Genomic DNA, 55,927 nt, shown 5'->3' on the forward strand with positions numbered 1-55,927 from the left:
TGGTACACCAGCCGGAACTCGCCGCGGCACACCGCGCCGCGCAGCTCCTGCTCCAGCTCGCGGGCCGCCGTCGCCGCCGCGCGCATGCCGGGCTCGAACGACCGCACCCGGTCGCGGCCGTCGAGCTTGGCCGCGTACAGCGCCAGGTCGGCGTCGCCGATCAGCGACGCGCCCGCCACCTCACCGCGGCCCACGGCCACGCCCACACCGGCCGACACCGTCACCGCACCGCCGGGCAGCGCCACCGGCCGGGCCAGCACCTCCAGCACGCGGGCGGCGGTGAGCAGCGCCTCGTCGTCGCCGTCGCCGGCCTGCTCGACCAGCACGGCGAACTCGTCGCCGCCCAGGCGGGCCACGGTGTCGTCGGCGCGGACCGCGGTCCGCAGCCGGGTCGCCACCTCGCGCAGCAGCGCGTCGCCGGCGGCGTGGCCGAGCGAGTCGTTGACGGCCTTGAAGCCGTCGAGGTCGATCGACAGCACCGCGGCCGAGCCGCCGCCGCGCACCGTGCGGCGCAGCGCCTGGCCCACGCGGTCGGTGAACAGCGCGCGGTTGGCCAGGCCGGTCAGCCCGTCGTGCAGCACCGAGTGGGCGAGCGCCTCCTCCGCCCGGCGGCGGCCGGTCACGTCGGTGATGTGGACGACGACGCCGCCGACGTCGGGGTCGCCGCTGAGGTCGACCAGCCGCGCGCCGACCCAGCGGTCCTCGCCACGGTGCCGGGCGGGGAGCTCGGCGTCGACGACGCTGCCGCGGGCCCGCAGCGCCCGGGTGAACAGCGCGTCGGCCAGCTCGGGGTCGACGCCGGCCAGGCGGACGGCGTCGGCGGTGGTGGTGACGCCCGCGGGCGTGGCACCGAGCAGCGTGGCGAGCGGGGCCGGGTCGCTGAGCAGCCGCCCGTCGCGGGAGAGGACGAGGACCGCGTCGGAGGAGTGCGCGGTGAGCTTGGCGGCGAACCGCTCCCGCGTGCGCACCAGCGCCCGGGCGGCCGCCTCACCGCGCACGAGCAGCGCCGCGCGCACGAACACGAGGACGGTCAGCGTCACCATGGCGACGAACACCGGTCCGGCGGCGTCCTCGCGGCCGGTCCAGTGGAGGACCAGCTCCGTCGTCGGCGGCACCAGCAGCGCGCCCAGGCAGACGGTCAGGCGGCCCAGGCCGGACACCGGCTGCCGGACGTCGTCCCCCGCAGGAGGACGGGCGCCGGCACCGGGCCAGGCGGCGACGGCGAGCAGGACGCTGCCGAGCAGCCAGCCGGCGTCGAGCAGCGAGCCGAAGCTGTCGGCGTCGACGTCGAGGAGGTAGACGACGTCGGAGAACAGCCAGCAGGCGCACGCGACGGCCACGGCGAGCGAGGCCCGCTCCCCCTGCCGGCGGGTGGCCAGCAGCCGCACGACGAGGCCGATCAGCGCCGCGTCGAGGGCCGGGTAGAGCGAGAGGACGACGCGGTCGAGACCCCCGAGCGTCGGGTCCTGGACGATCGCGGCGATCGACAGCTGCCAGACCACGAGCAGGGCGGCCACGAACACCACGAGGGCGTCGATCCAGCCGGCCACCCGCTGGTCGCGGTCGGCCTGGCGGCTGCGGGCCAGGAGCGCCAGCGCGGCGGCCAGGCCCCCGTAGCCGAGCAGGTACGGGACGTCGGCGACGCCGACGTCCGCGCCCGTCCCGGTCAGGGATGTCTGGACCTGCCAGACGACGTCCCCGGCGCCGGACAGCGTGAGACCGAGCGCGACGAGGACGGCCGGGAGCTGCCGCCCCCCGCGGACCACGCCCACCCACGCCGCGAGCACCGCCAGCCCGACGACCGTGAAGTACAGCGCCGTGCCGGTGGGCGTCCCGTACGCCGCGCCCTCGGCGGCGAGCACGACGACGAGGGCGACGACCAGCACGGGCGCACGCCGCAGGGCCGGCCGGCTCCTGCCGGCGGCCCGGGTGCCTCCATCGATGGTGCGCGTCACGCCACGGCGATCGGCGTGGAACGGATCGGTCTGGAACGGATCCGGCCGGTGTTCCCCCCGGCGGGTGAGGTCCGGTCAGCCGGCCGGTCGCAGCACCGCCTGCACGAGGTGCGGACCGGGCTCGCGCAGCGCGGTGCCCAGCTGCTCGGCCAGCTCCTCGGCGGTCCCGGCGCGGGTGGCGGGCACGCCCATCCCGGTGGCCAGCGCGACGAAGTCCAGCGCCGGACCGCCTAGGTCGAGCAGCTGACCGGCCCGCTCCCCGCCACCGGCGGCGCCCACCCGGGACAGCTCGCCCTGCAGGATGGCGTAGGACGCGTTGTCGTACAGCAGGACCGTGACGTCGAGCTGCTCGCGGGCCATCGTCCACAGCGCCTGCAGCGTGTACATCGCGCTGCCGTCGGCCTGCAGGACCAGCACGGGCCGGTCGGGACAGGCCACCGCCGCGCCGACCGCCATCGGCAGGCCGTCGCCGATCGCGCCGCCGGTCAGGGCCAGCCAGTCGTGCCGCGGCGCGCCCGAGGTCAGCTCGGCGATCCCGACGCCGGAGGTGATCGCCTCGTCGACCACGATCGCCCGCTCGGGCAGCAGCGCGCCGACCACCGCCGACACCCCGCGCGGCGTCAGGCGGCCGGTCGGCAGCTCCGGGCGCGAGGCCTCCAGCAGTTCCGGTGCCGCGCCGGGGGCGGCCGCCTCCCCGAGCGCGCGCAGCGCCGCGACGCCGTCCTCGCCGGGCTCGGACAGGACGTGCACGGTGCAGTCCTCGGGCACCGGCGTGCCCGGCACCCCCGGGTAGGCGAAGAAGTGCACCGGGGACCGCGCCCCGGCCAGCACCAGGTGCCGGGTGCCGGCCAGCGCCTTGATCGCCACCTCCGGCGGATAGGGCAGCTTCCCGATGTCGGGCAGACCGGCGCCGCGCACGATCCGCGCCGGGAAGGTCTCGGCGAGCAGCCGGGCACCCGTGGCCCCGGCGATGGCGGACGCGGCGAGCTGCCCGTCCTCGCTCGCCAGGACGTCGCCCCCGAGCAGGACCACGGTCGGTTCGCCCGACTGCAGCACCGACGCCACCTCGGCCACCCGGGCCTCGGGCGGCGCGGGCGGGGACCAGGGCGGCGGCGGGTCGGCCACGGCGGCACCGTCGGACCACGACACGTCGGCCGGCAGCACCAGCGTGGCGATCTGCCCGCGCGCCGCCGCGGCGACCGCGTCCGCGGCGTCGGCGGCGACGTCCTCCGGCGCCAGCGACCGCCGCACCCAGCCCGACACGGTGCCGGCGACGGCGTCGATGTCGGACTCCAGCGGCGCGTCCAGCCGCTTGTGCGAGCGGCCGTGGTCGCCGACGACGTTGACCATCGGCGTCCGGCCGCGGCGGGCGTTGTGCAGGTTGGCCAGCCCGTTGCCCATGCCCGGCCCGAGGTGGAGCAGGGTGGCGGCGGGCCGGCCGGTCATGCGCGCCCAGCCGTCGGCGGCGCCGGTGGCCACCCCCTCGAACAGGGTGAGGACGCCGCGCATCTCGGGGACGTCGTCGAGCGCGGCGACGAAGTGCATCTCCGACGTGCCGGGGTTGGCGAAGCAGACGTCGACCCCGGCGTCGACGAGCGTGCGGATGAGGGCCTGGGCGCCGTTCACCGGGAGACGTGCACCTCGTTCACCTCGTAGTGGCTCATGACCGCGCCGCCGCTGGCGAACCTCGGCACGTCCTTCGCCGTCGCCCTGCCCTCGTCGGAGGCGAAGGCCTCGCCCATGGCCTGCTCGGAGTCGAAGTCGAGCTGCGCGACCAGGTACGGGGCGGGGTGCGCGGGGTCCATCGACCGGGGGCGTCCGGTGGTCAGCCGGACCAGCCCGGGCATCTGCACGGCGAGCGGGGTGTGCGTGTCGCGGTAGTACGCGTCGAACGCCGCCGGGTCGTCGGGCTGCCCGTAGCTGACCACCAGCCTGTGCACCATCAACCGCACCTCCGCGCTCGCGCCCGGGCACCGCTGCCCGGGTCTCCCCCACCCTGACAGGGATCCGACGGTCCCCGCGACCTCAGAAGGTGATCACCAGGCGGCCGCGCACCCCGCCGGCGGCCAGCACGCGGTGGGCCTCGGGCGCCTCCTCCGGCGCGAAGGTGCGGGCCACCCGCAGCGTCAGCTCGCCGGACTCGACCTGCTCGCGCAGCCGGTCGAGCGCGGCGGCGTTCTCGGCGTAGCGGCGCACCAGCGTCGGCAGCACCTCGACGCGGCCCGACCCGTCGCCGCGGTAGCCGCGCACGGTGGCCACCTTCCCGCCGTCGCGGACCGCGGGCAGCACCAGCGCGTCCTGCACCGACCCGTCGGCCAGCCCGTCGACGCCGTCGGGGACCTCCGCGCGGATCCGCTCGGCCACGTCGTCGCCCCGCCGCACCACGACGTCGGCGCCGAGGTCGCGGACCAGCCGCTCGTCGGCCTCGGAGGCGTCGGCGACGACGGTGTGCCCGTCGGCCTTCGCCAGCTGGACGACGTAGCCGCCGAAGGCGCCCGCCGCGCCGGTCACCGCGACCACCGACCGGGGAGGCAGCGCCATCTGGTCGAGGGCGAGACGGGCGGTGAGCGCGTTCATCGGCAGCGTGCAGGCGGCGACGGCGTCGGCACCGGCGGGCACACGGGCCACCGAGCCGGCCGGCAGCACGAGGTCCTCGCGGTAGGCGCCGTGCGCGCCGGAGGGGACGACGATCGCCATGACCGCGTCGCCGACGGCCACCCGGTCGACGTCGTCGGCGACCTCGACCACCTCGCCGGCGGCGTCCATGCCGGGTACCCACGGTGGCGTCTTCACCGGGTCGCGCCCGGCGTAGGCGCCGCTGCGCAGGTGAGTGTCGGTCGGGCTGACCGCCGCGGCCCGCACACTCAGCCGCACCCGGCCGGGCCCGAGCGGCTCGTCGGGCACGTCGACGACGGTGAGGGCCTCGGGCCCGCCGAACTCGGTCACTCCCACGGCTCGCACGTGCCGACCCTAGGAGGACCCCCCTCGCCCCCGCCCCCGCAGCCTCGGACCGGGCCGCTGCCGGGTGCCGCCCTCCTCCCGCTCGCACGCCCGCAGGGGCCTCACCGCGCGGCCGGCCCGTGACGTGACCCGGATCACAGCCGGCTGCCAGCGGCCGCACGGTGACGCCGCAGCTGCGGTCGTCACCGTCCGGGTCATGCCACCGCTCCTGCTCGGCACGGACCACCGCGCCGCTGCCGCCGGCCGTGGACGTCCCGTCGTCGACGTCGTCGTCCCGGTGCGCGACGAGCAGACCGACCTCGAACCCTGCCTGCGCCGTCTGCACGCCCACCTGACCGGGTCGCTGCCCTACCCCTTCCGCATCACCGTCGCGGAGAACGGCAGCACCGACCGCACCCTCGAGATCGCGCACCGGGTGGCCGCCGAACTGCCCGGCGTCGAGGTGCTCGCGCTGCCCGAGCCCGGGCGGGGACGCGCGCTGCGCACCGCCTGGCTGCGCTCGGACGCACCGGTCCTCGTCTACACCGACGTCGACCTGTCCACCGACCTCGCCGCACTGCTGCCGCTGGTCGCGCCGCTGATCAGTGGGCACTCCGACCTGGCCGTCGGCACCCGGCTCTCCCGCTCCTCCCGGGTCGTCCGCGGCCTGAAGCGCGAGGTGGTCTCACGCGGCTACAACCTGCTGCTGCGGCGCACGCTGGCCACCTCGCTGTCGGACGCGCAGTGCGGCTTCAAGGCCATCCGCGCGGACGTCGCCGCTGAGCTGCTGCCCCTCGTCGAGGACACCGGCTGGTTCTTCGACACCGAGTTGCTGGTGCTGGCCGAGCGCGCCGGGCTGCGCATCCACGAGGTGCCCGTCGACTGGGTGGACGACCCCGACAGCCGGGTCGACGTCCTGCAGACGGCGAGGGCCGACGTCGCCGGGATCGTGCGGTTGCTGCGCGCCCTGTCGACCGGCCGGCTACCGCTGGCCCGGCTGCGGGCCACCATCGGCCGCCGGCCGCTGCCCGAGCTGCTGCCCGGCGTCCCTGCCTCGCTGGCCGGCCAGCTGGTGCGCTTCGCCGCGATCGGCGTCCTGTCCACCGCTGCCCACCTGGCGCTGTTCGTCCTGCTGCGCGGCGTCGTCCCCGCCCAGGCGGCCAACCTGCTCGCGTTGCTGGTGACGGCGGTGGCCAACACCGCGGCCAACCGGCGGGTGACCTTCGGCGTCCGCGGCTGGGACGGCGCCGGCCGCTCCCAGCTGCAGGGCCTGGTCGTCCTCGCCCTGGCGCTCACGCTCACCAGCGGATCGCTCGGCCTGCTGCACGCCCTCGTCGCCGTCCCGTCGCCGGCCGCCGAGCTGACCGTGCTCGTCGCCGCGAACGCGGCCGCCACGCTGCTGCGCTTCCTGCTGCTCCGGGGCTGGGTGTTCCGCCCGGACCGCACCTCCCCCACCGGCGACCCCGCCGGCCCCCCGCGACCTGCCCGTCCCGGATCGGAGACCACGCGATGACCGCCACCGTGCCGCCTCCCCCGTCCCCCGCCGCACCCCTCGGGAGCCGGGCCGCCCGCCTGCTGCGGAGCCGCGACGCCGACCCGCGCTGGGTCCGTCCGGCCCTGCTCGGCCTGCTCGGCGCCACCGGCCTGCTGTACCTGTGGGGCCTGTCGGCCTCCGGCTGGGCCAACGCCTACTACTCGGCCGCCGCCCAGGCCGGCTCGCAGAGCTGGGAGGCCTTTTTCTACGGGTCCTCGGACGCGGCCAACTCGATCACCGTGGACAAGCCGCCCGCCTCACTGTGGGTGATGGCGCTGTCGGTGCGCCTGTTCGGCCTGTCGTCGTGGTCGCTGCTGGTGCCGCAGGCGCTCATGGGCGTGGCCACCGTGGGGCTGCTGTACCTGGCCGTGCGCCGGGTCGCCGGTCCGGGCGCCGGGCTGCTCGCCGGGACGGTGGCAGCCCTGACCCCGGTCGCCGTGCTCGTGTTCCGGTTCAACAACCCCGACGCCCTGCTCGTGCTGCTGCTGACCGCGGCGGCCTGCGCGCTGACCCGTGCCGTCGAGCGGGCCAGTGGGCGGGCGCTCGCGCTGGTCGGGGTGCTGGTCGGCCTGGCCTTCCTCACGAAGATGCTCCAGGCGCTGCTGGTCGTCGCGGGGTTCGCGCTGGCCTACCTGACGGCCGCGCCGACGACCCTGGGCCGGCGCATCCGGCACCTGCTCGGCGCCGGCCTGGCGCTGGTCGTGACCGCCGGGTGGTGGGTCGCCGTCGTGGAGCTGGTGCCCGCCTCGGCGCGGCCCTACGTCGGCGGGTCGCGGACCGACTCGGTCTGGGAGCTGATCTGGGGGTACAACGGCCTGGGCCGGCTGACCGGTCAGGAGATCGGCAACGTCGGTGCCGCGCCGGGCTGGGGGGACGCCGGGTCGGCCGGCTGTTCGCCGCCGCGGTCGGCGGCCAGGTGGCCTGGCTGCTGCCGGCCGCGCTGCTGTTGCTGGTCGCCGGCCTCGCCGTCGTCGGCCGGGCGCCGCGCACCGACCCGACCCGGGCCGCGCTGCTCACCTGGGGAGCCTGGCTGGGCGTCACCGGCCTGACCTTCAGCCTGATGGCCGGCATCTTCCACGAGTACTACACGGCGGTGCTGGCCCCGGCGATCGCCGCGGTGGTCGCGATCGGCGGCGCGCTGCTGTGGTCGCGGCGGGAGCGGGCCTGGGCTCGGCTGGTCCTGGCGGTCGCACTGGCCGGCACCGCGCTGTGGGCCTGGGTGCTGCTGGGCCGTTCGGCGGACTTCCTGCCCTGGCTGCGCTGGGCCGTGCTCGTGGCCGGGCCGGCCGCGGCGGTCGTGCTGCTCGCCGTCCACCGGCTCGGCCGCGCCGTCCTCGCGGCGGGCACGGCCGCCGCCGTCCTGGCCGGCCTGGGCGGCCCGGTCGCCTACGCGGTGCAGACGGCCGTGACGCCCCACGTCGGCGCCATCCCGACCGCGGGGCCGGCGGTGTCCGGGGACGACGGCTTCGGCCCGGGCGCCGTCCTGCAGCCGGGGACCGGGGGCCCGCCGCCGGGCACGGCCGGCTCCGGGGAGCAGGTCCCCGGTCCGGCGGGTGCGCCCGGCGGGGGCGACGCCACCACGGTCGTCCCGCCCGGCGGTGGGGACGGTGGACCGAGCGGCCCGGGCGGACTGCTGGGCACCGGTGAGGTCAGCGACGAGCTCGCCGCGCTGCTGGCCGAGGACGGGGCGTCCTACACCTGGGCGGCCGCGACGGTCGGGTCGAACGACGCGGCGGGCTACCAGCTGGCCACCGGCCTGCCGGTGATGCCCGTCGGCGGCTTCAACGCCAGCGACCCCTCCCCCACGCTCGAGCAGTTCCAGCAGTACGTGGCCGACGGCGAGATCCACTGGTTCATCGGCGGGGGGCTGGGGACGGCCGACGACGGCGACGGCTCCGCGTCGGCCCAGATCGCCGCGTGGGTCGCGGAGGAGTTCACCGCCCGGACCGTCGACGGCGTGACGGTCTACGACCTGACCCGGCCGGTGACCTGATCCCGCGGTCCTCGTGCCCTGCACACGACCGTGTGCAGGGCACGAGGACACCGCGGACGTCAGCGGTGGAGACCGTACTCCTTGAGCAGGCCGCGGCTGATGATCGTCTTCTGGATCTCGCTGGTGCCCTCGCCGATGAGCAGGAACGGCGCCTCGCGCATGAGGCGCTCGATCTCGTACTCCTTGGAGTAGCCGTAGCCGCCGTGGATGCGGAAGGACTGCGTGGTCACCTCGGCGCAGTACTCGCTGGCGATCAGCTTGGCCATGCCGGCCTCGACGTCGTTGCGCCGGCCGGCGTCCTTGAGGCGGGCCGCGTTGACCATCATCAGGTGAGCGGCCTCGACCTTGGTGGCCATCTCGGCCAGCTGGAAGGCGATCGCCTGGTGCTGCACGATCGGCCTGCCGAAGGTCTCCCGCTGCTGGGCGTACTCCACCGCGAGCTCGAAGGCGCGGATGGAGATGCCGCAGGCGCGGGCGGCGACGTTCACGCGGCCCACCTCGACGCCGTCCATCATCTGCGCGAAGCCGCGGCCGGGCTGCCCGCCGAGGACCATGTCCGCGCCGATGCGGTAGCCGTCGAACACCAGCTCGGTGGTGTCGACGCCCTTGTAGCCCATCTTGTCGATCTTGCCGGGGATGGTCAGGCCCGGGGCGACGGTGCCGAAGCCGGCCGGCTTCTCGACCAGGAACGTCGTCAGGTTCTGGTGCGCCTTCTCCGCGCCGAGGTCGGTGCGCACCAGGGCGGCCACCAGCGTCGAGGACCCGCCGTTGGTCAGCCACATCTTCTGGCCGTCGATGACGTAGTCGTCGCCGTCCGGCACCGCCTTGGTGCGGATGCCGGCGACGTCGGAGCCCAGCCCCGGCTCGGACATCGAGAACGCGCCGCGGACCTCGCCGGTGGCCATGCGCGGCAGGAAGTGCTCCTTCTGCGCCTGCGTGCCGTGCTGGCGGATCATGTAGGCGACGATGAAGTGGGTGTTGATGACGCCGGAGACGCTCATCCAGCCGCGGGCGATCTCCTCGACCACCAGCGCGTAGGTCAGCAGCGACTCGCCGAGGCCGCCGTACTCCTCGGGGATCATCAGCCCGAAGATGCCGAGCTCCTTGAGCCCGTCGACGATCTCGGTCGGGTACTCGTCGGCGTGCTCGAGGGCCTGCGCGTGCGGGATGATCTCCTTGTCCACGAAGCTCCTGACCGTCGACAGGATCTCCTGCTGGATGTCGGTCAGGTCGGCGGTCTGCGCCAGTCGGGCCACGCTCACTCCTCGGGGACTCCGGTGTCCGGTTGCTACCGGCGAGTATGGGCGAGGCCCTCCGGCCCGTCGCCGTGTCCCCGGTCACCACTGCCGCAGACGACGACGGCCCGCTCGGGGATCTCCCGGGCGGGCCGTCCCGTGTCTGCGGGGCTCAGCCCTCGGGCGGGGTGAACGCCGAGCTGCGGCTCATGCCGGCCGCGCGGCCCTTGCCCGCGATGACCAGCGCCATCTTGCGGCTGGCCTCGTCGATCATCTCGTCGCCGAGCATCGCCGAGCCCTTCTTGCCGCCGGCCTCGGAGGTGTACCAGTCGTAGGCGTCGAGGATCAGCTCGGCGTGGTCGTAGTCCTCCTGCGACGGCGCGTAGATCTCGTTGGCGGCGTCGATCTGGCCCGGGTGCAGCACCCACTTGCCGTCGAAGCCGAGGACCGCGGAGCGCTTGGCGACCTCGCGGAAGGCGTCGACGTCGCGCACCTGCAGGAACGGGCCGTCGATGGCCTGCACGCCGCGGGCGCGGGCGGCCATGAGGATCTGCATGAGGATGTAGTGGAACGGGTCGCCCGGGTAGTCCGGGTGCAGGGCGCCCACGACGAGGGACTTCATGTTGATGCTGGCCATGAAGTCGGCCGGGCCGAAGATGATCGTCTCGATGCGCGGGCTGGCGAAGGCGATGTCGTTGACGTTGATCAGGCCCTGCGCGGTCTCGATCTGCGCCTCGATGCCGATCCGCCCGACCTCCAGGCCGTTGGCCTTCTCGATCTGGGTGAGCAGGAGGTCCAGCGCCGCCACCTGGGAGGCGTCGACGACCTTCGGCAGCATGATGCAGTCGAGGTCCGCGCCGGCGCCCTCGACCACCTCGATGACGTCGCGGTAGGTCCACTCCGTCGTCCAGTCGTTGACCCGGACCGTGCGGATCTTCTCGCCCCAGCCGCCCTCGTTGAGCGCCGCGACGATGTTCTTCCGCGCCCCGGGCTTGGCCAGCGGCGCGCACGCGTCCTCGAGGTCGAGGAACACCTGGTCGGCGGGCAGGCCCTTGGCCTTCTCCAGGAAGCGCGGGTTGCTGCCCGGCACGGCGAGGTTGGAACGACGGGATCGGAGCTCGGCCACGGTGCCTCCAGCTGGGGTGGTGGGGTGGGCGGACGACCCCGCGGGTCGGGATCTTCGGCCACCGGAGAGTAGACAGACGGCGGGGACGGCCCCTTCTGCCGGGTCAGGTGACCGGCTCGACCGGCGTCGGCGGCCGGCTCGCCCGCACGACCAGCGCCACCCCGGCCACGACGGCGACCATCCCCGGCAGCGCGAGCAGCGGCGGGGTCTGCCCGAGCAGCACGAGCGCCACCAGCAGCGCACCGGGCACCTCCAGCAGCACCGCGAGCCCGACCACGGTGGGCCCGACGGTGGACAGCACGAGGTTGAGCAGCGTGTGCCCGAGGATCTGCGCGCAGACGGTGATCGCCGCGATCAGCCACCAGTCGCGCGCGCTGAACCCGGCGAGCGGGGTGGTGGTTCCCAGCGCCGCGAGGGCGAGCACGGCCGCGCAGGTGGCGTAGCAGACGACGGAGTACGCCGACGTCGCCAGCCGCGTGCGGGCGCGCGCCCCGGCGAGCATGTAGCCGCCCGCGCAGATCGCGCCCAGCAGCGCCAGCCCGTCGCCGGCGAGCGCCTCCAGGCTCACCGCGACGTCGACCCCGGCGATCAGCGCGGCACCGACGACGGCGAGCCCGAGCCCCGCCCACACCTGCCCGGGCAGCCGCACCCCGGAGACGCGCGCGGCCAGCGCCGTCCAGATCGGGGTGGTGGTGACCAGCGCCGTCGACGCGGCGACGGTCGTCATCGACAGGCTGGGCAGCCAGGCGGCGAAGTGCGCCGCCAGGAACAGCCCGGCGACGACCGAGCTGCCCAGGTCCCGCGGGCGCAGCCCGGTCAGCGTCGCGCGCTCCCGGCCGAGGAGCACCGGGACCAGCAGCGCCGCGCCGGCGGCGTTGCGCCAGAAGGCGATGGCGAGGAACGAGGTGCTCACCAGCGCGGTCAGCGGGCCGGAGAACGACACCCCGACGACGGCGACCGCCATCAGGCCCACCTCGCGGGCGCCCGGGCGGTGGACCGCCCACGGGGACGGCGCCGCCGTGGCGCTCCTGGCCCCGTTCAGAGGCCCGCGCCGCGCGGAGCGGGGCGTGCGGGCAACGGGGTCCTCACCGGCACGCGGATGCGGCCGGCGGCCACCGGCACCACCGCACCGGCCACCGTGGCCGCCGTCGCCCGGCCGGCCTCGGCGGTGACGGTGCAGGACAGCACCGACGGCCGCCCCATCGCCTCGCCCTGCCGCACCGTGTAGGCCGACGTCCCCTCCGGCGCCACCAGCCCCGAGGCGACCAGCCAGACGCCGGTGCCCAGCGCCGCGGAGCCGGTGGCCGGGTCCTCGCCCCAGTGCAGGTCGTTCGCGAACACGCGGGCGTACGCGGTCGCGCCGTCCCACGACAGCACCGAGACGCCCTCCCCCACCCCGGAGGCGGCGAGCGCGGCGGGGTCCGGGACGGCGCGGTCGACGACACCGGGGTGCACGGCGAGGACGGCGAAGGGCAGGCCGCAGCCGGCGACGGACGCGGGCAGCCCCACGACGTCGGCCGCCGACAGCCCCAGCGCCCGGGCCAGGGCCGCCGGGTCGGGGCCGTCCTCGAGCGTCGGCCGCCCGCCCGACAGCGTGGCGCCGGCCTCGTCGACGACGACGTCGAGCACCCCGGCACCGCACTCCTGGCGCAGCGTCCCCGCGGCCAGGCGGCCGGTGCGCACCAGCGTGTGCGCGGCGCCGACGCTCGGGTGCCCGGCGAAGGGCAGCTCCGCGTACGGCGTGAAGATCCGCACGCGGTACGAGGCGCCCGGCTCGGTGGGCGCGCAGAGGAACGACGTCTCCGACAGCGCGAACTCGTTGGCCAGCGCCTGGCACTGCGCGGTGGTCAGGTCGTCGGCGTCGAACACGACGGCCAGCGGGTTGCCCGCGAAGGCCCGCGGCGCGAACACGTCGACGACCTCGTACTCCACGGACCCGGGGCTCGCCACGGACTCGACGGTAACCTCGGCGACCGTGAGCACGGTGACCAGGGCGTACGTCTCGCGGCTCGCCGGGCTCCCCGTCTTCGACCCCAACGGGGACCGGGTCGGGCGGCTGCGCGACGTCGTCGTGGCGCTGCGCGTGGGCACCGCGAACCCGCGGGCGCTGGGCCTGGTCGTGGAGGTCGTGGCGCGCCGCCGCATCTTCGTGCCGATGGGCCGGGTGACCAGCGTCGACCCGGGCGCGGTGGTGCTCGGGTCGGGCACGCTGAACCTCAAGCGCTTCGAGCAGCGGCGCGGCGAGACGCTGGTGCTCGGCGAGCTCCTCGACCGCACGGTGACCATCCGCGAGTCGGGCCGGCCCGCCACCGTCGTCGACGCGGGGCTCGAGCAGCTGCGCACCGGCGACTGGGAGATCACCCGCCTCGCCGTCCAGGAGCCCGGCCGCATCGGCCGCCGCGGGCAGCTGCACCAGCTGGCCTGGGACGAGGTGTCGGGCCTCGCGCTGCCGGAGACCGGCCAGGGCACCGAGACGCTGCTCGCCACCTACCGCGAGCTCAACGCCGCCGACCTCGCCCACGCGCTGCAGGACCTGCCGATCAAGCGGCGGCACGAGGTGGCCGAGGCGCTCAGCGACCAGCGGCTCGCCGACGTGCTCGGCGAGCTGCCGGAGGCCGAGCAGATCACCATCCTCGGCACCCTCGAGGAGGCCCGCGCCGCCGACGTCCTCGAGGAGATGGACCCCGACGACGCCGCCGACCTGCTCGCCGAGCTGTCCAACGTCGACCGCAACCGGCTGCTGGAGCTCATGGAGCCCGGCGAGGCCGAGCCGGTGCGCCAGCTGCTCAAGTACTCCGAGGACACCGCCGGCGGGATCATGACCAGCGAGCCGGTGATCCTCACGCCCGACGCGACGATCGCCGAGGCGCTGGCGCGTGTGCGGGAGCCCGAGCTGACCCCGGCGCTGGCCAGCCAGGTGTACGTGTGCCGGCCGCCGTCGGCCACCCCGACCGGGCGCTACCTGGGGCTGGCGCACATCCAGGCGCTGCTGCGCGAGCCGCCGTCGACGCTGGTCAGCGGCGTCCTCGACGACCTCGAGCCGCTGCGGCCGGAGGCCCCGCTGACCGAGGTCACCCGCTACTTCGCCACCTACAACCTGGTGGCCGCGCCGGTGGTCGACGAGCAGGGCCGGCTGGTGGGCGCGGTCAGCGTCGACGACGTCCTCGACCACCTGCTGCCCGAGGACTGGCGCGAGCGGGCCCGTCGTGGCTGAGGGCCGGCGGCTCGACGTCCCCCGCGGCTCGGCGCGCAGCCTCGGCAGCTACCTGCGGCTCGACCCCGACGCGGTCGGGCGGTTCGCCGAGGGCATCGCGCGGTTCCTCGGCACCGGCCGCTTCCTCGCCGTCCAGACGTTCATCGTGGTCGTCTGGATCGCGCTCAACGTCTTCGCCGTGCGGCTGCGCTGGGACCCCTATCCGTTCATCCTGCTCAACCTGGCCTTCTCCACCCAGGCCGCGTACGCGGCGCCGCTGATCCTGCTGGCGCAGAACCGGCAGGCCGACCGCGACCGCGTGCAGGCCGAGGAGGACCGTGCCCGGGCCGCGCAGACCCGCGCCGACACCGAGTACCTGGCCCGCGAGCTCGCCGCGCTCCGGGTGGCCATCGGCGAGCTGGCCACCCGCGACTTCATCCGCGGCGAGCTGACCCGGCTGGCCCCGGAGGCCTCCGACGAGGCCGACCGGCGGGAGCGCAAGGCGCGCAAGAAGGCCGACCGGGAGCGGCACGAGCCCGTCGCCTGAGGCTCAGCCCAGCAGCGCCTGCGGACTCGTCGGCCGCCTCGGCCGCTCCGTCGGCCAGCACCCCGGCCAGCGCGGCGGGGAGCAGCCGGGGTGGCTCGGCCGGGGAGGTCCTCGGCGAGGTGGACGAGCTCGGGGCCGGCGCGGCCACGTCAGCCCCACACGACGTGCACGAGGGCCCCGGTGGCGCCGGCCAGCACCAGGACGACGATGAACGGCGCGCGCAGCGCCAGCGCCACCGCCGCGACCGCGAGCCCCGCCAGGCGCCCGTCGACGACGAGGTCCTGCCCCGACGTGACCGCCTGCACCGCCACCAGCGCGGCCAGCAGCGCGGCCGGTACGAAGGTGACCAGCCGGGTGACCCACGGCCGCTCCACCCACGCCGCCGGCACCGAGAGCCCGGCCAGCTTGAGCAGGTAGCAGCCCACCGACCCGACGAGCACCACCGTCCACAGCCCGCCGCTGCTCACTCCGCCTCCCGGGGCCGGCCGGCGAGTGCCACCGCGACGACGGCGGTCACCACCTGCACGCCCGCGGGCACGAACGGCGTGAGCGCCAGCGCCACCACCGCCCCGCCGAGCGCGACCCGCCGGGCGACGGCCGGCTCCTCGGCACCCGGCCACAGCCGCGGCCAGAGCAGGGCGAGGAAGGCGGCGGGGACGACGGCGTCCAGCGCCGCCTGCGCGGTCTCCCCCAGCGCGCCGGCCCCGAGCGCGCCGACCAGCGTGGTGGTGTTCCACACCGCGTAGATCGTGGCGCCGCCGGTGAGGAAGCCCAGCCGGGCGAGCCCGCGGTCGGGAGCGGCCACGGCCAGCGCGGTCGTCTCGTCGATGACCCAGTGCGCCAGACCGAGCCGGCGCAGCAGCCCGCGCGGCGCGAGCAGCGGCGCCAGCCGGACGCCGTAGACGGTGTTGCGGGTGCCCAGCAGCAGCGCGCTGCCGATGGCCGCCGCTCCGCCGCCGCCGGCACCGAGGACGCCGACCAGCGCGAACTGCGAGGCGCCGGTGAACATCAGCAGCGACATGGCCAGTGCCTGCCAGGGGTCCAGGCCCGCGGCGTCGGCGGCCGCACCGAAGGCGACGCCGTAGAGGCCGACGGCCACGCCCAGCCCGATCGCGTCGCGCAGGACGGCGGTCCGGGCGGGGGCGGGCACGGGTCCCGAGGCTAGCGACCCGCCGGGTGCCGGGAGGGGACCGCCGACCCGCGCCGGGAAGGGACCCGCCCGCCGGGGCGTTTGACCTGCAGGTGCTCGCGCCGGGTGCGCAGCACATCACCACCGCACCGGGCGGCACCCGGTGCCCGCCGCCGTACAGTGGCAGGTGGCCCGGAGAGCAGGACGCCGCCCGTGCGGGGCGAGCCGCGAGCCGGGTCCCCCCGTCGAAGGAGACACATCCCCCATGTCCGACACGCTGACCGGCTCGCCGGCGCTCGACGCCGTCAATGCCGCTCTGGCCACCGTCCAGGACCCGGAGATCAACCGTCCGCTGACCGACCTCGGGATGGTCAAGGACGTGCAGATCGGCGTCGGCGGCGACCCGGGCGCCGTGCGCGTCGAGGTCTACCTCACCGTGGCCGGCTGCCCGATGCGCGAGACCATCACCAACCGGGTGACCACCGCCGTCTCCGCCGTCCCCGGCGTGACCTCGGTGCAGGTGGGCCTGGACGTCATGAGCGACGAGCAGCGCGCCGAGCTGCGGAAGACCGTCCGCGGCACCGACGCCGCCGAGCCGGTCATCCCCTTCGCCCAGCCGGGCTCGCTGACCCGCGTCTACGCCGTCGCCTCCGGCAAGGGCGGCGTCGGCAAGTCCAGCGTCACGGTCAACCTGGCCGCCTCGCTGGCCAAGCGGGGCCTGTCGGTCGGCGTCGTGGACGCCGACATCTACGGCCACTCGGTGCCGCGCATGCTCGGCGTCGAGGACAAGCCGACCCAGGTCGACAACATGATCATGCCGCCGCAGTCGATGGGCGTGAAGGTCATCTCGATCGGCATGTTCACCCCCGGCAACACCCCGGTCGTCTGGCGCGGCCCGATGCTGCACCGCGCGCTGCAGCAGTTCCTCGCCGACGTGTGGTGGGGCGACCTCGACGTCCTGCTCCTCGACCTGCCGCCCGGCACCGGCGACGTCGCGATCTCCATCGCCCAGCTGCTGCCCAACGCCGAGATCCTCGTGGTGACCACTCCGCAGCAGGCCGCCGCCGAGGTGGCCGAGCGGGCCGGCGCGATCGCCACCCAGACCCACCAGCAGGTGGTCGGCGTCATCGAGAACATGTCGTGGCTCGAGCTGCCCGACGGCACCCGCATGGAGGTCTTCGGGTCCGGCGGTGGGCAGGCGGTCTCCGACGCGCTGACCCGCACCCTCGGTGCCCGGGTCCCGCTGCTCGGCCAGATCCCGCTCGACACCCGGCTGCGGGAGGCCGGCGACGCCGGTGCCCCCATCGTGCTCGCCGACCCCGACACCCCCGCCGCGCAGGCGCTGGCGAAGGTCGCCGACTCCCTGGCCGTGCGGCAGCGCGGGCTGTCCGGGATGTCGCTGGGGCTCACGCCCGTCCGCCGCTGACCTGCTGACGCTCCAGAGGCCCGGTCCCGCGTGGGGCCGGGCCTCCGTCGTCCCGGGCAGTCAGCTCCGGGGCAGCCGCGGGCGCCCGGACTAGGTCGCGTCGACGTCGAACGGCGGCGGGGTGCTGCGGTCGTGCGCGACGACGGCCGGCCGCGAGGCCGGCTTGACCAGGCTCGCCGCGGTCGCGCCCGCCGCCTGGCCGGGCGTCCCGGAGTCGCCGCGGCGCACCGGCGGGGCGTCGTCGTCGAACAGCTGGGAGCGGATGAACGTCTTCGGGTGGTACTTGCGCAGGTCGAGGTCGCGCAGGCCGGCGAGGTCGTCGCCGAGGGACTCGTCCACCTGGGCGCGCACCCCGGTGATCGCCTCGCGCACCTTCTTCAGCCCGGCCGCGGCGTCCCGGGCCAGGTGCGGCAGCCGCTCGGGCCCGAAGATGAACAACGCGGCGAGCGCCAGGACGACGATCTCGCCCCAGCCGATCGAGTCGAACACGCGTCCCTCCTCCCCCTAGGCCTGCGCGAGGGTCGCCTGGACCGTCGTCGACGAGCCGCCGCGCACCAGCTCGATCGTCACCACGTCCCCGGGGGCGTGGGCGTCGACGGCGACGGCGAGCTCCTCGGAGCTGCCCACGGGCTGGTCGTCGACGCCGATGACGACGTCCTGCTCCCGGATGCCGGCGTCGGCCGCGGGGCTGTCCGGCTCCACGTTGAGGACCAGCGCGCCGTCCCGGGTGCCGTCGGTGACCGACCGCGTGTTGACCCCGAGGGTGGCGTGCACCGCGCTGCCGGTGGCGATCAGCTGCTCGGCGATGGTGCGGGCGCTGTCGATCGGGATGGCGAAGCCCAGGCCCACGCTCCCGCCGCCGAGGGAGGCGATGGCGGTGTTGATGCCGATGACCGCACCGGTGGCGTCGACCAGCGCGCCGCCGGAGTTGCCCGGGTTGATCGGGGCGTCGGTCTGCACCGCGCTGATGACGGCGTTGGTGTCGCTGCCCTCGCCCGCCAGACGCACCGGCCGGTCGAGGGCGCTGACGATCCCGCTGGTCACCGTGCCCGCCAGGCCCAGCGGCGAGCCGATGGCCACGACCGGGTCACCGACGACGACGTCGTCGGAGTCGCCGAGCGAGGCGGTGACCAGGCCGGGCTTCTCGACCTTCACGACGGCGATGTCGCTGGCCGGGTCGCGGCCGACGATCCGGGCCGACGAGCCGCTGCCGTCGCTGAACACCGCCCGGATCTCCGCGCCGTCCACGCCGTCGGCGCCGGAGATGACGTGGTTGTTCGTGACGATGTAGCCGTTGGCGCCGTCGACGACGACGCCCGATCCGGTGGCACCGGCGTCGCCGATGCGCACCTCGATCGAGACGACCGCCGGCGTCACGGTCTCGGCGATGTCGGAGACCGAGCCCGGCTCGCGGGTGATGCCCTCGTCGGTCTCGGTCAGCGTGGTGCCCGGCGCCAGCAGCGGCGTCTCGCTCGCCTCGCGGGTCAGCAGGTAGCCCACCCCGCCGCCGAGCGCGCCGGCGACCAGGACGGCCAGCACGACGAGCGCCGCCACGCGCACCGACAGGTCGCGCAGCCGCAGCTTCCGGCGGCCCTTCCGGTCGACGACGACCGGACCCTCCTGTTCGGACTCCTCGGTGAACACCGCCGGGCCGGTGAGGCCGGCCGGGGCGTGCGGGTCGCGCCAGGGGTCGCTCCTCGCGTCGGGCTTCCACCACGGACCGGCCGACGTGCGGCGGCGTCCGGGGCGGCCACCGGGCGGCTCCTGCAGCCCGCCCTGCCCGGCCGGCGCGCGGAAGGCGCGCAGCACGGCCTCCGGCGGCGGCGGGGGCACCGGCCGCGGCGGCACGGACGGGCGGTCGCCGGCGAAGCTGCCGGGCACCGCGGCCGGGCGGCCGAAGGCGGCGGCCTGGGCGGGGCTCGGCTGCTGCGGCGGCGCCGCCGCGGGCCGTGGCCGCTGCGGCGGGTCGAACGAGCCGGTGGCCCCTGCGGGACGGGCGAAGACCGCCTCCTGAGCACGATCGCCGTCGCGGCCGATGCCGACCGGCGGGCGGACGACGGCCTCCACGGTGCGGTCGCCCTCACGGAGGACGGGCTCGGGGGTGCCGGTCTCGCGGGCGTCGTCGGGTGGGGTCACGGGTACAGGGTCCTCCCCGGACCTGTCAGCGGACGGGACTGGCGGTGCAGCGCGACGGTACCCGCCGGCGGACCGGCCCCGGGATCTCCGACCGCGGGATCAGGGGGTGGCGCCGGGTGCGGGCGGCTGCCCGGCCAGGGTGCGCACGACCGGCGGCACGACCTCGGTGCGCTCGTCGGGCGACGAGGGTCCGGCCACCGACGGCGGGGTCTCGCTCACGGCCTCGCCGGGGTCGGGCAGGTTGACCGCCAGGACCGCGACGCCGAGGCCCAGCCCGGCGAGCGTGCCGGCGACGCTGCGGCGCAGCCAGCGGGCCTGGTGCGGCGAGGAGGACCGCGCCGGCGGCTCGTCGAGCGCGACGGTCCAGCGTCCCGAGGAGCCGGAGACGGTGAGCTGGCCGGGGCCGGCGGTCACCGTGCCGAGCCCGCCGCCGCCGGGGACGTCGGCGGTGAAGGGGATGGCGCACAGCCGCGACAGCAGGTCGCCGGGGACGGCGACGTCGGAGGCGGCGTGCAGCGCGTCCTTGGCCTCGCGCTGTGCCTGCACCAGCATCCGGCACTCGAGGCAGCCGGCGAGGTGGCGGGCGGCGCGGGCGGCGGGGCCGCTGGCCAGCTCCCCGTCGACCAGCGCGGCGATGGCCTCCTGCGCCAGGTGGCTCTCCGGCAGGCTCATGCGGGAGCCCCCGGTGCCACCATCCCGCGGGGCGCGAGGTGGGCCAGGGCGGCGCGCAGCTGCACGCGGCCGCGGTGGATGCGGCTGCGGACGGTGCCGAGCTTGATGCCGAGGGTCGCCGCGATCTCCTCGTAGGTGAGGCCCTCGATGTCGCAGAGGACCACGGCCACGCGGAACTCCGGCGACAGCGCGTCGAGCGCCGCCTGGATCTGCGGGTCGAGGTGGGTGTCGGCGTAGACCTGCTCGGGGCTGGGGGAGGTGCCGGGGAGGCGCTCGGTGTCCTCGGGCAGCGCGTCGAACCGGATCCGCTGGCGGCGCCGGACCATGTCGAGGAACAGGTTCGTGGTGATGCGGTGCAGCCAGCCCTCGAACGTGCCGGGCGAGAAGTCGGCGAGGGAGCGGAACACCCGGACGAACGTCTCCTGGGTGAGGTCCTCGGCGTCCTGCGCGTTGCCCGAGAGGCGGTAGGCCAGCCGGTACACCCGCGCCGAGTGGTCCCGCACGACCTGCTCCCAGGTCGGGGCCACCCACACCTCACCGGCGCCGGACGCGGCCGGCTGCTCGGCGGTGGGCTGGGGGACGGCGGCCTCGGACACGTCGCCAGGATCGCAGACGCGCACGTCGCCGGCCTCCCCCGGAGTATGGACGGGGACGGCGGCACGCTCGGGTGTCACGTCGGGATCAACGGGCGGCGCTGTGTTCCGTGTTCCCGCCGGCCGGTCTTGCCAGGTTCCTCACAGGTTCGCCTCCCGGATCACTCCGCGCAGTCGCACTACCCTCGTCCGGTGATGAGCGCCGAGGGACCGTGGCGCGCCGGCGGGACCGGGGGCGCCGCCTGGGCCGACCGCTACGCCACGGAGGACCCCGTCCTCGCCGCGGCGCGGACCCAGGCCGCGTCCCTCGGCGGCCCGCCTCCTCCCGAGCCGGCGGCGGGCGCCACCCTCGCCGTCCTCGCGGCGGGTGCCGGCGCCCGGGCGGTCGTGTCCGTCGGCAGCGGCGGTGGCGTCGTCGGCCTGTGGCTGCTGCGCGGCATGCGCCCCGACGGCGTCCTCACCGCCCTCGACGGCGACCCCGAGCAGCTGCGCGGCGCCCGGCGGGCCTTCACCGAGGCGGGCGTCCCCGCGGGCCGGACCCGGCTGATCTTCGGCACCCCCGCCGAGGTGCTCCCCCGCCTGTCCCCGGGCGCCTACGACCTCGTCGTCTGCGCCGGTCCGCCCACCGAGTACGCCGCGCACCTCCCGGCCCTGCTCGGCCTGCTGCGCACCGGCGGGACGCTGGCCTGCCACGGCCTGCTCGCCGGGGACCGCATCGGCGACCGCGCGGCCCGCGACCCCGAGACCGTCACCTGGCGCGACCTGGCGCGCAGCGTCCGCGAGGACGAGCAGCTCACCTCCGCCGTCCTGCCCATCGGGGCCGGGCTGCTGGTGGCCACCCGCCGCGGTCAGCCGCGGAACGGCACCTCGGCCAGCGGCTCCCACGGCCCGCCGAGGTAGCGCCACAGCCCCAGCCCGCGGGCGGGGACCTCGGCGGGGACGAACTCCGCGGCCAGCCGGTCGCGCAGCGCCCGGGCCACCGCGGGCTCCACCTTGTTCTGCACGGTGACGTGCGCCGACAGCCGCTGGCGGTCCTGCGGGGTCAGCCACGGGTCGAACTCGCCCGCCAGCCGCGCGTGCAGGGCCGAGAGCTCCGGCGCGGCCAGCCGGTAGGCCACCCCGCGGCCGAGCAGCTGCACGCCGGTCACCGCGACGGCGAACGGCGGGCGGGCGGCGACCCCGACCAGCGCGGCGTCCACGGCGTCGCGCTGCTCACCCGGCAGGGCGTGGAACAGCGTGACGTGCGCGGCCAGGTGGTTGCGCTCGGCCGGGAAGTGCGCCGCCCGCAACCGGTCGAACCGCGCCTGCGCCTCCGCCCCGAGCAGCAGGGTGACGATCAGCGGCGCTTCAGACGTGGGCCCGGGCTCCCTTGCCGAGGACGGTCACGCCGCCCGCGCTGACGTGGTAGTGCGTGCGGTCGCTCTCGGTGTCGACGCCGATGCGCGCCCACGGCGGCACGACGACGTTCTTGTCCAGGATCGCCCGCCGGACGTAGGCGCCCTCGCCGATCTGGACGCCGTCCATGAGGACGCTGTCCTCGACCCGGGCACCGCGGTCGACCCGCACGCCCGGCGAGACCACCGAGTTGTGCACCGACCCGCCGCCGATGATGGCGCCGGCGCTCACCATCGACTCCTCGGCCCGCCCTCCGAGCACGAACTTCGCCGGCGGCTGCTGCGGCGGCAGGGTGAGGATCGGCCAGCGGTCGTTGTACAGGTTGAACACCGGGGTCACCGACACCAGGTCCATGTGCGCGTCGAAGTAGGAGTCGATCGTCCCGACGTCCCGCCAGTAGCCGTGGTCCCGCTCGCTGGCGCCCGGGACGATGTTGGTCGAGAAGTCGTAGACGTAGGCCGACCCCGCGTCGGCCAGCATCGGCATGATCGAGCCGCCCATGTCGTGCGCCGAGTCGGCGTCCTCGGCATCGGCGCGCAGGGCCTCCAGCAGCGCGTCCGTGCTGAACACGTAGTTGCCCATCGAGGCGAAGGACTCCTCCGGCGAGTCCGGCAGCCCCGGCGGGTCGGCCGGCTTCTCGAGGAAGCCGCGCACCTTCCCCGCGGCGTCGGCGTCGATGACGCCGAACTCGGTGGCCTCGCGCCGCGGCACCCGCAGGCCGGCGATCGTCACGCCCGCCCCGGTCTGCACGTGCTGGTCGATCATCTGACCCGGGTCCATGCGGTAGACGTGGTCGGCGCCGAAGACGACGACGATGTCGGGCCGCGCGTCGTAGATCAGGTTGAGGCTCTGCAGGATCGCGTCGGCGCTGCCGGTGTACCAGCGCGGGCCGAGCCGCTGCTGGGCCGGCACCGGGGTGATGAAGTTGCCCAGCAGGTTCGACATCCGCCACGTCGTCGTGATGTGCCGGTCGAGGCTGTGGCTCTTGTACTGGGTGAGGACGGCGATCTGCCGGATCTCCGCGTTGACCAGGTTGGACAGCACGAAGTCGATGAGCCGGTAGTTGCCGCCGAAGGGCACCGCCGGTTTGGCGCGGTCCTGGGTCAGGGGCGCCAGGCGCTTGCCCTCACCACCGGCCAGGACGATGCCGAGCACTCGAGGACCGCCACGCATGCCAGGAACGTAGTCGTTGGCCGGCGTCGGCGTCGCCCCACCTCCGTACGTCCTGCCCCCTAGGGTGACCGGCGTGCGCATCGGCATCGTCACCCGGGAGTGGCCACCGGACGTCTACGGGGGCGCCGGGGTGCACGTCGAGCACCTCGTCGCGGCCCTCCGCTCGCTGCCCGCGGGGCCGGAGCTGGAGGTGCACGCCTTCGGTGGTCCGCGCACCGACGCCCGCGGCTGGGCCGTCCCGCCCGGCCTCGCCGGCGCCAACGGCGCGCTGCAGGCGCTCGGCACCGACGTCGAGATCGCGGCGGCGCTGGGCGGGGTCGACCTCGTGCACAGCCACACCTGGTACGCCAACGGCGCCGGCCTGCTCGCCGCGCTCGTGCACGGCGCGCCGCACGTGGTCACCGCGCACTCGCTGGAGCCGCGCCGGCCGTGGAAGGCCGACCAGCTCGGCGGCGGCTACCGGCTCTCGTCCTGGGTGGAGCGCACCGCCTACCTCGCCGCCGACGCGGTGATCGCGGTCAGCCACGGCATGCGCGCCGACGTCCTCGACGCCTATCCCGACCTCGACCCGGCCCGCGTGCACGTCGTCGGCAACGGGGTGGACGCCGAGGCCTACCGGCCCACGCCGGCACCCGACGTCGTCCGCGCGCTCGGGGTGGACCCCGACCGGCCGTACGCGCTGTTCGTCGGCCGGATCACGCGGCAGAAGGGCGTCGTCCACCTGCTCCGGGCGGCCGAGCAGCTGCCGCCCGACGCCGGGCTGGTGCTGTGCGCCGGCGCCGCCGACACCCCGGCCGAGCGCCAGCAGGTCGCCGACGCGGTGGCCGAGCTGCAGGCCCGCCGGCCGGGCGTCGTCTGGATCGAGGCGATGCTGCCGCGCGAGCAGCTCGTGCCGCTGATCACCGGCGCGACGGTGTTCGTGGTCCCCTCCGTCTACGAGCCGCTGGGCATCGTCAACCTCGAGGCCGCCGCCTGCGGCACCGCGGTGGTCGCGAGCGCCGTCGGCGGGATCCCCGAGGTCGTCGCCGACGGGGAGACCGGGCTGCTGGTCCCCTACGACCCCGACGACGTCGCCGCGTTCGAGGCCGGCCTGGCCGCGCGGGTGACCGAGTTGCTGCACGACCCGCCGCGGGCGGCGCGGATGGGCGCCGCCGGCCGCGAGCGGGTGCTGTCGGAGTTCGGCTGGCCGGCGATCGCCCAGCAGACCGTCCAGGTGTACTCGGCCGTGCTGGAGGGCCGCGGCTGAACCCGCCGGGCGCCGGATGGGAAGCTGTCCCGTCGTGACGCCCTCGCCCCTGCCCTCCGACCAGGACCCGGTCCGGGCCCTGGTCCGTGCGTCGCACCACCTGCCCGCCGACGACCTGGGCGCCGCGGTGGCCCGGCACGCCCGGGCGCTCGGCGCCCTCGACGCGGTCGTGTACCTCGCCGACTACGCCCAGCACGAGCTCGTGCCCGTCCGCGGCGAGGGGGTCCCCGACCGTCCCGTGCTGACCATCGACGGCTCGGTGGGCGGGCGCGCCTTCCGCCGTGTCGCCCCCGTCCGGTCCACCGCGGACGGCGCCCCCGGGGCCGTGTGGCTGCCGCTCCTCGACGGTGCCCAACGGATCGGGGTCCTGGAGCTCGTCGTCCCGGGCGCGCTGTCGCCGGCCTTCGAGGACGAGGCGCGTTCCTTCGCCTCGTTGGTCGCCGAGCTGACGGTCACCCGCGACGCCTACAGCGACGTCCTCCGCCGGCTCCGCCGGCGCAGGCCCCTGACGCTGGCCGCCGAGATCCAGTGGGAGCTGCTGCCACCGCTCACCTACGCCGGCGGGCGCGTCGTCATCACCGGCGCGCTGGAACCGACCTACCGGATCGGTGGCGACACCTTCGACTACGCGGTCAACGGCTCGCTGGTCGACTTCGCGGTGCTCGACGCCGTCGGCCACGGCCTGCCTGCCGCGCTGCTGTCCACCGCTGCCGTGGGCGCCTACCGGCACGCCCGCCGCACCGGCCACGACCTCCCCGCCGTCGCCGCCGCGATGGACGCCGTCGTCGCCGGGGAGTTCTCCGGCAGCCGCTTCGCCACCGCCGCGATCGCCCGGCTCGACCTGGACACCGGCGTACTCCGGTGGGTCAACTGCGGCCACCCGGATCCGCTGCTCGTCCGCGAGGGTGTGCTGCTCCGCCCGCCGGTGTGCCGGCCGGCGCGTCCCCTGGGCCTGCTGGCGGGCGAGCCCGAGGTCTGCGAGGCCCAGCTGCGGCCGGCTGACCGCGTGATCCTCTACACCGACGGGATCGTCGAGGCCCGCTCGCCCGACGGCGTGTTCTTCGGCGAGGAGCGGCTGGCCGACCTCGTCGTCCGCGCCGAGCTCGCCGGCGACCCGCCGCCGGAGACGATGCGCCGGCTCATGGGCAGCGTCATGGAGCACCAGGCCGGGCAGCTGCAGGACGACGCCAGCATCGTCATGGTCGAGTGGCGGACCGGCGCCGAGGACCGGCTGCGGCTGTGAGCACGGCAGCGACCCAGGGCCCCCACCCCGAGGGCGGGGCCGCACCGGCCGACGTCGTCGTCGGGCTCGTGGCCGCGCCCGGCGCCCCGGCCGAGCTGGCCGACGAGCTGGCCGCCGACCTGACCGGCGCGCTGCGCGAGCGCCACCCCGACGCCACCTGGGACGTGCGGGTGGTCGAGGACGGCCTCGTCCGACCCCCGGCCGACGACGCGGAGATCGTGGCGGCCGCCCGCGACCGGCTGCTGACCGAGGAGTGGGACCTCGCCGTCGTCGTCACCGACCTGCCGCTGGCGGTGGAGCGGCGGACGGTGGTGGCGCACGCCAGCCCGGTGCACGGCGTCGCGGTGCTCTCGCTGCCGGCCCTCGGCGCGGTGGGCCTGCGCCGGCGCGCCCTGCAGACGACGCTGGGGCTGGTCCGCACCCTGCTCGGCGACGACGCCGACGGCGAGGGCGACCCCGCCGCGCTGCGCCGCCGGGTACGCGAGCTGGCCGCCGACCCGGCCGACACCGCCGAGGGCGTGCGGTTCACCGCCCGGGTGCTCACGGGCAACCTGCGGCTGCTGGTCGGCATGGTGCGCGCCAACCGGCCCTGGCGGCTGACCATCCAGCTGTCCCGCGCGCTGACGGCGGCGGTCGCGGCCGGCGTCTTCGCCCTGGTGACCGCCGACATCTGGCGGCTGGCCGACCGGTTCGGCTGGCTGCGGCTGGGGGTGGTCGGGCTCGGCTCGGTGGTCGCGATCTGCGCGACCCTCGTGGTCGGGGCGCAGCTGTGGGAGCGGACGCGCTCGCGGCGGGTGCGCAAGCAGGTGGCGCTGTTCAACCTGGCCACCACCGCCACCGTGGTCATCGGGGTGCTGACGCTCTACGCCGCGCTGTTCGCCCTCGCCCTGGCCGGGTCCCTGCTGCTGGTGCCCCCGGCCCTGTTCGCCGAGGGCCTGGGGCACCCGGCCCGGATCGGCGACTACCTGGAGCTCGCCTGGCTGACCAGCTCGCTGGCGACCGTCGGCGGCGCGCTGGGTGCGGGCCTGGAGTCCGACGAGGCGGTCCGCGAGGCGGCCTACACCCACCGGCCCGACGCGGCGGGGTGACCGACGTGGCCCGGGGCGCCGGCACGGGCGAGGATGACGTGTGACCATCGCCACACGGTTCGCCACCGCGCTCGGTGCGGAGACGTCCCGTGTCCCCGGACCTCCCGAGCTGCTCCCCGTCCGGCTGGCCCGGGCGTGCGTCGCCACGCTGGGCGTCGACGGCGCGGGGCTGTCGGTGGTCGACGCCGCCGGCACCCGCATCCCGCTCGGGTCCAGCACCGCGCACGCCGCGTGCGCCGAGCGGCTGCAGTTCACCGTGGGCGCGGGGCCGTGCTGGGAGGCGCAGGAGACCCGTCAGCCGGTGTTCGCCCTCCTCGCGGACCTGCGCCGCCGCTGGATGCCCTTCGCCGACCTGCTGACCGCCCAGACGCCGTTCCGCGCGGTCGTCGCCCTCCCGCTGCGCGAGGACCTCGCCGGGGCCGGGGCGCTGGACCTCTACTTCACCGACGACGCGCGGGTGCCCGACCTCGACGTCTTCGCCGCGATGGCCGTCGGCGAGCTCGTCACCGCCGCGCTCGGCGAGGCCGCCGTCTGGTCGGACTGGCCGGCCGGCCAGGGCCCCGACTGGATGCACGGGCCGGACGCCCGCCGCCGCGCCGCGGTGATGCGGGCCGCCGGCCGGACGGCGATGGCGCTGGAGACAGACCCGGCCACCGCGCTGGACCTCCTGCGCGCGGCCGCCTACGCCGGCGGGCGCAGCGTGGAGGACGTCGCCGAGGACCTCGAGCAGGGCCGCCTCGACGTCGGCCAGCTGGCGCCGGGCAGGCGGTCCTGACGCCCGCCGTGTGACCGTCCCCGCAGGTCAGCGGCGGAATCGAGGCCTCTGCGCGGGTGCTGTACCTCCCGTGACCGCCGCGTCCTCGCCGTCCGCCGTCTCCGCTCCCCCGGCGCCCGCCCCGGCCCCGTCCCCTCCCCCACCCGGCTGCTCGACGTCCGCACCGTCTACGCCGAAGCCGCCGCCCTGGACTCCGCCCGCGGCCGCGAGGTGCTCGCCCGCTTCCCCGGCGCCGAGATCGTCGAGGTGCCCTCGCACTGGCAGATCCCGGAGCTCAACGGCAACGAGGGCAACGTCGAGCGCTGGGTGCGGGTCAAGACCGAGACGCTCGTGCTCGGCGTGAAGAAGTCGCTGTCGGCGCGGCCCAACAGCCGCTCGTCGAACTGGATCGCCCCCTCGACGGCCAATGGCTGTGCCATGGCCTGCGCCTACTGCTACGTACCGCGGCGCAAGGGCTTCGCCAACCCGATCACCGTCTTCACCAACATCGAGCAGATCACCGGCTACCTGCGCCGCCACGTCGCCCGGCAGGGCCCCAAGACCGAACCGGACCAGTGCGACCCGGTCAGCTGGGTCTACGACATCGGCGAGAACAGCGACTGCTCGGTCGACGCGCTGGTGAGCGACAACGTCGCCGACCTGGTGGCCACCTTCCGCGGGCTGCCCACCGCCAAGGCGTCCTTCGCCACCAAGTACGTCAACCGCGAGCTGCTCGACCTCGACCCGCAGGGCCGCACCCGCATCCGGTTCTCGCTCATGCCCGACGCCGACTCGCGGGTCATCGACGTGCGCACCAGCCGCATCGCCGAGCGCGTCGCCGCCGTGGACGACTTCGTCGAGGCCGGCTACGAGGTGCACCTCAACCTCTCCCCGGTGGTGCTGCGCGACGGGTGGGAGGCCGACTGGGCGCAGCTGCTGCGCCGCCTCGACGACACCCTCTCCCCCGCGGCCAAGGCCCAGGCGGCGGCCGAGGTGATCATGCTGACCCACAACCGGGACCTGCACGAGGTCAACCTCGGCTGGCACCCCAAGGCCGAGGACCTCCTCTGGCGGCCGGACCTGCAGCAGCCCAAGCGCAGCCAGAACGGCCAGTGGAACGTGCGCTACCGCAACGACGTCAAGCGGGCCGGCGTCGAGCGGCTGCAGGAGCTCGTCGCCCACCACGCGCCCTGGCTGCGCATCCGCTACGCGTTCTGATGCGCCTCTCCCTGCTCGACCGCTCGCGCACGCGCGCCGGGGAGCCGGACGCGGCGGCGCTGCGCGGCACCGTCGAGCGGGCCGTCTCCGCGGAGCGGCTGGGCTACCGGCGGTTCTGGGTGGCCGAGCACCACGGCGTCCCCGGGATCGCCGGGGCGGCTCCGGCGGTCCTGCTGGCCGCGGTCGCGGGCCGGACCTCGGCGATCCGGCTGGGCTCGGCCGGCGTCATGCTGCCGCACCACCAGCCGCTGGTCGTGGCCGAGCAGTTCGCCACCCTGACGGCCCTCGCGCCCGGCCGCGTCGACCTCGGGCTCGGCCGCTCCCCCGGCTTCACCGCGCCGGTGCGCCGGGCGCTGCGGGAGACCGAGCGGGACTTCGCCGCCGACCTCGCCGAGCTGCGCGCGCACCTCACCGGGACGGCGGAGATCACGATGCACCCGCGTCCCGACGGCGACGTGCGGATGGTGGTCCTGGCCACCGGTTCCGGCCTCGAGGTCGCCGCCGCCCTGGGCCTGCCGGTGGTCGTGGGCGGGCCGCTGCTGGGAGTGGCCGGCGACCCGGAGCCGGGGCGCGAGGCGCTGGCCCGCTACCGCCGGAGCTACCGGCCCTCGGCGCAGGCGCCCGAGCCGGAGGTCGCGATCAGCCTCGACGTGCTCGTCGCCGACACCGCGGCCGAGGCCGCCGACCTGCTGCTGCCCGAGGCGTGGGCGATGGCGCAGGCGCGCACCACCGGCGTCTTCCCGCCGCTGGAGCCGGTCCCGGCGGTGCGGGCGGCCCGGATGACGGCGGTGCAGCGGCGGCACGCCGAGCGGACCGCGGCGACGGCGGTGGCCGGCACGGCCGAGCAGGTGGGGTCGCGGCTGGCCGAGCTGGCCGAGCGCACCGGCGCGGTGGAGCTGGTGGCGGCGGGCAGCACGCACGACCGCTGGGCGCTGGCCGCCTCCGACGACGCGCTGGCCCGGCTGCTGGGCGTGCCGGCCGCCGGACGGTGATCACCCGTTCGGGGCGTGACCAGCGGCACTACGGTGACGGAGTGGCACGGGTGGTGGTCGTCGGCGCGGGGCTCGGCGGCCTCGCCGCCGCCGCGCGGCTGGGCGCGCTGGGACACCGGGTGACCGTGCTGGAGCAGTCCGGCGACGTCGGCGGCAAGCTCGGCTGGTACGCCCGCGACGGACACGCCTTCGACACCGGCCCCAGCCTGGTGACGCTGCCCCAGGTGCTGCGCGACCTGTTCGACGCCACCGGCGGCCCGCTCGAGGAGGCCGTCGACCTCGTCCGGCTCGACCCCGCCGTCGACTACCGGTTCGCCGACGGCACCCGCCTGGCGGTGCCCGGACACCTCGACGCGGTGCCCGGGGCCCTCGACGCCGCCCTGGGTGAGGGCAGCGGCGGGCAGTGGCGGGCCCTGCTCGCGCGCGCCGAGGCGATGTGGGCGATCACCGAGCAGCCGTTCCTGCGCTCGCCGCTGCGCGGGGCGGCCACCCTCGCCCGGCTGGCCCGCGACCCGGCCGACGTCGCCGCCGTCGCGCCCTGGCAGACGCTGCGCGGCCTCGGCGCGCGCTACCTGCGCGACCCGCGGCTGCGGCTGCTGCTCGACCGCTACGCCACCTACTCCGGCTCCGACCCGCGGCGCGCACCCGCGGTGCTCGCGACCGTCCCCTACGTCGAGCAGGCGTTCGGCTCCTGGTACGTCCGCGGCGGGCTGCACCGGCTCGCCGAGGCGGTGGCCGAGCGGGCCCGTGAGCACGGCGCCGACGTCCGCACCGGCACCCCGGTCCGGCGGGTGCTGCGCGAGGGCGGCCGGGTGTCCGGGGTGGAGCTGGTCGACGGCGGCGAGATGACCGCCGACGTCGTCGTCTCCGGCGCCGACGCCACCGCCCTCTACGCCGGGCTGTTGCCGCCGGACCGGCGCACCCGCGCGGTGCGCCGCGGGCTGACCCGGGCGACGCCGTCGCTGTCGGGGTTCGTGCTGCTGCTGGCGCTGCGCGGCCGCACCGCCGGCCTGGCCCACCACACCGTCGCCTTCCCCGGCGACTACGACGCCGAGTTCGACGCCGTCTTCGGCACCGGCCGGCACCGCGGCCTGCCCTGCCCGGTCCCCGACCCGACCGTCTACGTCAGCGCCCCCGACGATCCCGCGACCCGGCCCGACGACGACAGCGAGTCGTGGTTCGTGCTGGTCAACGCGCCGCGGCACGACCCCGACGGCGGCGTCGACTGGGACACCCCCGGCCTGGCCGACCGCTACGCCACCCGGGTGCTGGAGGTGATGGCCGCGCGCGGGCTCGACGTCCGCTCGCGCGTGCGCTGGTGGGTGGCCCGCACGCCGGCCGACCTCGCGCGGGAGACCGGCAGCGTCGGCGGCTCGATCTACGGCACGTCGAGCAACGGCGCCCGCGCCGCCTTCCTCCGGCCGGGCAACGCCGCACCGGTGCGGGGGCTGTACCTGGTCGGGGGCTCGTCGCACCCCGGCGGCGGGCTGCCGCTGGTGACGCTGTCGGCGGAGATCGTCGCGGGGCTGGTCGGGCCCGCCTGACGGCGGGAGGAGGCGTCGACGACGGAGGGCGCCGGCGCCGGCGCGATCGCGCTCGTCGCGTCGGCGGGCCGTGGGAGGGTCCCCGTCGTGCGCAGCGACCCGCCGGAGACCGGCGACGAGACGACCGTCCTGACCGCGTACCTGGCCTTCCAGCGGGAGACGGTGCTGCTGAAGACCGAGGGGCTGTCCCGCGAGCAGCTGGCGCGGCCGCACCCGCCGTCGTCGCTGACGCTGGCCGGCCTGCTGCACCACCTGGCGCTGGTGGAGGAGTCCTGGGCCGTGGAGCGGTTCGCCGGGCAGCCGGTGCCGGAGCCGTGGGCGGGGATCGACTGGGACGCGACCCCCGACTGGGAGTTCGACACCGCCGTCGGCCTGGAGCCGGAGGTGCTGCGCGAGCGCTACCGGGAGGCGGGCCGGCGCACCGACGCCGCGGTCGCCACGGCCGGGTCGCTGGACGCGCTGTCGGCGCGGCCGCTGCGCAACGGCAACCGGTTCAGCCTGCGCTGGATGCTGCTGCACCTGGTCGAGGAGACCGCGCGGCACGCCGGCCACGCCGACCTGCTGCGGGAGGCGGTCGACGGCGCGGTCGGCGAGTGAGCGTCAGCCCCGCGCCGCTCCCAGGCCGAGCACGGCGGCCAGCCCCAGCGCGCTGCGCGGCGCGTAGGCCGCCCGCCACAGCCCGCCGTGCACGGCGGCGTACGCCTCGTCCTGCCACGGCTGGTCGTGCCGCGGGCCGCCGTCGGTGTGCAGGTCGTGCACCAGCAGCGCGGCCATGAGCACGTTCGACGTCGCCGGCTCGAACACCTCCACGCCGAAGCGGTGGGCTCCGGCGTAGGCCGCGGCCAGCGCCCGGTTCTTCACCACCGAGCGGGTGCGCGTGGGCGGCGCGACGTTCATCGACACCGTCGTCCCGGCGGCCCGCGCGACGGTCGCCCGCCACCGCTGCAGCCGCTTGGCCAGCGCGTAGTTCGGCCCCTGCTGGGCGACCAGGCTGTCGCTGATCCCCGGGTCGGCGCCGGGCACGTAGGCGCGCTGCAGCAGCCGGCCGGCCGAGAGCGTCCGCAGCGGGCGGCCGAGCAGCTTGCCGGCCCGGGAGCGGCCGGCGTAGGCGCGCACCGACTGCTCGACGGCGTCGCCGGGGACGGCGAAGACGTCGGTGGGCGTGGCGAGGAAGGCCAGCGCGAGGTCGGGGCGGTCCCGCTGCAGCCGCAGGGTCAGCGCGTCGACGGCTGCCGAGACGCGCACGTTGGTGGCACCGTCGGCGTAGACGTAGTCGCCGAGCACCGGGGCGCCGGGCAGCCCCGCCACCCAGTCGGCGACCGCGGGGACCTCGCGCACCAGGTCCGCGCCCGCGGTGGCGGCGAGGTCGCCGTCGCCGGGGCCGGCGGGCACCAGCAGCCGGCCGGCGCCGCGGCGGGCGGTGTCGAGGACCCGCCGCCACAGGTCCGGCCGCGGCAGGTCGACGCCGGCGACGGTGGCGCCCCAGCGCAGCAGCGCGGTCAGCGGACCCATCTCCGCGCCGGCGCCGAGCACCACGACGGTGCGCCCGGGCAGCGCCAGCCACTCCGGGTGCGCGGCCACGGTGCGCACCGCGTCGGCCAGCGTCGGCTCGGCGATCCCGCGCTCGACCCAGGAGTCCACCTGGCGCAGCAGGTCGTCGCCGCGCAGCCGCCTGCCGTGGAAGGGCAGGCTGAACTCCCGCTCGGGCTCGGCGGTGCCGGTGACCTCGCGGGTGGCCGGCGCCCGCCCGGCCGGTGCGTCCGGGAGCGCGGCGAGCGGCTGCTCCCCACCGTCCCCGGTCACCCGCAGCCGGGCGTGGACGGCGTCGAGCCCGGCGCCGGCGACGGTGAGCGCCGCCTCCGGGGAGGCCAGTCCGGCCTCGACGAGGCGGCGGAAGTGCACCAGGTAACCGGCCCGCCAGTTGGTCTCCGACCCGGCGGCGCGGGCGCCGGTGGGGTCGACCGGGCGCAGCGCGTCGGCGACCACCGCCCGGCCGACCGCCGCGGTGCTGCGCCGCCCGTCGGGCCCGGCCGGGAAGACGACGCCGGTGTCGTCGGTGCTCACGCGGGGCTCCTCGGTCGGCAGTGGTCGGGGTGTTCGGCCCGTCCCGGGCACCGCCCGAGCGTGCGAGGGGTGGGGGGACGGGGTCCTTCCACGGCGCCCCGGCCTCCAGCCAGCGCAGCAGGGTGCGGACGCCGTACCCGGTGCCACCCTTGACCACCTCGGCGTCGTCGGAGCCCGCCCGCGCGGGGCCGGCGACGTCGAGGTGGGCCCAGGGCAGGTCGCCGGCGAACGGGCGCAGGAACAGTGCGGCGGTGGTCCCGCCGGGGTTGCCGGGCGCGTTGTTGGCGTCGGCGACGTCGCTGTGCAGCTGGTCGGCGTACTCCCCGTCCAGCGGCATGCGCCAGACCCGCTCGCCGGCGTGCAGCGCGGCGGTCGACAGCGCGGTGGCGAGGCCGTCGGTGGTGGCGTACAGCCCGGCCGTCCGGGTGCCCAGCGCGACCTTCATCGCCCCGGTCAGGGTGGCGACGTCGACCAGCACCGTGGCGCCCAGGCGCAGGCGGGCGTGGGCCAGGCCGTCGGCGAGGACCATCCGGCCCTCGGCGTCGGTGTTCCGCACCTCGGTGGTGCGCCCCCCGACGTGCCGCACGACGTCGGCCGGCCGATAGGACGAGCCGGACACCGCGTTCTCCGCGGCCGGGACGACGGCGGTCACCGCGACGGGGAGCTCCAGGCGGGCGGCGGCATCGAGCGCGCCGAGCACCGCCGCTCCCCCGGCCATGTCGGTCTTCATCTCGCGCATGCCGGGACCGTGCTTGATCTGGATGCCGCCGGTGTCGAAGGTGATGCCCTTGCCCACCAGCGCCGGCCGGGCCGGGCCGGCACCGGGCGGCTCGTACGCGGCGACGACGACCCGCGGCGGGGACGCCGAGCCGCCGCCGACGGCGAGCACGCCGCCGAAGCCGCTCGCAGCGAGCTCCTCGGGGCCGAGCACGGTGACGGTCACGTGCGGCAGGCCGGAGAGCCGCGCGACGGCCTGCTCCGCCAGCCAGGCCGGGTCCCCGGTGTCCGGCGGGGTGTTGACCAGGTCGCGGGCCCAGGCGACGGCGGAGGCGGCGACCTCCCCGGCCCGTGCCGCGGCGACGACGGGGGGGTCCGCGGCACCGGTGGCGACGAGGGCGACGGTGGTCAGCCGCGGCGGGTGCGGCTGGCTGCTCTCGCGGAAGCGGTAGCCGGCCAGGACCGCGGCCTCGACGGCGGCGCGGACCTCGTCGGCCCCGGCGGGGGCGACGGCGCCGTCGAGGGGCAGGACGAGCCGGGCGGCGCCGTGCTCGGCGAGGGTCTGCGCGCGGCGCACCGCGGTGGCGACGTAGCCGCGCAGGTGCGGCAGCGTCCCGTCACCCGTCCCGACCGCGACGACGCTGCGCGGCCGGCGGCCCGGGACCGGCAGGTCGGTGATGGCCCCGGCCCTGCCGGTGTTCCCGGTGTCGGCCAGCGCGCCGGTCAGCAGCCGGGCGGGCACCGGCGGGAGGGTGCCGGAGGCCGGTGAGGTGAGCCAGGCCGGCAGCGTGCCGCCCGACCCGACCGGGACCGCGAGCACGTCGTCCTCCCCGAGGCGGGGCAGCTCGTGGAGCAGTTCGACCCGCGGCAAGGGTGCGGCCCCGGTCGCCGGCGTGCTGCCGGCGGCCGGGGCCGCGTCGTCCTGCGCGGGGCTGCCCGAGGGCAGGTGCGCTGCGACGTTCAGCTGGTCGCGCCCTTCAGTGCCTCGGAGAGCGCCGCGGCCTCGTCGGGCGACAGCTCGACGACGAGGCGACCGCCGCCCTCGAGCGGCACCCGCATGACCAGGCCGCGCCCCTCCTTGGTGACCTCCAGGGGACCTTCACCCGTGCGCGGCTTCATGGCCGCCATGCGTGCCTCCTTCGCCGACCACCCGCAACCCCTGTGCGGCTGCGGTGTGGCTGTGTCTCGGTGCAGTGAGCTCCGCTACCCATGATCCCGTATCCCTGCTGCGGAACCAACCTGAGCCCCCGGGCGGGTGGCCCGGAAGCAGGTGGCGACGTGGTCGTCGACCATGCCCGTGGCCTGCATGAGCGCGTAGGCGGTGGTCGGTCCGACGAAGACGAAGCCCCGCCGCTTGAGCTCCCTGGCCATCGCCGTGGACTCGGCGCTGGTGGCCGGGACGTCGGCCATCGTGGCCGGGCGGGGCCGCGGCGCGGTGGGGGCGAAGGACCACAGCAGCGTCGACAGGCCCTCGGAGACCTGCTGGGCGGCCCGCGCGTTCCGGACGGCGGCGGCGATCTTGGCGCGGTTGCGGACGATGCCGGCGTCGGCCATCAGGCGGGCCTCGTCGTCGGCGGTGAACGCGGCGACCGCGTCGATGCGGAAGCCGGCGAAGGCGGCACGGAAGGCGGGTCGCTTGCGCAGGATGGTGATCCAGGACAGACCCGACTGGAACGCCTCCAGGCACAGGCGCTCGAAGAGCGCGTCGTCGCCGTGCAGCGGGGTGCCCCACTCCTCGTCGTGGTAGGCGACGTACTCGGGGGTGCTGTCCCCCCAGGCACAGCGCACACGGTCGTCGGTCGGCACGGGCTCCACGGCGGGCACGCTAGCGCCGGCGTGCGACAGGTCGGTCGTCATGCGGGCCTTCCTCGGACCCGCAGGCGCGGCCGGCAAGCGTCGTCCCCCTCCTGTGGAGGAGGCCCTGACCTGGGGATACAGCGCGCGCAAGGGCCCTTCCGGCAGTAGGATCCGTACATGTGTTCGAGTGATCTGGGGAGTGGTGACGTCCTCGACGACGTCGCCGCGCTGGTCGCCGAGCGCAACCGGATCGACGCCGCCCTGGCCCGCCGGGTCCGGGCGGCGGAGCGCTCGCAGGCGCCCGAGCGCGACGGCCTGACGTCGATGGCCTGCTGGCTGCGCGGGCACTGCCGGCTCTCGGGTTCCGAGGCGTCGCGGGTGGTGCGCAACGGGCGGGCGCTGGCGCACCTGCCCGCCCTCGCCGAGGCGCACGACGCCGGCCTGGTCTCGGCCGAGCAGGTCGCTGCCGCCGCGCGCGCGGTGACGCCGGCGCGGCTCGCCGCGGCCGCGGAGCAGGGGGTGGACCTCACCGTGATCGACGCGGTGGTCACCGGGGTCGCGGTCGAGCAGCCCCACGGCGACCTGGTGACGGTGGTGCAGCGCTACTGCGCCGACCTCGACCCCGACGGCCCCGAACCCAACCCCACCGAGGGCCGCTCGCTGACGCTGGCCAGGCACGCCAACGAATCACTGTCGATCCGCGGCGAGCTCGATGCCGTGGGCGGGGAGCGGCTGCAGGCGGCACTGGAGGCCCACGTGCAGGCCGACCGGCCGGCCGGGGACGAGCGCACCCGCGCGCAGCGGCTGGGTGACGCGCTGGTGCAGTTGTGCGACAACGTCCTGGCCGCCGGCGGCCTGCCCACCCTGCGGGGGCACAGGCCGCAGGTCGCCGTCGTGGTGAAGCTGGAGGACCTCACGACCGGGCGGGGCGCCGCCGAGATGGGGTTCGGTGCGGTCATCTCCGCCGCCCGCGCGCGCTGGCTGGCCTGCGACGGCGCCGTCTCCCGCGTGGTGTTCGGCCCCGATGGCGTTCCGCTCGACCTCGGCCGCGCGCACCGCCTCGCCGACCGCCACCTGCGCCGCGCGGCCGAGCTCCGCGACGGGGGCTGCGTGTTCGCCGGCTGTTCCGCGCCGACCTGGTGGTGCGACGTCCACCACCTGGTGCACTGGATCGACGGCGGCGAGACGTCACTGGAGAACTCGGCCCTGTTGTGCGAACGGCACCACACCGAGGTCCACCACGGCTTCCGCGTCGAACGACGACCCGACGGCCGATGGCACACCTACCGCCCTGACGGGTCGGAGATCACCACCCCGACGGCACTCGCCCCTGCCGCCTGACCGGGCCCACGGCACGGCCTCAGGGGACCGCGGCGCCCTCCGGCGCGGGCGCGGGCGCGGGTGCGTTGCGCCGGGTGGCCAGCACGCAACCGGCGAGCACCAGCGGCAGGCCGACGGCGAGGCCGAGGGTGAACGGCTCGTCGAGCAGCAGGACGCCGGCGAGCACCGCGACCGCCGGGTTCACGAAGGTGATCACCAGTGCGCGCTGCGGCCCCACCTCGCGGATGAGGGCGAAGAACAGCACCAGGGCCAGCGCGGTGCACACCACCCCGAGAGCGGCGAGCGAGGCCAGCGCGGACGCCGGCGCGGCGGTCACCTCCCCGAGCCGCGGGAGCGCGAACGGCGCGTAGACGACCGCGGTGACCACCAGCGCGACCGAGCTGACCGCCACCCCGGGCACGTCGGCGAGCGCCCGGCTGGCCACCAGCGGCGCGGTCCCGTAGCCCACGACGACGAGCACCACCGCCAGCACCGGCAGCAGCGCGACGCCCTCCACGTCGAGACCGAGCAGCGCCGCGATGCCCACGACGCCCAGCCCCATGCCCGCGAGCCGCACCGCGGTCAGCCGCTCCTCGTCGCCCAGCAGTCGCGCGGCCAGCGCCGCCACGAAGGGCACCGAGGCCACCAGCAGCCCGGTCAGCGAGCTCGACAGCGACGTCTCGGCGTAGGACAGCAGCAGCCACGGCGCGGTCATCTCCAGCACGGTGAACAGCAGCAGCGCCCGCCAGTGCCGCAGCGCCGCGCGGACCTGGCCGCGGGCCAGCGTCCACGGCAGCAGGAGCGCCGCCCCCACCACGCACCGGACGAAGACCACCACCACCGGCGACGTCTCCTCGACCGCCACCTTGATGAGCAGGTAGGGCACGCCCCAGATGACCGACATGGCCAGGAACAGCACCCATCCGCGACGACTCACCGGGCCATCCTCACCGACCCGGATCCAGCGCCCGACGCGCCCTGCCGTTGCGCATCCCCCGGCACGGGGGTTGGACTGCCTGCCGTGGATCCCGCGCAGCGCTTCGCCCTCCTGGCGGAGACCCTGTCCACCCGTCCCGGCGTCGGCCCGCCCGGTGCCGGGGGGCGACGGGGCTTCGGCTCGGCGGCACTCACCGTCGACGGGTCGATCTTCGCGATGGTCGTCGGCGGCGCACTCGTGTTCAAGCTCCCCCGCCACCGCGTCGAGGGCCTGGTCACCGCCGGCACGGGGCTGCCGTTCGCGGCGGCCAACGGCACCCCGATGCGGGAGTGGGTGGCCCTCGACCACGGCACGCCGGAGTCCGACCTCGCCCTCGCCGAGGAGGCCATGCGCTTCGTCGCCGCGAGTCGGCGAGCCTGAGTCCCGCGAGCCGCTGGCTACCGTGGCGGCGTGGGCTGGTCGGGATACGGGACGTTCGTCGTCCTCGCGGTGGTGCTGGTGCTCGTCCCGGGGCCCGACGTCGCGGTCGTCCTCCGCAACACCCTGGCCGGGGGCCGGGCCCGCGGGTCGTGGAGTGCCGTCGGCATCACCGTCTCCAACGTCCTGCAGGGGACGGCGGCCGCCACCGGCCTGGCCGCGCTCGTCGTCCGCGTGGAGCCGCTGTTCCAGGCCATCCGCTGGGCCGGCGTGGCCTACCTGACCTACCTGGCGCTGCAGGCGTTCCGCTCGGCCGTGCGGGGCCGCTACGCCGACCTCGAGGCGGGCGGGACGGCGACCGGGCGGGACGCGCTGACCGGCCTGCGGCAGGGGTTCCTCAGCAACGTGACCAACCCGAAGGTGCTGGCCTTCTACCTCGCCGTGCTGCCGCAGTTCCTCGCGCCGGGCACGCCCGTCCCGGTCCTGCTGACCTACGCGCTCACCCACGCGGCGGTGGGCCTGGTCTGGCTGCTCCTGCTGGCGGCCGGCCTGTCCCGGGCGCGGCGCGTGCTGGCCCGCCGCCCGGTCCGCCGGGCGCTCGACGCGTTCACCGGTTGCGCGCTGCTGGCCTTCGGCGCCCGGCTGGCGGCCTCCCGGAGCTGAGTCAGGCCACCGGCCAGGCCACCTCGACGTGCGGGGTGTCCGGGTCGACGTCGCGGTCGCTGACGTAGACCTCCGCCGGGCTGCCGGCCCGCTCGAGCCCCCGGGCGTCGACCCACGCCCCGACGGCGTCGTAGGCGCCGAGGATGCCGGGGAACTCCGCCTGCCCGCGGGACAGGCAGGTCACCGCCTCCCGGCCGGCCTGCTGCAGCCGGATGCGCAGCTCGCCGGCGGGCTCCACCCGGCCGGTGAACGGCTGCACCACCTCGACCGGTCCGTCGCCGTCCTCGGTGACCATGCCGTGGTAGACGACCCGCAGCGGTCCGGCCGGAGCGGCGCCCGACCGGGCCAGGTGGGCGGTGATCTCCTCCGACGCCCCGGTGACGAACCCGTCGAGCTCCTCCACGGTCAGCCGCCGCTCGGCGGTCAGGACCCTCGCCTCGGGCACCGCGCGCAGGAACACCTCGTACCCGTGCTCCTCCTCGGCCGGTTCGGCGGTCAGGGCGTCCACGAGGACGCGGCGACGGCGGACGTCGTCCTCGACGCCGGCCCACCAGCGCGCCACGGCGGCGCGCCGCTGCGGCGGCTCCAGGTCGACGACGTCCCGCACCCGGGCCAGCGGCATGCCCGCGCGGCGCAGCGCGGCGATCAGCCGGGCCCGCTCGACCTGCCCGGCCGCGTAGCCGCGGTAGCCGCTGGACGGGTCGACGTCGTCGGGCGGCAGCAGCCCCTGCTCGGCGTAGAGCCGGAGGGCCTTGGCCGACAGCCGGGTGCGCCGCAGGAACTCACCGGGCCGCAGCAGGGGGTCGCTCACGCAGCCAGCGTGCGCCGTGCCCCAGGGGCGGGGTCCAGCCGAGCCGTCCGGTTTCCGGCGGCGACCGTCCGGGCAGCGCCCGGGGACCTGCGACGACGGGAGGCCCGCGTGGCCGACGCACTCCCCCGGCCCGTGCCCCGGCGCCGGCTGCTGGTCTCCGGTCTGCTGCTCGGCGCGGGCACCGCCGGGGCGGTCGACGAGATCGTGTTCCACCAGCTGCTGCACTGGCACCACTTCTACGACCGGGCCAGCGGCGCCGCCGGGCTCGTCTCCGACGGCCTGCTGCACGCCGCCACCTTCTCCGCGGCGGTCGCGGGCCTCGCGCTGCTCGCCGACGCCCGCCGCCGGGGACCGTTCCCCGCCGTCCTGTGGTGGGGCGCGGTGCTCACCGGGGCCGGCGCGTTCCAGCTGTGGGACGGCCTGGGCAACCACAAGCTGCTGCGCCTGCACCAGGTCCGCTACGGCGTCGACCTGACCGGCTACGACGTCGCGTGGGTGCTGCCCGGCGCCGCGCTGCTGCTGGCGGGCGTCGCGCTGCTCGTGCGGTCGCGGAGCCGGCCGGCGCCGCGCCCGTGACCGCCCTGCTCGCGCTCCTGGTCGCCGCGGGGGCCGGCTACGTCGCCACCACGTGGCGCTGCCGCAGCCCCTGGCCGCTGGCGCGCACCACCGCCTGGGTGGCCGGGCTGGCGGCCGCGGCGGTCGCCGTCGCGGGGCCGGGTGCGGCGCACGCCGACCTGCACGCGCACATGGCCGCCCACCTGCTGCTCGGGATGGTCGCCCCGGTGCTGCTGGTGCTGGCCGCGCCGGTCACCCTCGCCCTGCGGGCGCTGCCGCCGCCGGCCGCGCGCCGGCTGTCCCGGGTGCTGCGCAGCGCCCCGGCGCGCTGGGCCACCGACCCGCTGGTCGCCGTCCCGGTCAACGCCGCCGGGCTGTGGCTGCTCTACGGCACCGGGCTGCACACCGCCGTCGCGCACCGGCCGGCACTCGCCACGCTGGTCTGGCTGCACCTGCTCGTCAGCGGGTACCTCGCCGCGGCCGCCGTGCTCGCCGTCGACCCGGCGCCGCACCGGCGGCCGGTGGCCGTGCGGGCGCTCGCGCTGGCCGGGGGCGCGGCCGCGCACGACGTCCTCGCGAAGGTCCTCTACGCGTACCCGCCCGCGGGCACGGCGGGGGCCGAGGAGGGCGCGCGGCTCATGTACGACGGCGGCACGGTGGTCACCCTGGTGACGGCGGCGCTGCTGTGGCGGCGCTGGTACGTCAGCCGCGAGGCGGTGCGCGCCGCGGCTCAGCCGGCCTGAGCCGCGGCGTACCGGGCGAACCGGCGCAGCGAGATCCGGAAGCCCAGCAGCACGAACGGCCTGGCCAGCGGCCAGCCGACGACGCCGAGGAGGCCCAAGGGCAGCCACAGCCGCTCGGTCCAGACGAGGTCCGTGCCGTGGGGTGCCGGCGTCAGCTCGAAGATCCCGGGGCCGCGCACGATCCGGCCGGTGTGCTGCACGACCACGCGGCGCGGCGGGTCCCACTCGGTGACCACCATCGTGTCCAGCACGCCGAGGTGGCGGCCGCGCCGCCAGGGCAGCGGGACGCCGGTGCGGGCGGCCAGCCGCACGCCGACGCCCTCGTCGTGCGCGGAGACCACCTCGACGTCGGTGGCCGGCATCCAGCGGCCCTGGGACCGCCAGTCGGTGAGCGCGGCCCACACCTGCTCCGGCGGCGCCTCGACGGCCACCGGCAGCACCAGGTCAGGCACCGTTCCCCGCCCCCTCCGTCACGTCCGGTCCTTCGCTCCGGGCCGCCCTGCCGGATGCGGTCGCCCCGGACGCCGGCAGGGTCAGCCCGGGATCGGTGTCGGCGTCGGCGGCCCCGGCCGGCCGCTGGGCGCGCAGCGCCGCGATGACCTCGTCGCGCTCGTCGAGCGCCAGCGCCAGTTGCTCGAGCAGCCAGTCCACCTCGGTCATCCGGTAGCCGCGGACGGCCACCGACACCTGCAGCCCGCGCACGTCCTCCCCGGTCACCGGCCGCTCGTCGGGCAGCTCGACCGGGGAGCGCTCCGGGTCGGCCGGCGGCTGCGTCTCGCCGCGGCCGAGCAGGAACGAGCCGCCGAGGAACAGCAGCGCCCCGACGACGGCGACCGCGGCGATCCCGACGAGGAAGGACAGCACGGCCCGCCTCAGCCCTCGACCGGCTCGACCGGTCCGCTCAGCGGCGCCCGCATGCCCCCGCCGTTGTCACCGGGGGCACCGGCCGCCTCGGCCGCGCGGATGAGCCGGAGCACCTCGTCGACGTCGTCGGTCACGGTGAACAGGTCCAGGTCGCCGGCGCTGATGGTCCCCGACTCGAGCAGGCTGCCGCGGATCCAGTCGACCAGGCCCGACCAGTACTCCGTGCCGTAGAGGACGACCGGGAAGCGGGTGACCTTGCGGGTCTGCACCAGCGTGAGCGCCTCGAACAGCTCGTCGAGCGTGCCGAACCCGCCGGGGAGGATGACGAAGGCCTGCGCGTACTTCACGAACATCGTCTTGCGCACGAAGAAGTAGCGGAAGCTGATGCCGACGTCGACCCACTCGTTGAGCTCCTGCTCGAACGGCAGCTCGATGCCCAGGCCGACCGACAGCCCGCCGGCCTCCGAGGCACCGCGGTTGGCCGCCTCCATCGCGCCCGGCCCGCCGCCGGTGATGACGGCGTACCCGGCCTGCGCCAGGGCCGCGCCGATGCGGACGCCGGCCGCGTAGTGCGGGTGGTCGGGCTTGGTGCGGGCGCTGCCGAAGACGCTGACCGCGCGCGGCAGCTCGGCGAGCAGGCCGAACCCCTCGACGAACTCCGACTGGATGCGCAGCACCCGCCAGGGGTCGGTGTGCACCCAGTCGGTCGGCCCGCGGCGGTCGAGCAGCCGCTGGTCGGTCGTCGTCCCGACCGTCTGCGCGTCCGGCTCGCCGCCGCGGAGCATCACCGGGCCGCGGTGGCGCGTCGGGCGCGGCTTGCGGGCGCCGTCGGGCGGTGGGGTCGTCGTCATGCACTGCCTCCGGTCAGATAGGCGGTCAGGGCGTCCTCGGCCGGCTGCAGGCGCTCGACCAGCACGTGCTCCTCGCGGGTGTGCGCGAGCTCCGGGTCGCCGGGGCCGTAGTTGACCGCCGGGATGCCGAGCGCGGCGAAGCGGGCGACGTCGGTCCACCCCAGCTTGGCCCGCGCCGGCCGGCCGACGGCGGCGACGAAGGCCGCGGCGGCGGGCTCACCCAGCCCGGGCAGCGCGCCGCCGGCGTTGTCGACGACGGTCAGCGTGGCCCCGGCGTCCACCGCGCCGGCGAAGACCTCGCGGACGTGCGCCTCGGCGGCGTCCTCGTCCCGGTCGGGCGCGTAGCGGAAGTTCACCGTGACGCGGCACAGGTCCGGGACGACGTTGCCGGCCACGCCGCCCTCGATGCGGACCGCGTTGAGCCCCTCGCGGTAGGTGCAGCCGTCGATGTCGACCTCGCGGGCCCGGTAGCCGGCCAGCGTGGCGAGGACGCCCGCCGCGCCGTGGATCGCGTTGACGCCCAGCCAGCTGCGCGCCGAGTGGGCCCGGTGGCCGGGCACCTCGAGCACCGCCCGCAGCGTGCCCTGGCAGCCGGCCTCGATCTCGCCGTCGGTGGGCTCCAGCAGCACGGCCAGGTCGCCGTAGAGCCATCCGCGCCGCTCGCGGACCACGCGGCCGAGGCCGCTCTTCACCGACTCGACCTCCTCGTTGTCGTAGAAGACGAGGGTGAGGTCGTGCGCGGGCTCCGCGCCCGGGACGCCGAAGCGGCCGGCCAGCCGCAGCATGACGGCGTCGCCGGACTTCATGTCGCTGGTGCCGCACCCGTGGAGCCGCCCGTCCTCCAGCCGGCTGGGCACGTTGTCCGCGATCGGCACGGTGTCCAGGTGCCCGGCGAGGACGACGCGGGTGTCGCGGCCGAGGTTCGTGCGCGCCAGCACCGTGTCGCCGACCCGCTCCACCTCCAGCCCGCCGAGCGCGCGGAGGGCCGCCTCCACCGCGTCGGCCAGCGGCCCCTCGTCGCCGGACACCGAGGGGGTGTCCACCAGGACGCGGGTGAGGCTGAGGACGTCGGCGGAGAGGTCCAGGTCGGGCGCGCCGGTCACGGTGCCCGAGCCTACGGCGGGAGGACCTCGTCCTCCTCACCGCTCGCCGGCTCGCGGCGAGCCTCGGGACGAGGCCGACCGGCAGGCCCGGTTGGGTAGCGTCGGGCGGGTGACCGCCTCCGCCGCCCGCTCCGCCTCCGCCGCCGGGCTCGCGACCACCACCTCCTCCGGCACCGTCCTGGACACCTGGTTCCCCTCCCCCGCCCTCGGCGGGGACTCCGGGCCCGCCGGGACCCACCAGCTCGGCACGCTGGAGCTCGGCAGCGAGCTCGGCCACGAGGTCTCCGGCCTGGTGCGCACCGACGACACCCGCGGCGTGGAGGTGGTCGGCGTCCGCACCGTGATCGCCGACCTCGACGCCCCGCCGGTCGACACCCACGACGTCTACCTGCGGCTGCACCTGCTCTCCCACCGCCTGGTCCGCCCGCGCGAGGTGAACCTGGACGGCGTCTTCGGCCTGCTGGCCAACGTCGCCTGGACCAGCTCCGGCCCGGTGCTGGCCACCGACCTGACCCCCGCCCGGCGGGCGACGCTGCGCGCCGCGCACGGGCACCTGACCGTGCTCTCGGTGGACAAGTTCCCGCGGATGGTCGACTACGTGCTGCCCTCGGGCGTGCGCGTGGCCGACGCCGACCGGGTGCGCCTGGGCGCGCACCTGGCCGAGGGGACGACGGTCATGCACGAGGGCTTCGTCAACTACAACGCCGGGACGCTCGGTCCCTCGATGGTCGAGGGCAGGATCAGCGCGGGCGTCGTCGTCGGCGCCGACAGCGACATCGGCGGCAGCGCGTCGATCATGGGCACGCTCTCGGGCGGCGGCAAGGAGGTCGTCTCGATCGGCAGCGGCTGCCTGCTCGGCGCCAACGCCGGCATCGGCATCTCCCTCGGCGACGGCTGCGTCGTCGAGGCCGGCTGCTACGTGACCGCCGGCTCGCGGGTCACGCTGCCCGACGGCTCGGTGGTCAAGGCCCGCGAGCTCTCCGGCCGCGACGGGCTGCTGTTCCGCCGCAACAGCGTCTCCGGCGCGCTCGAGGCGCTGCCGCGCTCGGGCGACTGGGGCGCGCTCAACGCCGCCCTGCACGCCAACGACTGAGGCCGGTTCCCGCCTCCCGCCCGCGGGAGGCGGGAACCGGCCCCTCAGGTGAGGTTCGCGGGCTCCGCGGCGGGCGTGTCGAGGTGCTCGAGCAGCGCGACGACGAACTCCTGCGGCCGCTCCACGTGCGGGGAGTGCCCGACGCCGGGGAGCACGACCTCGCGGTAGGCGCCGCCGGAGGCCGCGTAGCGGTCCAGCACCGCGCGGGTCTGGGTGACCATCGGCTGCGGCGGGCAGACCTCCGCACCCGGCCAGCCCGGCACCGCGCCGAGCTGCCCGAGGAAGGCGAGGTCGAACACCGAGGTGTCGGAGACGATCGGGTCGGCGTCACCGCGGATCCACAGCACCGGCGGCTTGGCGGGCAGGTCCACGATGCCGGAGACGTCGAACACCGTCGGCGCCATCGTGTTGAGCACCCCGCGCGCGCCCGGTGCCGTCCCGGGCCAGGTGTCGCTGGGGACGGCGTCACCCGGGTAGTGGTCCTCGCCGGTGCGGGTGGACAGCATCGAGTCGACGAAGACGTCCTCCAGCGCCGGGTCCAGCGGCAGCGAGCCGGGCGCCACGTAGTAGGTCCGCAGGATCGAGCGCGGGCTCGTCGCGGCGGCGTCGGTGGTGTCCCCGGCGGCGATGGCGGCCACGAACTCCGGGTTCGCCGCGCCCCCGCCGGAGCCGGCGCCGTCCTCGGCCAGCCGCCGGCCCTCGGCGCCGACGGTGCCGCCGAAGCCGTAGGGCGACACGGGCGCCACGAGGGTGACCGAGGCGACCCGGCCCGGCGCGTCGAGCAGGTGCCGCAGGACCACCCCTGCGCCCATGCTCCAGCCGACCAGGTGCACCCGGTCGAGGCCGAGGGCGTCCAGCAGCGCGCCGAGGTCGTCGGCCCAGTCACCGACACCGCGACGGGCGTCGACCGGCAGCGGGTCGGTGCCGCCGTAGCCGCGCAGGTCGACGGCGAGCACGCGGTGACGGCCGGTGTCGTGCACCGCCAGCACCGTCTGCTGCCAGAACAGCGCGGAGCTCACGTTGCCGTGGACGAACAGCACCGCCTCGCCGGGGCCCGCGGGGTCGACGCCGTCCGGGTGCAGCACGTTCTGGGTGAGCCGCGCGGTGGGCACGCGGGTCGCTGCGATCCCGGGCAGCAGGACGTCGGGCATGCGGGTCTCCTGGGGGGTCGGCGGGGAGGCGGGCGTCACCGTAGCGACCGCACCCGTCCCACGACACCCGTGCGTTCCCGCGGGATCCGGGGTCCCGGCGGGCGGCCCACCTACAGTCGACGGCGATGACCAGCGCACGGACGGCTCCGCCCCGCCGCCCGGCCCCTGCTCCCCGGCGCCCGGCGGCCAGGCGCCCCCGGCGAAGCGGCCCCCGGCCAAGCGGCCCTCGGGGACCCGTCCCACCGGCATTCACCGGGGCGGCGCCGCGGCGCTGCGCACCTGGTGGCCGGCCTACCTGCTGGCCGTCGTCGTGGTGTTCGCGCTGGCGTGGCGGGCCGACGGGTCCGAGGCCGCCGGGCCACCGCCGGCGACGGCGCTGTGCACCGTCCCGGCCACCTCGGTGACCCTGGGCGCCGACCAGTGGGCCAACGCCCGGACGATCGCCGACGTCGCCCGGCAGCGCGGGCTGCCCGAGCGGGCCGTCGTCATCGCGCTCGCCACGGCGATGCAGGAGTCGACGCTGCACAACCTCGACCACGGCGACCGGGACTCCCTCGGCCTGTTCCAGCAGCGGCCCTCCCAGGGCTGGGGCACGCCGGCGCAGGTGCAGGACCCGGTCTACGCGGCCGGCCAGTTCTACGACCGGCTGGTGCGGGTGCCCGGCTGGGACACGATGCGCCTGACCGACGCGGCCCAGGTGGTGCAGCGCTCCGGCTTCCCGGAGGCCTACCAGCGCTGGGACGGCTTCGCGCAGTCCCTCACGGTGGCGCTGCGCTCGGACGACCGCGAGCGCGACTGCGGCTGAGTCAGTGCACCCGGTTGCGCCCCTTGCCGTACAGCTCGGGCCGGTCGAAGGCCGTCGGCATGCCCGCCGAGCCGGCGAGGCTGCGGTTGCGGTGCAGGTGCGCCTCGAGGGCGAGCAGCGCGACGAGGACGGCGACGGGGAACAGCAGGAAGAGCACGAGGAACACGGCAGGGCCTCCGCGACGGGCCGGGCGGTGTGCCCGGCGGGGTGCGACCACCGTGTCGCGGGGCCCTTGCGGCGCTCTGGCGGAGGACTGACGGGCGCTTGCGGCCCGCTAGCAGCGGCTCAGGCGGTGAGGCGCCGCACCGCGGCGTCGATCCGCTCGTCGGTGGCGGTCAGCGCCATGCGCACGTGCCGCGCGCCGGCCGGGCCGTAGAAGGAGCCGGGGGCGGGGACAATGCCGAGGCCCGCCAGCCAGTCGACCGTGGCCCAGCAGTCCTCGTCGCGGGTGACCCACAGGTACAGGCCCGCCTCGGAGTGGTCGATCCGGGCGCCCGTGGCGCGCACCGCGGCGGCCAGCCGCTCCCGGCGGGCGCGGTAGCGCTCGCGCTGCGCGTCGACGTGCGCGTCGTCGGCGAGCGCGGCGGTCATCGCGGCCTGCACCGGGCCCGGCACCAGGAGGCCGAGGTGGCGGCGCACCTCCCAGATCTGCCGGACCAGCGCCGGGTCCCCCGAGAGCAGCCCGGCGCGGTAGCCGGCCGCGGTGGACTGCTTGGACAGCGAGTGCACCGCGAGCAGGCCGCTGTGGTCCTCGCCCGCGACCTCGGGGTGCAGCAGCGAGCGTGGCTGGACGTCCCAGCCCAGCGTCGCGTAGCACTCGTCGGCGACGACCGGCACGGCGTGCGCCCGGCCCCACGCCGCCCAGGTGCGCAGCTCGTCGTCGGACAGGACCCGCCCGTGCGGGTTGCCCGGGGAGTTCAGCCAGACCAGGACCACGCCGGCGGCGTCGTCGGGCGGGGTGTCCGAGCGGCGCACGGCCAGCCCGGACAGGACCGCGCCCACCTCGTAGGTCGGGTAGGCGACCTCCGGGATGACCACGGTGCCCTCGCGCAGGCCGAGCAGCGTGGGCATGAGCGCCACGAGCTCCTTGGAGCCGATCGTCGGGATGACCGACGGGTCGGCGGCCAGCGGGTCGCCCACGCTCACGCCGAGCCGGCGCCGCAGCCAGCCGGCGGCCGCCACCCGCAGCTCCCGGGTGCCCAGGGCCGGCGGGTAGCCCGGCGAGTCCCCGGCGGCGGACAGCGCGGTGCGCAGCACCTCCGGGGTCTCGTCGACCGGCGTCCCGATGGACAGGTCGACGATGCCGTCCGGGTGCTGCGAGGCGCGCGCCCGGGCGGCTTCGAGGCTGTCCCAGGGGAAGTCGGGCAGCCGGGGGCCGGCCGCCGTCCCCGGGGTGGCCGTCAGTGCCCCTCGCCCTGCGGCGGGAGGGCCGCCACCAGCGGGTGGTCCTTGGCGATCTTGCCGGTCTTGGCCGCGCCGCCGGGGCTCCCGAGGTCGGAGAAGAACTCCACGTTGGCGTTGTAGAAGTCCTTCCACTTGTCCGGGACGTCGTCCTCGTAGTAGATGGCCTCCACCGGGCAGACCGGCTCGCAGGCACCGCAGTCGACGCACTCGTCGGGGTGGATGTAGAGCATCCGCTCGCCCTCGTAGATGCAGTCCACCGGACACTCGTCGATGCAGGCCTTGTCGAGGACGTCGACGCAGGCCTGGGTGATCACGTAGGTCACGGTGGGTCCTCCCGGGGGACGTACGGGCAGCGGTCCGGCGGCCGGCCGGACTCGCGCGTGTCTGACGTCAGTATGGCCCCGCGGGCCGAGGTGAAACGCGACGGGTGGACGGGGCCCGCCCCGGTCGGGGGGGCGCGGAGCGGACCCCGCAGGATCGGGCCATGGGACAGAGCCGTTCGCCCCTCGGCGTCGCCGACCTGGAACGGCTGGCCGCCCGCGGCTGGCGCGGCACCGACGAGGAGCCGCTCGGCGGCTGGCTGCTGCGGGCCGGCGGCGGGTTCACCGGCCGCGCCAACACCGCGCTGGTCACCGGTGACCCCGGCCTGCCCCTGCCGGAGGCGGTCGGGACGGTGGCCGCCTGGTACCGCGACCGCGGTTCGCGCCCCGGTGCGGCCCTGCCCGGCGTCCAGGCCCGGCCCGCCGACGCCGCGTTCGCCGCCGCCGGGTGGACCCGCGACGACGACGTCCTCGTGCTCACCGCTCCCCTGGTCCCCGGGCCGGACCCGGCCGTGCCCGTGGAGCTGTCCCCCGCGCCGGACGACGGCTGGCTGGCCGCCTACCGGCACCTGGGCCACGCGCTGCCCGACACCGCGCGCGCCGTGCTGGTCAACGCCCCCGACGTCGTCTTCGCCTCCGTGCGGCCCCGCCCGGACGCGGCGCCGGTCGCCGTCGCGCGCGGCGTGGTCACCGACGACTGGCTGGGGGTCAGCGCGGTCACCGTGGCCGAGGACGCCCGCCGCCGCGGCCTGGCGACCGCGGTGATGGCCGCCGTCACCCGCTGGGGTGCAGGTCACGGAGCGCGCTGGATCTACCTGCAGGTGACGGCGTCCAACGCGGCCGCCCGGGCGCTGTACCGGCAGTCGGGGTACGTCGAGCACCACCGCTACCACTACCGGTGGGCGCCGGACTGACGGGCGGTCAGGCCCGGGGGACCACCGGCCGGCGGGGTGCGGCGAGCACCCGGCCGACGGCGACCGCGGCGGCCAGCACGCCCAGGCCGAGGAACGCGAGCGTGACCGCGCCCAGCCCGCCGCTGCCCACGGCGACCAGGTCCCCCTCGGGGCGGGGCACCGTGGCACCCACGGCCACCACGAGCCAGACGACGGCCGGCAGCACCGCGACGACGCGGGAGCCGGTGATCCGCAGCGCGCCCACCACGAGCAGGTAGTTGCCGACGACGGCCACCAGCACCGACAGCGGCACGAGGACGCCGGCCACCCGCAGCGGCAGCCAGAACACCTCGATCAGCGCCAGCCAGCCGGCGACGAGCACCGCTCCCGGCGCGCCGAGGACCACCCGGACGAGGCCGCTCACGCGTCCAGGCCGGCGAACAGGTCGTCCTCCCACCCGTGGGGGGCATCGCCGGCCGGGCCGCGCTCGCCGCGCACCAGCCGGTAGTGCTCCACGCCGAGCACCTCCTGGCCGAGGTTGTTCGACAGCGCGAAGAACGGCCCGTCGACGGTGATCTGGGTGGCGTGCGCGCGCATGGCGGCGTCCTTGCGGCCGGCGTACGCGCGGCCGTCGACGGCGGCGGTCACCAGCTCGTCGGGGACGGCGAAGGGGATGTCGTCGATCTCGCCGAGCTGCTCGAACGGCGCGGCCTCCCCCAACGACGCCAACGCCTCGGCACCCTCCCGCAGCACCGAGCGGGGCGTGCAGCACCAGTAGACCTTGGCGACGTCCCAGGCCTCCCCCAGCTCCGGGCGCCAGCCGGGGTCGGCGGCGCGCTCGACCGCGGCCATCGCGACCCGGTGCGCCTGGACGTGGTCGGGGTGGCCGTAGCCGCCGTTCTCGTCGTAGGTGACCACGACCTGCGGCCGGACCTCGCGCACGACGGCGACCGCGTGGCCCACCGCCTCGTCGAGGTCGGCGTTCCAGAAGGCCCGCGGCTTGCCGTTGGCCGGCGTCCCCATCATCCCGGAGTCCCGGTAGCGGCCCGGGCCGCCGAGGAACCGCCAGTCGGTCACGTCCAGCGCCGCCATGGCCGCCCGGAGCTCCGCGATGCGGTAGCCGCCGAGCTGGTCGGCCTGGTCGGGGGCCAGCTGCGCCAGCTCGGGCACGAGGACCTCGCCCTCCTCGCCCAGGGTGCAGGTGAGCAGCGTGACCTGCGCGCCCTCGGCGGCGTAGCGGGCCATCGTGGCGCCGTTGTTGATCGTCTCGTCGTCGGGGTGGGCGTGCACGAGCAGGATCCGGCGGTCGGTCACGGGAGATGAGTCTCCCACCGGCCCCGGACGTGACCACGGCGCGGTGACCGCCCCCCGGGGTACCGGGTGGTCACCGCGCCGTGGTCACGGGGCTACTCGGCGTCGACGGGGACGACCATCCGGGCCTCGGCGAAGTGGCAGGCCGAGGGGTGGCCCTGCCCGCGGTCGACGAGCGCCGGCGGGTCGGTGGCGCAGACGTCCTGCGCCTTCCAGCAGCGGGTGCGGAACCGGCAGCCCGAGGGCGGGTCGGCCGGGCTCGGCACGTCGCCCTGCAGCAGGATGCGGTCCTTCTGCCCCCGCAGGTGCGGCTCGTGCAGCGGCACCGACGACAGCAGCGCCTGGGTGTAGGGGTGCGACGGTGACGCGTAGACCTCGTCCGAGGTGCCCTCCTCGACGATGCTGCCGAGGTACATCACCGCGACCCGGTCGGAGATGTGGCGCACCACCGACAGGTCGTGGGCGATGAACAGGTAGGACAGGCCGAGCTCGTCCTGCAGGTCCTCGAGCAGGTTGACCACCTGGGCCTGCACCGAGACGTCGAGCGCCGACACCGGCTCGTCGCAGACGATGACCTCCGGCTGCAGCGCCAGGGCGCGGGCGATGCCGATGCGCTGCCGCTGGCCGCCGGAGAACTGGTGCGGGTAGCGGTTGACGTAGTCGGGGTTGAGGCCGACGCGGTCGAGCAGCTCCTGGGTGCGCTGGAGCCGGCCCTTCTTCGGGGCGACGTCGGCGTGCACCGACCAGCCCTCGGCGACGATGTCACCGACGGTCATCCGCGGGTTCAGCGACGCGTACGGGTCCTGGAAGATGATCTGGACCTCGCGCCGGTAGTCCTTGAGCGCGCGGCCGCCCATCCGGGCGACGTCGCGGCCCTTGAAGAAGATGGACCCCGCGGTCGGCTTCTCCAGGGCCACGATCAGCTTCGACACCGTCGACTTGCCGCAGCCGGACTCGCCGACCAGCCCGACGGTCTCGCCGCGGCGCAGGGTGAGGTCGACGCCGTCGACCGCGCGCACGTGACCGACGGTGCGCTTGAAGACGATGCCCTGGGTCAGCGGGAAGTGCTTCTGCAGCCCGCGGACCTCCAGCAGCGCCTCCCCCATCTCGCCCCGGGTACCGGTCGCCGCGGACCCGGACGTGAGCTTGGTCAGGGACGGCTGGGCCTGCGTGCCGGGGACGGCCTCCGGCAGGGACGACGCGGCGGTGGCGCCGTGCTCACTGGGCTGGGACACCCAGCACCTCCTCGCTGTAGTGGCACGCCGCCTCGCGGCCCGGGACGACCAGCCGCAGCGGCGGGACGTCGGTCGAGCACTCGCGGCCGGGCGCGGCCTCCGCGCCCAGCCGGCGCCGCGAGCAGCGCGGGTGGAACGGGCAGCCGCTCGGGATGCGCGCCAGGTTCGGCGGCTGGCCGACGATCGGCTGCAGCCGCCCGCCCTTGGCCTCGACCTGCGGCACCGAGCTCATGAGGCCGTCGGTGTAGGGGTGCGCCGGGCGGGTGAAGACGTCGTCGACGGTGCCCCGCTCGACGATCTCGCCGGCGTACATGACCGCGACGTTGTCGGCGACCTCGTTGACCACGCCGAGGTCGTGGGTGATGAGGATCAGCCCCATCCCCGTCTCCTCCTGCAGGTCCTTGAGCAGGTCCATGACCTGCGCCTGCACGGTGACGTCGAGGGCGGTGGTCGGCTCGTCGGCGATGAGGATCCGCGGGTCCAGCGCGATGGCCATCGCGATCATGACCCGCTGGCGCATGCCGCCGGAGAACTGGTGCGGGTAGTCGTCGACCCGGCGCGCGGCCGCCGGGATGCGCACCCGGTCCATGAGCTCGACGGCCCGCTTGCGCGCCTCCTTCTTGCCCATCCCGCGGTGCGCCCGGAACATCTCGCCGATCTGGAAGCCCACGCTGTACACGGGGTTCAGCGACGACAGGGCATCCTGGAAGATCATCGAGATGCCCGGGCCGCGGATCTTCCGCTGGTCCTCGGCCGACATCTCGAGCATGTTCCGGCCCTGGAACCAGATGCCGCCGCCGGTGATGACGGCCGGCGGGGTCTCCAGGATCCCCATGATCGCCTGGGCCGACACCGACTTGCCGGAGCCGGACTCGCCCAGGATGGCGAGGGTCTCCCGCGCCGCCAGGCTGTAGCTCACGCCGTTGACGGCGTGCACCGTGCCCGAGCGGGTGCGGAACTCCACGTGCAGGTCGTCGACCTCGAGCAGGGGCGCCCCCTGGTCGGTGAGATCCGCGGTCGGCTTGGTCAGGTCGAGGTTGGTCATGCGCGCTGCCTCGGGTCGAGGGCGTCGCGCAGGGCGTCACCCATCATCACGAACGCCATCACGGTCAGGGTCAGGATCAGGCTGGGGAACAGGACGAGGTGGGGGGCGCTGCGGATCGAGTCCTGGCCGGCCTCGATCTGCAGGCCCCAGGAGATCGCCGGCCGCTGCAGGCCCACGCCGAGGTAGGTCAGCGTCGCCTCGGCGGCGATGAGGACGCCGATGGTGATGGTCGCGTAGACCAGCACCGGCGCCACCGCGTTGGGCAGGATGTGCCGGACGAGGATGCGCTTGCTCGACGCGCCCATCGCCCGCGCCGCGGCCACGTAGTCGGAGCTCTTCACGGCGATGACCTGCGAGCGGACCAGCCGCATCGCCGTCATCCAGCCGAACAGCGCCAGGGCGATGGCGACCGCTCCCGGCCCCCGGCTGTTGATGATCGGGATGTCGGTCGAGGGCCCGACGCGCAGCAGCACCAGCGCACCGAGGATCAGCGGCAGCGCGTAGAAGATGTCGGCCAGCCGGGACAGGATCCCGTCGGTGATGCCGCCGTAGTAGCCGGCGATGGCCCCGACGGCGACGCCGAGCACCAGCACCACGAGCACCGCCGTGACGCCGATGATCAGCGAGCTGCGCGCCCCGTAGACGACGTTGGCCAGGTAGTCACAGCCCTGCTGGTCGTAGCCGAACCAGTGCTGGGCCGACGGCAGGGCCTTGGAGTTGGCCAGGTCGCAGGCCCGCGGGTCGACGCCGCGGGCGAACACCTGCGGGACGATCGCCATGAGGAGGAACAGCAGGCCGAGGACGGCGCCGATCCAGAACAGCGGGTTGCGCTTGAGCTCGCCCCAGGCGTCGCTCCAGAGGCTGTTCTGCCGGTCGCTGGTGACGTCGACCGACGGGCTCGCCAGACCGGTGGTGGTGCCGGCCTCGACCTCGTCCTTGCGCAGGTCCAACTGCTGCTGGTCAGTCATAGCGGATCCTCGGGTCCAGGACGGCGTAGAGCACGTCGACGACCAGGTTGAAGAAGATGAAGAAGAACACCATCAGGGTGACGATGCCGACGACGACGGCGCCTTCCTGGGCGCGCACCGAGTCGAAGACCTCCCGCCCGATGCCGGGCAGGTTGAAGACCGACTCGGTGACGATCGCCCCGCCGAGCAGCGCGCCGATGTCCGCGCCGATGAAGGTGACGACCGGGATCAGGCTGTTCCGCAGCGTGTGCCGGACGATGACCGTCCGGTTGGGCAGGCCCTTGGCCCGCGCGGTCCGGACGTAGTCCGCGCGCAGGTTCTCCGCGAGGCTGGTGCGGGTCAGCCGGGCGACGTAGGCCAGCGATCCGGAGGCGAGCACCAGGCCGGGGAGGATGTAGCCGTAGATGCCCTCGCGGGTGCCGGCGATGGGGAACCAGCCGAGCTTCAGGCCGAACAGCAGCTGGGTGATGAACGCCAGCACCAGGATCGGGATCGACACGACCAGCGTGGTGGAGACCAGCACCAGGTTGTCGAAGAAGCTGTTGCGCCGGATGCCGGCCAGCACGCCGGCGGTGAGCCCGATGACGGCCTCGATGACGATCGCGACGATCGTCAGCTCGACGGTGACCGGCAGGGTCCGCTCGATGGTCTCCAGGACCGGGCGGCCGCGGAAGTCGGTGCCGAGGTCGCCGGAGAACAGACCCTTCACGTACTCCCAGTACTGCACGTAGAGCGGGTCGTCGAGGTGGAACTGCTCGCGGAGCACCTCCACCACGGCGGGGGACAGGGGACGGTCGCCGCCGAGGGCGCGGATGGGGTCACCCGGCAGGGCGTAGACCATCGCGAAGATCAGGAAGGACGCGCCGATCAGAACCGGGATGGTGAGCAACAGGCGGCGCGCGACGTAGCGGCCCATGGTCCCCCTCGGGGTGCGGAGTGACGCCGGAGGCGGCACCGGTGTCCATCGTGCTCGTTCGGGTCCGCACGCGCCGCCGGGGGCGACTGTCCGAGTCGGACAGGCGCCCCCGGCGGGTGGTGCGGACCCTGCGGGGTGAGGTCAGCTGTTGACGGTGACCTCGGAGACGACGACCCGCTGGAACAGGTCCAGCCGGACGTTGCTGACGTTCTCGGTGTGCACCGACTGGATCTCGGTGAAGAACATCGGGGCCATCGGCATGGCCTCGTTGATGATGTCCTCCGCGGCCTGGTAGTCGGCGATGGCCTCGGCCTCGTCGGTGGCCTGGTCGCCCCGGGTGATCAGCTCCTGGACCTGGGGGTCGGTGTAGAAGCTGTAGTTCGAGCCCAGCGGGGGCAGGGCCGCCTCCGTGAAGAGCGGGGTCAGGTAGCTCTCCGCGGCCGGGTAGTCGAAGCTCCAGCCGTACCGGAACGGGCCGGTCCAGCCCTGCGCCTCGCCGAGGGGCAGGTACTCCGAGAAGTCCAGGTTGCCCTGGAGGACGTACTCGACGCCGAGGTTCTGGCGCAGCTGGTTGCCGACGGCCTCCATCCAGGCGTCGTGGCCGGCGCCGGCGTTGAACCACAGGTCGATGGGCTGGCTGCGGTCGAAGCCCGCGTCGTCGAGGAGCTGGTTGGCCCGGTCGACGTCGAGCTCGCAGTAGGTGCAGCTGCCCTCGCGGTAGCCGTCGACGACCGGCGCGACGAAGGAGTCGGCCGGCGCACGGGTGCCGGAGAAGATGGCCTGCGAGATCGCGTCACGGTCGACGGCCATCG

59 protein-coding genes and 1 pseudogene (2 of these 60 cut by a window edge) are annotated in these 55,927 nt (G+C 75.9%); 23 read left to right on the forward strand and 37 right to left on the reverse strand.

Annotation, left to right across the window (positions count from 1 at the left end):
* The 4 genes from JD79_RS01185 to JD79_RS01200 all read right to left on the reverse strand — a co-directional run.
* A protein-coding gene (locus JD79_RS01185; RefSeq protein WP_110004061.1) for a putative bifunctional diguanylate cyclase/phosphodiesterase crosses the window boundary here: on the reverse strand, window positions 1–1,886 show its 5' portion. 769 nt of this gene lie to the left of the window's left edge; 1,886 of the gene's 2,655 nt are visible here — the first part of the coding sequence; it begins with the start codon at window positions 1,884–1,886; its stop codon lies off the left edge, out of view.
* Between the two features lie 144 nt (window positions 1,887–2,030).
* On the reverse strand, window positions 2,031–3,581 hold the full coding sequence (locus JD79_RS01190) for an acetolactate synthase large subunit (protein ID WP_110004062.1): 1,551 nt from the start codon (window positions 3,579–3,581) through the stop codon (window positions 2,031–2,033).
* Window positions 3,578–3,898, reverse strand: coding sequence for an EthD family reductase (locus JD79_RS01195; protein WP_110004063.1), 321 nt, complete (start codon window positions 3,896–3,898; stop codon window positions 3,578–3,580). Before JD79_RS01195 ends, JD79_RS01190 begins: the two co-directional genes overlap by 4 nt.
* 82 nt (window positions 3,899–3,980) lie before the next feature.
* A complete protein-coding gene (locus tag JD79_RS01200; RefSeq protein WP_110004064.1) occupies window positions 3,981–4,916 on the reverse strand; it encodes an NADP-dependent oxidoreductase in 936 nt (311 codons plus the stop codon).
* 196 nt (window positions 4,917–5,112) lie between these two features.
* Here JD79_RS01200 and JD79_RS01205 point away from each other — a divergent pair, with 196 nt between their 5' ends.
* Genes JD79_RS01205 through JD79_RS24610 form a run of 3 tightly spaced genes read left to right on the forward strand, consistent with a single transcriptional unit; the run spans window position 5,113 to window position 8,422 of the window.
* Entirely contained in the window at window positions 5,113–6,408 is a 1,296-nt protein-coding gene (locus JD79_RS01205; protein ID WP_110007294.1) for a bifunctional glycosyltransferase family 2/GtrA family protein, read from the forward strand.
* A complete protein-coding gene (locus JD79_RS23265; protein WP_245899490.1) occupies window positions 6,405–7,478 on the forward strand; it encodes an ArnT family glycosyltransferase in 1,074 nt (357 codons plus the stop codon). The genes JD79_RS01205 and JD79_RS23265 overlap by 4 nt, the downstream gene beginning before the upstream one ends.
* A gap of 11 nt (window positions 7,479–7,489) precedes the next feature.
* A complete protein-coding gene (locus tag JD79_RS24610) occupies window positions 7,490–8,422 on the forward strand; it encodes a mannosyltransferase YkcB-related protein (RefSeq protein WP_484098144.1) in 933 nt (310 codons plus the stop codon).
* 59 nt (window positions 8,423–8,481) lie between these two features.
* Here the strand turns inward: JD79_RS24610 and JD79_RS01215 are convergent, their stop codons facing one another.
* From JD79_RS01215 to JD79_RS01230, 4 genes are all read right to left on the reverse strand, one after another.
* Complete coding sequence (locus JD79_RS01215) at window positions 8,482–9,678, reverse strand: acyl-CoA dehydrogenase family protein (RefSeq protein ID WP_110004065.1); 1,197 nt, start codon at window positions 9,676–9,678, stop codon at window positions 8,482–8,484.
* A 151-nt stretch (window positions 9,679–9,829) separates the two neighbouring features.
* Complete coding sequence (locus JD79_RS01220) at window positions 9,830–10,783, reverse strand: HpcH/HpaI aldolase/citrate lyase family protein (RefSeq protein WP_110004066.1); 954 nt, start codon at window positions 10,781–10,783, stop codon at window positions 9,830–9,832.
* A 103-nt stretch (window positions 10,784–10,886) separates the two neighbouring features.
* Window positions 10,887–11,747 (reverse strand): DMT family transporter, encoded by an 861-nt coding sequence (locus JD79_RS01225; protein ID WP_110004067.1) that lies wholly within the window; start codon window positions 11,745–11,747, stop codon window positions 10,887–10,889.
* A 74-nt stretch (window positions 11,748–11,821) separates the two neighbouring features.
* Window positions 11,822–12,733, reverse strand: a complete 912-nt coding sequence (locus tag JD79_RS01230; protein WP_110007295.1) for a PhzF family phenazine biosynthesis protein — start codon at window positions 12,731–12,733, stop codon at window positions 11,822–11,824.
* Window positions 12,734–12,758: 25 nt separating this feature from the next.
* Here JD79_RS01230 and JD79_RS01235 point away from each other — a divergent pair, with 25 nt between their 5' ends.
* Together JD79_RS01235 and JD79_RS01240 are read left to right on the forward strand one after the other, a co-directional pair.
* Window positions 12,759–13,997, forward strand: a complete 1,239-nt coding sequence (locus tag JD79_RS01235) for a magnesium transporter MgtE N-terminal domain-containing protein (protein ID WP_110004068.1) — start codon at window positions 12,759–12,761, stop codon at window positions 13,995–13,997.
* The gene (locus JD79_RS01240) at window positions 13,990–14,523 is read left to right on the forward strand and encodes a DUF1003 domain-containing protein (RefSeq protein WP_110004069.1); all 534 of its coding nucleotides are present in this window, start codon (window positions 13,990–13,992) and stop codon (window positions 14,521–14,523) included. The genes JD79_RS01235 and JD79_RS01240 overlap by 8 nt, the downstream gene beginning before the upstream one ends.
* 149 nt (window positions 14,524–14,672) lie before the next feature.
* Here JD79_RS01240 and JD79_RS01245 read toward each other — a convergent pair whose 3' ends face one another.
* On the reverse strand, window positions 14,673–14,990 hold the full coding sequence (locus JD79_RS01245; RefSeq protein WP_110004070.1) for an AzlD domain-containing protein: 318 nt from the start codon (window positions 14,988–14,990) through the stop codon (window positions 14,673–14,675).
* Entirely contained in the window at window positions 14,987–15,673 is a 687-nt protein-coding gene (locus JD79_RS01250; RefSeq protein WP_110004071.1) for an AzlC family ABC transporter permease, read from the reverse strand. Before JD79_RS01250 ends, JD79_RS01245 begins: the two co-directional genes overlap by 4 nt.
* A gap of 244 nt (window positions 15,674–15,917) precedes the next feature.
* Between JD79_RS01250 and JD79_RS01255 the strand changes: the two genes are divergently transcribed.
* Window positions 15,918–17,078, forward strand: coding sequence for an Mrp/NBP35 family ATP-binding protein (locus JD79_RS01255; RefSeq protein ID WP_110004072.1), 1,161 nt, complete (start codon window positions 15,918–15,920; stop codon window positions 17,076–17,078).
* A gap of 90 nt (window positions 17,079–17,168) precedes the next feature.
* Here JD79_RS01255 and JD79_RS01260 read toward each other — a convergent pair whose 3' ends face one another.
* From JD79_RS01260 to sigE, 4 genes are all read right to left on the reverse strand, one after another.
* Window positions 17,169–17,567 carry a twin-arginine translocase TatA/TatE family subunit gene (locus JD79_RS01260; RefSeq protein WP_110004073.1) on the reverse strand — a complete coding sequence of 133 codons (399 nt, stop codon included), beginning with the start codon at window positions 17,565–17,567 and terminating at the stop codon, window positions 17,169–17,171.
* Between the two features lie 15 nt (window positions 17,568–17,582).
* Window positions 17,583–19,214: a S1C family serine protease gene (locus JD79_RS01265; protein WP_245899492.1), complete on the reverse strand. Its 1,632-nt coding sequence runs from the start codon at window positions 19,212–19,214 to the stop codon at window positions 17,583–17,585.
* Window positions 19,215–19,313: 99 nt separating this feature from the next.
* Window positions 19,314–19,886: an anti-sigma factor family protein gene (locus JD79_RS01270; protein WP_110004074.1), complete on the reverse strand. Its 573-nt coding sequence runs from the start codon at window positions 19,884–19,886 to the stop codon at window positions 19,314–19,316.
* Window positions 19,883–20,482: an RNA polymerase sigma factor SigE gene (gene sigE / locus JD79_RS01275; RefSeq protein WP_245899494.1), complete on the reverse strand. Its 600-nt coding sequence runs from the start codon at window positions 20,480–20,482 to the stop codon at window positions 19,883–19,885. The genes JD79_RS01270 and sigE overlap by 4 nt, the downstream gene beginning before the upstream one ends.
* Before the next feature lie 192 nt (window positions 20,483–20,674).
* On the opposite strand from sigE, the gene JD79_RS01280 reads away from it, so the two are divergent.
* A complete protein-coding gene (locus JD79_RS01280; protein ID WP_110004075.1) occupies window positions 20,675–21,379 on the forward strand; it encodes an O-methyltransferase in 705 nt (234 codons plus the stop codon).
* Here the strand turns inward: JD79_RS01280 and JD79_RS01285 are convergent.
* Both JD79_RS01285 and glgC read right to left on the reverse strand, forming a co-directional pair.
* Complete coding sequence (locus JD79_RS01285) at window positions 21,328–21,768, reverse strand: 2'-5' RNA ligase family protein (protein WP_245899496.1); 441 nt, start codon at window positions 21,766–21,768, stop codon at window positions 21,328–21,330. The genes JD79_RS01280 and JD79_RS01285 overlap by 52 nt on opposite strands.
* A gap of 58 nt (window positions 21,769–21,826) precedes the next feature.
* Entirely contained in the window at window positions 21,827–23,047 is a 1,221-nt protein-coding gene (gene glgC / locus JD79_RS01290) for a glucose-1-phosphate adenylyltransferase (RefSeq protein ID WP_110004077.1), read from the reverse strand.
* Between the two features lie 73 nt (window positions 23,048–23,120).
* On the opposite strand from glgC, the gene glgA reads away from it, so the two are divergent.
* The 8 genes from glgA (at window position 23,121) to JD79_RS01330 (ending at window position 31,729) form a co-directional block, all read left to right on the forward strand.
* Window positions 23,121–24,293: a glycogen synthase gene (gene glgA, locus JD79_RS01295; protein ID WP_110007298.1), complete on the forward strand. Its 1,173-nt coding sequence runs from the start codon at window positions 23,121–23,123 to the stop codon at window positions 24,291–24,293.
* A 34-nt stretch (window positions 24,294–24,327) separates the two neighbouring features.
* The gene (locus tag JD79_RS01300) at window positions 24,328–25,536 is read left to right on the forward strand and encodes a PP2C family protein-serine/threonine phosphatase (protein ID WP_245899498.1); all 1,209 of its coding nucleotides are present in this window, start codon (window positions 24,328–24,330) and stop codon (window positions 25,534–25,536) included.
* The gene (locus tag JD79_RS01305; RefSeq protein WP_110004079.1) at window positions 25,533–26,624 is read left to right on the forward strand and encodes a hypothetical protein; all 1,092 of its coding nucleotides are present in this window, start codon (window positions 25,533–25,535) and stop codon (window positions 26,622–26,624) included. Before JD79_RS01300 ends, JD79_RS01305 begins: the two co-directional genes overlap by 4 nt.
* A 40-nt stretch (window positions 26,625–26,664) precedes the next feature.
* Window positions 26,665–27,399, forward strand: coding sequence for a GAF domain-containing protein (locus tag JD79_RS01310; protein WP_245899500.1), 735 nt, complete (start codon window positions 26,665–26,667; stop codon window positions 27,397–27,399).
* Between the two features lie 147 nt (window positions 27,400–27,546).
* Window positions 27,547–28,596, forward strand: a complete 1,050-nt coding sequence (locus JD79_RS01315; protein WP_281270338.1) for a spore photoproduct lyase family protein — start codon at window positions 27,547–27,549, stop codon at window positions 28,594–28,596.
* Window positions 28,596–29,588 carry an MsnO8 family LLM class oxidoreductase gene (locus JD79_RS01320; protein WP_110004081.1) on the forward strand — a complete coding sequence of 331 codons (993 nt, stop codon included), beginning with the start codon at window positions 28,596–28,598 and terminating at the stop codon, window positions 29,586–29,588. Before JD79_RS01315 ends, JD79_RS01320 begins: the two co-directional genes overlap by 1 nt.
* Before the next feature lie 41 nt (window positions 29,589–29,629).
* Window positions 29,630–31,132, forward strand: coding sequence for a phytoene desaturase family protein (locus JD79_RS01325; RefSeq protein ID WP_110004082.1), 1,503 nt, complete (start codon window positions 29,630–29,632; stop codon window positions 31,130–31,132).
* A gap of 87 nt (window positions 31,133–31,219) precedes the next feature.
* Entirely contained in the window at window positions 31,220–31,729 is a 510-nt protein-coding gene (locus JD79_RS01330; RefSeq protein WP_110004083.1) for a DinB family protein, read from the forward strand.
* 3 nt (window positions 31,730–31,732) lie between these two features.
* Here JD79_RS01330 and JD79_RS01335 read toward each other — a convergent pair whose 3' ends face one another.
* From JD79_RS01335 to JD79_RS01350, 4 genes and pseudogenes are all read right to left on the reverse strand, one after another.
* Entirely contained in the window at window positions 31,733–33,196 is a 1,464-nt protein-coding gene (locus JD79_RS01335) for a hypothetical protein (RefSeq protein ID WP_110004084.1), read from the reverse strand.
* A 178-nt stretch (window positions 33,197–33,374) separates the two neighbouring features.
* Window positions 33,375–34,733: pseudogene (locus tag JD79_RS01340) on the reverse strand (leucyl aminopeptidase family protein); the annotation flags it as partial.
* Between the two features lie 140 nt (window positions 34,734–34,873).
* Window positions 34,874–35,041: a DUF3117 domain-containing protein gene (locus JD79_RS01345; RefSeq protein WP_012947303.1), complete on the reverse strand. Its 168-nt coding sequence runs from the start codon at window positions 35,039–35,041 to the stop codon at window positions 34,874–34,876.
* A 75-nt stretch (window positions 35,042–35,116) separates the two neighbouring features.
* Entirely contained in the window at window positions 35,117–35,770 is a 654-nt protein-coding gene (locus JD79_RS01350) for a DNA-3-methyladenine glycosylase I (RefSeq protein WP_245899504.1), read from the reverse strand.
* A 117-nt stretch (window positions 35,771–35,887) separates the two neighbouring features.
* Between JD79_RS01350 and JD79_RS01355 the strand changes: the two genes are divergently transcribed.
* Window positions 35,888–37,051 carry an HNH endonuclease signature motif containing protein gene (locus JD79_RS01355; protein ID WP_110004085.1) on the forward strand — a complete coding sequence of 388 codons (1,164 nt, stop codon included), beginning with the start codon at window positions 35,888–35,890 and terminating at the stop codon, window positions 37,049–37,051.
* A 19-nt stretch (window positions 37,052–37,070) separates the two neighbouring features.
* On the opposite strand, the gene JD79_RS01360 is transcribed toward JD79_RS01355, so the two are convergent.
* Complete coding sequence (locus tag JD79_RS01360; RefSeq protein ID WP_110004086.1) at window positions 37,071–37,967, reverse strand: DMT family transporter; 897 nt, start codon at window positions 37,965–37,967, stop codon at window positions 37,071–37,073.
* A gap of 84 nt (window positions 37,968–38,051) precedes the next feature.
* On the opposite strand from JD79_RS01360, the gene JD79_RS01365 reads away from it, so the two are divergent.
* Window positions 38,052–38,387: a hypothetical protein gene (locus JD79_RS01365; RefSeq protein ID WP_110004087.1), complete on the forward strand. Its 336-nt coding sequence runs from the start codon at window positions 38,052–38,054 to the stop codon at window positions 38,385–38,387.
* Between the two features lie 30 nt (window positions 38,388–38,417).
* Window positions 38,418–39,047, forward strand: coding sequence for a LysE family translocator (locus JD79_RS01370; protein WP_110004088.1), 630 nt, complete (start codon window positions 38,418–38,420; stop codon window positions 39,045–39,047).
* Window position 39,048: 1 nt separating this feature from the next.
* On the opposite strand, the gene JD79_RS22920 is transcribed toward JD79_RS01370, so the two are convergent.
* Window positions 39,049–39,858 carry a MerR family transcriptional regulator gene (locus JD79_RS22920; RefSeq protein ID WP_211307816.1) on the reverse strand — a complete coding sequence of 270 codons (810 nt, stop codon included), beginning with the start codon at window positions 39,856–39,858 and terminating at the stop codon, window positions 39,049–39,051.
* 108 nt (window positions 39,859–39,966) lie between these two features.
* On the opposite strand from JD79_RS22920, the gene JD79_RS01380 reads away from it, so the two are divergent.
* Window positions 39,967–40,434, forward strand: a complete 468-nt coding sequence (locus tag JD79_RS01380; RefSeq protein WP_245899506.1) for a DUF2243 domain-containing protein — start codon at window positions 39,967–39,969, stop codon at window positions 40,432–40,434.
* Window positions 40,431–41,156 (forward strand): cytochrome c oxidase assembly protein, encoded by a 726-nt coding sequence (locus JD79_RS01385; protein ID WP_110004090.1) that lies wholly within the window; start codon window positions 40,431–40,433, stop codon window positions 41,154–41,156. The genes JD79_RS01380 and JD79_RS01385 overlap by 4 nt, the downstream gene beginning before the upstream one ends.
* On the opposite strand, the gene JD79_RS01390 is transcribed toward JD79_RS01385, so the two are convergent.
* From JD79_RS01390 to dapE, 4 genes are read right to left on the reverse strand one after another with little or no spacing between them, the layout of a single operon-like run.
* On the reverse strand, window positions 41,144–41,608 hold the full coding sequence (locus tag JD79_RS01390) for an SRPBCC family protein (RefSeq protein ID WP_110004091.1): 465 nt from the start codon (window positions 41,606–41,608) through the stop codon (window positions 41,144–41,146). The two genes, JD79_RS01385 and JD79_RS01390, sit on opposite strands and share 13 nt — an antisense overlap.
* Window positions 41,601–42,020, reverse strand: coding sequence for a DivIVA domain-containing protein (locus JD79_RS01395; protein ID WP_245899508.1), 420 nt, complete (start codon window positions 42,018–42,020; stop codon window positions 41,601–41,603). The genes JD79_RS01390 and JD79_RS01395 overlap by 8 nt, the downstream gene beginning before the upstream one ends.
* 8 nt (window positions 42,021–42,028) lie before the next feature.
* On the reverse strand, window positions 42,029–42,871 hold the full coding sequence (locus JD79_RS01400) for an LOG family protein (protein WP_110004092.1): 843 nt from the start codon (window positions 42,869–42,871) through the stop codon (window positions 42,029–42,031).
* On the reverse strand, window positions 42,868–43,974 hold the full coding sequence (gene dapE / locus JD79_RS01405) for a succinyl-diaminopimelate desuccinylase (protein WP_110004093.1): 1,107 nt from the start codon (window positions 43,972–43,974) through the stop codon (window positions 42,868–42,870). The genes JD79_RS01400 and dapE overlap by 4 nt, the downstream gene beginning before the upstream one ends.
* A gap of 109 nt (window positions 43,975–44,083) precedes the next feature.
* Between dapE and dapD the strand changes: the two genes are divergently transcribed.
* On the forward strand, window positions 44,084–45,067 hold the full coding sequence (gene dapD, locus JD79_RS01410; RefSeq protein WP_110004094.1) for a 2,3,4,5-tetrahydropyridine-2,6-dicarboxylate N-succinyltransferase: 984 nt from the start codon (window positions 44,084–44,086) through the stop codon (window positions 45,065–45,067).
* A 44-nt stretch (window positions 45,068–45,111) separates the two neighbouring features.
* Here dapD and JD79_RS01415 read toward each other — a convergent pair whose 3' ends face one another.
* The gene (locus JD79_RS01415) at window positions 45,112–46,218 is read right to left on the reverse strand and encodes an alpha/beta fold hydrolase (RefSeq protein ID WP_110004095.1); all 1,107 of its coding nucleotides are present in this window, start codon (window positions 46,216–46,218) and stop codon (window positions 45,112–45,114) included.
* A 313-nt stretch (window positions 46,219–46,531) separates the two neighbouring features.
* Here JD79_RS01415 and JD79_RS24110 point away from each other — a divergent pair, with 313 nt between their 5' ends.
* Window positions 46,532–47,023 carry a hypothetical protein gene (locus tag JD79_RS24110; protein WP_146220358.1) on the forward strand — a complete coding sequence of 164 codons (492 nt, stop codon included), beginning with the start codon at window positions 46,532–46,534 and terminating at the stop codon, window positions 47,021–47,023.
* A 1-nt stretch (window position 47,024) separates the two neighbouring features.
* Here JD79_RS24110 and JD79_RS22375 read toward each other — a convergent pair whose 3' ends face one another.
* From JD79_RS22375 to fdxA, 3 genes are all read right to left on the reverse strand, one after another.
* A complete protein-coding gene (locus JD79_RS22375) occupies window positions 47,025–47,189 on the reverse strand; it encodes a hypothetical protein (RefSeq protein ID WP_170149070.1) in 165 nt (54 codons plus the stop codon).
* A gap of 119 nt (window positions 47,190–47,308) precedes the next feature.
* Window positions 47,309–48,427 carry a succinyldiaminopimelate transaminase gene (gene dapC, locus JD79_RS01425; RefSeq protein WP_211308110.1) on the reverse strand — a complete coding sequence of 373 codons (1,119 nt, stop codon included), beginning with the start codon at window positions 48,425–48,427 and terminating at the stop codon, window positions 47,309–47,311.
* Window positions 48,424–48,750 carry a ferredoxin gene (gene fdxA / locus JD79_RS22925; protein WP_075012384.1) on the reverse strand — a complete coding sequence of 109 codons (327 nt, stop codon included), beginning with the start codon at window positions 48,748–48,750 and terminating at the stop codon, window positions 48,424–48,426. The genes dapC and fdxA overlap by 4 nt, the downstream gene beginning before the upstream one ends.
* Before the next feature lie 161 nt (window positions 48,751–48,911).
* Between fdxA and JD79_RS01435 the strand changes: the two genes are divergently transcribed.
* The gene (locus tag JD79_RS01435; protein ID WP_110004098.1) at window positions 48,912–49,661 is read left to right on the forward strand and encodes a GNAT family N-acetyltransferase; all 750 of its coding nucleotides are present in this window, start codon (window positions 48,912–48,914) and stop codon (window positions 49,659–49,661) included.
* Window positions 49,662–49,668: 7 nt separating this feature from the next.
* Here the strand turns inward: JD79_RS01435 and JD79_RS01440 are convergent, their stop codons facing one another.
* From JD79_RS01440 to JD79_RS01470, 7 genes are all read right to left on the reverse strand, one after another.
* Complete coding sequence (locus JD79_RS01440) at window positions 49,669–50,064, reverse strand: hypothetical protein (RefSeq protein WP_245899510.1); 396 nt, start codon at window positions 50,062–50,064, stop codon at window positions 49,669–49,671.
* On the reverse strand, window positions 50,061–50,954 hold the full coding sequence (gene mshB / locus JD79_RS01445) for an N-acetyl-1-D-myo-inositol-2-amino-2-deoxy-alpha-D-glucopyranoside deacetylase (RefSeq protein ID WP_110004099.1): 894 nt from the start codon (window positions 50,952–50,954) through the stop codon (window positions 50,061–50,063). The genes JD79_RS01440 and mshB overlap by 4 nt, the downstream gene beginning before the upstream one ends.
* 92 nt (window positions 50,955–51,046) lie before the next feature.
* Window positions 51,047–52,186, reverse strand: a complete 1,140-nt coding sequence (locus JD79_RS01450) for an ABC transporter ATP-binding protein (RefSeq protein WP_245899512.1) — start codon at window positions 52,184–52,186, stop codon at window positions 51,047–51,049.
* Window positions 52,170–53,231, reverse strand: coding sequence for an ABC transporter ATP-binding protein (locus tag JD79_RS01455; RefSeq protein ID WP_110004100.1), 1,062 nt, complete (start codon window positions 53,229–53,231; stop codon window positions 52,170–52,172). The genes JD79_RS01450 and JD79_RS01455 overlap by 17 nt, the downstream gene beginning before the upstream one ends.
* Window positions 53,228–54,199, reverse strand: coding sequence for an ABC transporter permease (locus tag JD79_RS01460; RefSeq protein ID WP_110004101.1), 972 nt, complete (start codon window positions 54,197–54,199; stop codon window positions 53,228–53,230). Before JD79_RS01460 ends, JD79_RS01455 begins: the two co-directional genes overlap by 4 nt.
* Window positions 54,192–55,115, reverse strand: a complete 924-nt coding sequence (locus tag JD79_RS01465; protein WP_110004102.1) for an ABC transporter permease — start codon at window positions 55,113–55,115, stop codon at window positions 54,192–54,194. Before JD79_RS01465 ends, JD79_RS01460 begins: the two co-directional genes overlap by 8 nt.
* 141 nt (window positions 55,116–55,256) lie before the next feature.
* Window positions 55,257–55,927 carry the 3' end of a peptide ABC transporter substrate-binding protein gene (locus JD79_RS01470; RefSeq protein ID WP_211307817.1) on the reverse strand. 958 nt of this gene lie beyond the right edge of the window, so only the last 671 of its 1,629 coding nucleotides appear in the window; its start codon lies off the right edge, out of view; the stop codon is at window positions 55,257–55,259.

The organism is Geodermatophilus normandii (assembly GCF_003182485.1).
In the GTDB taxonomy this organism is placed as follows: Bacteria; Actinomycetota; Actinomycetes; order Mycobacteriales; family Geodermatophilaceae; genus Geodermatophilus; species Geodermatophilus normandii.

Bases quoted from the DNA above. Each gene is read 5' to 3' on its own strand.
- JD79_RS01195 (WP_110004063.1), bottom strand. From the start codon at position 3,898: ATGGTGCACAGGCTGGTGGTCAGCTACGGGCAGCCCGACGACCCGGCG.
- JD79_RS01205 (WP_110007294.1), top strand. From the start codon at position 5,113: ATGCCACCGCTCCTGCTCGGCACGGACCACCGCGCCGCTGCCGCCGGC.
- JD79_RS23265 (WP_245899490.1), top strand. From the start codon at position 6,405: ATGACCGCCACCGTGCCGCCTCCCCCGTCCCCCGCCGCACCCCTCGGG.
- JD79_RS24610 (WP_484098144.1), top strand. From the start codon at position 7,490: ATGGCCGGCATCTTCCACGAGTACTACACGGCGGTGCTGGCCCCGGCG.
- JD79_RS01225 (WP_110004067.1), bottom strand. From the start codon at position 11,747: ATGGCGGTCGCCGTCGTCGGGGTGTCGTTCTCCGGCCCGCTGACCGCG.
- JD79_RS01255 (WP_110004072.1), top strand. From the start codon at position 15,918: ATGTCCGACACGCTGACCGGCTCGCCGGCGCTCGACGCCGTCAATGCC.
- JD79_RS01270 (WP_110004074.1), bottom strand. From the start codon at position 19,886: ATGAGCCTGCCGGAGAGCCACCTGGCGCAGGAGGCCATCGCCGCGCTG.
- JD79_RS01280 (WP_110004075.1), top strand. From the start codon at position 20,675: ATGAGCGCCGAGGGACCGTGGCGCGCCGGCGGGACCGGGGGCGCCGCC.
- glgC (WP_110004077.1), bottom strand. From the start codon at position 23,047: ATGCGTGGCGGTCCTCGAGTGCTCGGCATCGTCCTGGCCGGTGGTGAG.
- JD79_RS01320 (WP_110004081.1), top strand. From the start codon at position 28,596: ATGCGCCTCTCCCTGCTCGACCGCTCGCGCACGCGCGCCGGGGAGCCG.
- JD79_RS01345 (WP_012947303.1), bottom strand. From the start codon at position 35,041: ATGGCGGCCATGAAGCCGCGCACGGGTGAAGGTCCCCTGGAGGTCACC.
- JD79_RS01350 (WP_245899504.1), bottom strand. From the start codon at position 35,770: ATGACGACCGACCTGTCGCACGCCGGCGCTAGCGTGCCCGCCGTGGAG.
- JD79_RS01355 (WP_110004085.1), top strand. From the start codon at position 35,888: ATGTGTTCGAGTGATCTGGGGAGTGGTGACGTCCTCGACGACGTCGCC.
- JD79_RS01400 (WP_110004092.1), bottom strand. From the start codon at position 42,871: ATGACGACGACCCCACCGCCCGACGGCGCCCGCAAGCCGCGCCCGACG.
- JD79_RS01415 (WP_110004095.1), bottom strand. From the start codon at position 46,218: ATGCCCGACGTCCTGCTGCCCGGGATCGCAGCGACCCGCGTGCCCACC.
- JD79_RS01435 (WP_110004098.1), top strand. From the start codon at position 48,912: ATGGGACAGAGCCGTTCGCCCCTCGGCGTCGCCGACCTGGAACGGCTG.
- JD79_RS01455 (WP_110004100.1), bottom strand. From the start codon at position 53,231: ATGACCAACCTCGACCTGACCAAGCCGACCGCGGATCTCACCGACCAG.
- JD79_RS01460 (WP_110004101.1), bottom strand. From the start codon at position 54,199: ATGACTGACCAGCAGCAGTTGGACCTGCGCAAGGACGAGGTCGAGGCC.
- JD79_RS01465 (WP_110004102.1), bottom strand. From the start codon at position 55,115: ATGGGCCGCTACGTCGCGCGCCGCCTGTTGCTCACCATCCCGGTTCTG.